Source organism: Oribacterium sp. FC2011, assembly GCF_000701645.1.
Lineage (GTDB): Bacteria > Bacillota > Clostridia > Lachnospirales > Lachnospiraceae > Oribacterium.
In genome coordinates this window covers 1-57,671 of the sequence record NZ_JNJM01000001.1, presented here as the reverse complement: position 1 = coordinate 57,671, position 57,671 = coordinate 1, and the positions used below count along the sequence as shown (strand labels likewise).

Annotated in this window: 43 protein-coding genes (1 of these 43 running past the window's edge); 40 read left to right on the top strand and 3 right to left on the bottom strand. The window is 40.9% G+C overall.

The window, feature by feature from the left end:
* The 20 genes from T357_RS0100220 to T357_RS0100120 form a co-directional block, all read left to right on the top strand.
* Positions 1 to 873: the 3' portion of a radical SAM protein gene (locus T357_RS0100220; protein ID WP_031547439.1), read on the top strand. The gene continues 18 nt to the left of window position 1, outside the view; the window shows 873 of its 891 coding nt (coding positions 19–891); its start codon lies beyond the left edge, outside the window; the stop codon is at positions 871 to 873.
* 187 nt (positions 874 to 1,060) lie between these two features.
* Positions 1,061 to 1,702: an RpiB/LacA/LacB family sugar-phosphate isomerase gene (locus T357_RS0100215; RefSeq protein WP_029200298.1), complete on the top strand. Its 642-nt coding sequence runs from the start codon at positions 1,061 to 1,063 to the stop codon at positions 1,700 to 1,702.
* Positions 1,703 to 1,917: 215 nt separating this feature from the next.
* Positions 1,918 to 4,542, top strand: a complete 2,625-nt coding sequence (locus T357_RS0100210) for a transglycosylase domain-containing protein (RefSeq protein WP_049962160.1) — start codon at positions 1,918 to 1,920, stop codon at positions 4,540 to 4,542.
* A gap of 86 nt (positions 4,543 to 4,628) precedes the next feature.
* Positions 4,629 to 5,243 (top strand): YigZ family protein, encoded by a 615-nt coding sequence (locus tag T357_RS0100205; RefSeq protein WP_031547435.1) that lies wholly within the window; start codon positions 4,629 to 4,631, stop codon positions 5,241 to 5,243.
* Between the two features lie 56 nt (positions 5,244 to 5,299).
* A complete protein-coding gene (gene typA / locus T357_RS0100200; protein WP_031547433.1) occupies positions 5,300 to 7,135 on the top strand; it encodes a translational GTPase TypA in 1,836 nt (611 codons plus the stop codon).
* Positions 7,136 to 7,247: 112 nt separating this feature from the next.
* Complete coding sequence (gene dapA, locus T357_RS0100195) at positions 7,248 to 8,132, top strand: 4-hydroxy-tetrahydrodipicolinate synthase (protein ID WP_031547432.1); 885 nt, start codon at positions 7,248 to 7,250, stop codon at positions 8,130 to 8,132.
* Between the two features lie 169 nt (positions 8,133 to 8,301).
* The gene (gene dapB, locus T357_RS0100190) at positions 8,302 to 9,066 is read left to right on the top strand and encodes a 4-hydroxy-tetrahydrodipicolinate reductase (RefSeq protein ID WP_031547430.1); all 765 of its coding nucleotides are present in this window, start codon (positions 8,302 to 8,304) and stop codon (positions 9,064 to 9,066) included.
* A gap of 145 nt (positions 9,067 to 9,211) precedes the next feature.
* Positions 9,212 to 10,648 (top strand): adenylosuccinate lyase, encoded by a 1,437-nt coding sequence (gene purB / locus T357_RS0100185; RefSeq protein WP_031547428.1) that lies wholly within the window; start codon positions 9,212 to 9,214, stop codon positions 10,646 to 10,648.
* A gap of 253 nt (positions 10,649 to 10,901) precedes the next feature.
* Positions 10,902 to 12,278, top strand: a complete 1,377-nt coding sequence (locus T357_RS0100180) for an O-fucosyltransferase family protein (protein ID WP_031547425.1) — start codon at positions 10,902 to 10,904, stop codon at positions 12,276 to 12,278.
* Positions 12,279 to 12,293: 15 nt separating this feature from the next.
* Positions 12,294 to 13,553, top strand: coding sequence for a phosphotransferase (locus tag T357_RS0100175; protein ID WP_031547422.1), 1,260 nt, complete (start codon positions 12,294 to 12,296; stop codon positions 13,551 to 13,553).
* Between the two features lie 18 nt (positions 13,554 to 13,571).
* On the top strand, positions 13,572 to 17,450 hold the full coding sequence (locus T357_RS19710) for a non-ribosomal peptide synthetase (RefSeq protein WP_031547419.1): 3,879 nt from the start codon (positions 13,572 to 13,574) through the stop codon (positions 17,448 to 17,450).
* Positions 17,451 to 19,208: an MATE family efflux transporter gene (locus T357_RS0100165; protein ID WP_031547417.1), complete on the top strand. Its 1,758-nt coding sequence runs from the start codon at positions 17,451 to 17,453 to the stop codon at positions 19,206 to 19,208. It begins immediately after the preceding gene.
* A gap of 33 nt (positions 19,209 to 19,241) precedes the next feature.
* Positions 19,242 to 22,061 carry an AMP-binding protein gene (locus T357_RS0100160; protein ID WP_031547415.1) on the top strand — a complete coding sequence of 940 codons (2,820 nt, stop codon included), beginning with the start codon at positions 19,242 to 19,244 and terminating at the stop codon, positions 22,059 to 22,061.
* Between the two features lie 278 nt (positions 22,062 to 22,339).
* Positions 22,340 to 23,104: an NPCBM/NEW2 domain-containing protein gene (locus tag T357_RS19705; protein WP_049962159.1), complete on the top strand. Its 765-nt coding sequence runs from the start codon at positions 22,340 to 22,342 to the stop codon at positions 23,102 to 23,104.
* A 205-nt stretch (positions 23,105 to 23,309) separates the two neighbouring features.
* Complete coding sequence (locus T357_RS0100150; RefSeq protein WP_031547411.1) at positions 23,310 to 24,977, top strand: AAA family ATPase; 1,668 nt, start codon at positions 23,310 to 23,312, stop codon at positions 24,975 to 24,977.
* A 537-nt stretch (positions 24,978 to 25,514) separates the two neighbouring features.
* Positions 25,515 to 26,801, top strand: a complete 1,287-nt coding sequence (locus tag T357_RS0100140) for an adenylosuccinate synthase (protein ID WP_031547407.1) — start codon at positions 25,515 to 25,517, stop codon at positions 26,799 to 26,801.
* 306 nt (positions 26,802 to 27,107) lie between these two features.
* Positions 27,108 to 27,743, top strand: a complete 636-nt coding sequence (locus tag T357_RS0100135; protein WP_031547405.1) for a redox-sensing transcriptional repressor Rex — start codon at positions 27,108 to 27,110, stop codon at positions 27,741 to 27,743.
* Positions 27,744 to 27,763: 20 nt separating this feature from the next.
* Complete coding sequence (gene acpS, locus T357_RS0100130; RefSeq protein WP_031547403.1) at positions 27,764 to 28,123, top strand: holo-ACP synthase; 360 nt, start codon at positions 27,764 to 27,766, stop codon at positions 28,121 to 28,123.
* A gap of 144 nt (positions 28,124 to 28,267) precedes the next feature.
* Positions 28,268 to 29,218: an NAD(P)H-hydrate dehydratase gene (locus tag T357_RS0100125; RefSeq protein WP_031547401.1), complete on the top strand. Its 951-nt coding sequence runs from the start codon at positions 28,268 to 28,270 to the stop codon at positions 29,216 to 29,218.
* 206 nt (positions 29,219 to 29,424) lie between these two features.
* Positions 29,425 to 30,183 (top strand): YebC/PmpR family DNA-binding transcriptional regulator, encoded by a 759-nt coding sequence (locus tag T357_RS0100120; protein WP_031547399.1) that lies wholly within the window; start codon positions 29,425 to 29,427, stop codon positions 30,181 to 30,183.
* Between the two features lie 123 nt (positions 30,184 to 30,306).
* Here the strand turns inward: T357_RS0100120 and T357_RS0100115 are convergent, their stop codons facing one another.
* Complete coding sequence (locus tag T357_RS0100115; RefSeq protein WP_031547398.1) at positions 30,307 to 32,082, bottom strand: Rqc2 family fibronectin-binding protein; 1,776 nt, start codon at positions 32,080 to 32,082, stop codon at positions 30,307 to 30,309.
* Between the two features lie 153 nt (positions 32,083 to 32,235).
* Between T357_RS0100115 and T357_RS0100110 the strand changes: the two genes are divergently transcribed.
* The 16 genes from T357_RS0100110 (at position 32,236) to T357_RS0100035 (ending at position 46,916) form a co-directional block, all read left to right on the top strand.
* Complete coding sequence (locus T357_RS0100110) at positions 32,236 to 33,117, top strand: YicC/YloC family endoribonuclease (protein ID WP_031547396.1); 882 nt, start codon at positions 32,236 to 32,238, stop codon at positions 33,115 to 33,117.
* 198 nt (positions 33,118 to 33,315) lie between these two features.
* On the top strand, positions 33,316 to 33,954 hold the full coding sequence (gene gmk, locus T357_RS0100105) for a guanylate kinase (protein ID WP_031547394.1): 639 nt from the start codon (positions 33,316 to 33,318) through the stop codon (positions 33,952 to 33,954).
* Entirely contained in the window at positions 33,935 to 34,327 is a 393-nt protein-coding gene (gene rpoZ, locus T357_RS0100100) for a DNA-directed RNA polymerase subunit omega (protein WP_031547392.1), read from the top strand. The genes gmk and rpoZ overlap by 20 nt, the downstream gene beginning before the upstream one ends.
* Positions 34,328 to 34,329: 2 nt before the next feature.
* Complete coding sequence (rimO, locus tag T357_RS0100095) at positions 34,330 to 35,598, top strand: 30S ribosomal protein S12 methylthiotransferase RimO (RefSeq protein WP_031547390.1); 1,269 nt, start codon at positions 34,330 to 34,332, stop codon at positions 35,596 to 35,598.
* Positions 35,598 to 36,140, top strand: coding sequence for a CDP-diacylglycerol--glycerol-3-phosphate 3-phosphatidyltransferase (pgsA, locus tag T357_RS0100090; protein ID WP_031547388.1), 543 nt, complete (start codon positions 35,598 to 35,600; stop codon positions 36,138 to 36,140). Before rimO ends, pgsA begins: the two co-directional genes overlap by 1 nt.
* A 126-nt stretch (positions 36,141 to 36,266) precedes the next feature.
* Complete coding sequence (locus T357_RS0100085) at positions 36,267 to 36,536, top strand: hypothetical protein (protein ID WP_031547386.1); 270 nt, start codon at positions 36,267 to 36,269, stop codon at positions 36,534 to 36,536.
* Positions 36,537 to 36,563: 27 nt separating this feature from the next.
* On the top strand, positions 36,564 to 37,658 hold the full coding sequence (locus T357_RS0100080) for a hypothetical protein (RefSeq protein ID WP_031547383.1): 1,095 nt from the start codon (positions 36,564 to 36,566) through the stop codon (positions 37,656 to 37,658).
* Complete coding sequence (locus T357_RS0100075; protein ID WP_031547380.1) at positions 37,651 to 38,085, top strand: GerW family sporulation protein; 435 nt, start codon at positions 37,651 to 37,653, stop codon at positions 38,083 to 38,085. The genes T357_RS0100080 and T357_RS0100075 overlap by 8 nt, the downstream gene beginning before the upstream one ends.
* A 244-nt stretch (positions 38,086 to 38,329) precedes the next feature.
* Complete coding sequence (gene rpmB, locus T357_RS0100070) at positions 38,330 to 38,548, top strand: 50S ribosomal protein L28 (RefSeq protein WP_029201014.1); 219 nt, start codon at positions 38,330 to 38,332, stop codon at positions 38,546 to 38,548.
* Positions 38,549 to 38,797: 249 nt separating this feature from the next.
* Positions 38,798 to 39,157, top strand: coding sequence for an Asp23/Gls24 family envelope stress response protein (locus T357_RS0100065; protein ID WP_031547376.1), 360 nt, complete (start codon positions 38,798 to 38,800; stop codon positions 39,155 to 39,157).
* 28 nt (positions 39,158 to 39,185) lie between these two features.
* Positions 39,186 to 40,901 carry a DAK2 domain-containing protein gene (locus T357_RS0100060; protein WP_031547374.1) on the top strand — a complete coding sequence of 572 codons (1,716 nt, stop codon included), beginning with the start codon at positions 39,186 to 39,188 and terminating at the stop codon, positions 40,899 to 40,901.
* A 197-nt stretch (positions 40,902 to 41,098) separates the two neighbouring features.
* Positions 41,099 to 43,135 (top strand): ATP-dependent DNA helicase RecG, encoded by a 2,037-nt coding sequence (gene recG / locus T357_RS0100055; RefSeq protein ID WP_031547372.1) that lies wholly within the window; start codon positions 41,099 to 41,101, stop codon positions 43,133 to 43,135.
* 163 nt (positions 43,136 to 43,298) lie between these two features.
* Positions 43,299 to 43,859, top strand: a complete 561-nt coding sequence (rsmD, locus tag T357_RS0100050) for a 16S rRNA (guanine(966)-N(2))-methyltransferase RsmD (protein WP_031547370.1) — start codon at positions 43,299 to 43,301, stop codon at positions 43,857 to 43,859.
* Between the two features lie 72 nt (positions 43,860 to 43,931).
* Positions 43,932 to 44,411 (top strand): pantetheine-phosphate adenylyltransferase, encoded by a 480-nt coding sequence (gene coaD, locus T357_RS0100045; protein WP_031547368.1) that lies wholly within the window; start codon positions 43,932 to 43,934, stop codon positions 44,409 to 44,411.
* Between the two features lie 20 nt (positions 44,412 to 44,431).
* Positions 44,432 to 45,055: a hypothetical protein gene (locus T357_RS0100040; protein ID WP_044915692.1), complete on the top strand. Its 624-nt coding sequence runs from the start codon at positions 44,432 to 44,434 to the stop codon at positions 45,053 to 45,055.
* A gap of 268 nt (positions 45,056 to 45,323) precedes the next feature.
* On the top strand, positions 45,324 to 46,916 hold the full coding sequence (locus T357_RS0100035; RefSeq protein ID WP_031547364.1) for a sensor domain-containing diguanylate cyclase: 1,593 nt from the start codon (positions 45,324 to 45,326) through the stop codon (positions 46,914 to 46,916).
* Positions 46,917 to 47,032: 116 nt separating this feature from the next.
* Here T357_RS0100035 and T357_RS0100030 read toward each other — a convergent pair whose 3' ends face one another.
* Positions 47,033 to 48,016 carry a nucleotidyltransferase family protein gene (locus T357_RS0100030; protein WP_031547362.1) on the bottom strand — a complete coding sequence of 328 codons (984 nt, stop codon included), beginning with the start codon at positions 48,014 to 48,016 and terminating at the stop codon, positions 47,033 to 47,035.
* 281 nt (positions 48,017 to 48,297) lie between these two features.
* Between T357_RS0100030 and T357_RS19700 the strand changes: the two genes are divergently transcribed.
* Entirely contained in the window at positions 48,298 to 51,333 is a 3,036-nt protein-coding gene (locus tag T357_RS19700) for a bifunctional diguanylate cyclase/phosphodiesterase (protein ID WP_031547360.1), read from the top strand.
* A gap of 148 nt (positions 51,334 to 51,481) precedes the next feature.
* On the opposite strand, the gene T357_RS0100020 is transcribed toward T357_RS19700, so the two are convergent.
* Positions 51,482 to 51,973, bottom strand: a complete 492-nt coding sequence (locus T357_RS0100020; protein WP_031547359.1) for a hypothetical protein — start codon at positions 51,971 to 51,973, stop codon at positions 51,482 to 51,484.
* Between the two features lie 418 nt (positions 51,974 to 52,391).
* Between T357_RS0100020 and T357_RS0100015 the strand changes: the two genes are divergently transcribed.
* The 3 genes from T357_RS0100015 to T357_RS19695 all read left to right on the top strand — a co-directional run bounded on the left by T357_RS0100015 (position 52,392) and on the right by T357_RS19695 (position 57,425).
* Entirely contained in the window at positions 52,392 to 53,564 is a 1,173-nt protein-coding gene (locus T357_RS0100015; protein ID WP_031547356.1) for an SPFH domain-containing protein, read from the top strand.
* A gap of 2 nt (positions 53,565 to 53,566) precedes the next feature.
* Positions 53,567 to 55,012 (top strand): hypothetical protein, encoded by a 1,446-nt coding sequence (locus T357_RS0100010; protein WP_031547354.1) that lies wholly within the window; start codon positions 53,567 to 53,569, stop codon positions 55,010 to 55,012.
* Positions 55,013 to 55,082: 70 nt separating this feature from the next.
* The gene (locus T357_RS19695; RefSeq protein WP_031547352.1) at positions 55,083 to 57,425 is read left to right on the top strand and encodes a TIR domain-containing protein; all 2,343 of its coding nucleotides are present in this window, start codon (positions 55,083 to 55,085) and stop codon (positions 57,423 to 57,425) included.
* Positions 57,426 to 57,671: the final 246 nt, after the last annotated feature.

Sequence of the window (57,671 nt, the reverse complement as noted above, 5' to 3'; positions counted from 1 at the left end):
CTCTGCCCGAGAAAGTGCGGAGCGGAAAGAAACACCGGAAAAACCGGTGTCTGCGGAGTTTCATCAGATATATATGTTGCAAGAGCCGCACTTCATTTCTGGGAGGAGCCTTGCATCTCAGGAACCAAAGGCTCAGGTACGGTATTCTTTTCGGGCTGTACGCTTAAATGCGTCTTCTGCCAGAACTATGAGCTGAGCCATGGTGAGAACGGCAAAAGAGTAAGCATTGGCCGCCTTTCGGAAATCTTTCTGGAGCTTGAAGAAAAAGGCGCCAATAACATTAACCTGGTAACTCCGGATCACTACATTCCGGAAATCAGGGAAGCCATGATTGCTGCAAGAGATCAGGGGCTTAAAATTCCTTACGTTATAAACTGCTCCGGTTACGAGACAAGGGAGCTGATACAACTGCTGGACGGTCTCGCTGATATTTACCTTGACGATTTCAAATATATGGACTCTGAAAAAGCAAAGAAGTATTCAGGCGCCGGGGATTATCCCGAAAGAGCGAAAGAAAGCCTTGCCGAGATGGTGAGACAGTGCCCGGAGCCGGCATTTGACGATAGCGGCATCATGCAAAAAGGCGTAATAGTCCGACACCTCCTGATGCCCGGAATGGTAAAAAACGGAAAGGCTGTAGTGGACTACGTTTACGACACCTACGGTGACAATGTTTTCCTCAGCCTCATGCACCAGTTCACTCCTTTCGAACGCCTGGAAAAATATCCTGAGATAAACAGAAAAGTCACTCACCGTGAATATGAACGTCTCATAAATTATGCCATGGAAAAAGGCGTGACCCGCGCCTTCATTCAGGACGGCAGTGTTGCAAAAGAAAGCTTCATCCCTGACTGGAACGGAGAAGGAGTTTGACAGAAATCCACCGTGGACGGTTCTCACCGGCGAGAACCGTCCACGGTGGATTTCCGGTTATTATGGTTCGACTATACCGATGTATATTGTCATACAATCTTGCGATAAGCTCTTGCAATTGCCGACAAAGTGATTTAGAATGATTTTTAGTAAAACGGTTAACTTTTTGCAATTAAGGAGAAATATAATGAGAATCGCGTTAATCAATGAGAACTCTCAGGCAGGAAAAAATGCCATGATCTACAGCTCTCTCAAGAAAGTAGCAGACGAGAAGGGCTACACAGTAGACAACTATGGTATGTACAGTGCTGAAGACGAAGCACAGCTCACCTATGTTCAGAACGGAATCCTTGCAGCTGTACTTCTCAACAGCGGTGCGGCAGATTTTGTCGTAACAGGCTGCGGAACAGGCGAGGGCGCAATGCTTGCACTTAACTCATTCCCGGGCGTTATCTGCGGACATGTAGAGGATCCGCTGGATGCATTTACATTTGCACAGATCAACGATGGTAATGCTGTTGCCCTTCCTTTCGCACTTAAGTTCGGCTGGGGCGGAGACCTGAATCTCGTTTACATTTTCGAGAAACTCTTCTCACAGCCTTTCGGAGGCGGATATCCACCAGAGAGACGTGAGCCCGAGCAGAGAAACAAGAAGATCCTTGACGAAGTTCGCAGGCACACCCTGAGACAGGACCTCGTAGAAGTTCTGAAGGAACTCGATCCAGAACTTGTAAAAGGTGCTTTCCGGGGCGAAAAGTTCAAAGAGCTTTTCTTCGCCAACTGCAAGGACGAGAAAATCGCAGACTATATCAAAACACTTGTGAACTGAGTTCAAAAAATATCTTAGCTTTACGAAAGAGCAGGTCAGAGCCGGAGGGCATCCATTTAAATGGATGCCCTCCATTTGATTAAGTGAAATATATTTGTAAGCCCTGTTTCATTGCATAGGTTTGCGAGGGCTAGTATAATTAAAATGTTTTACTATGCATAAAGCAGACATATATACAAATTTAAAGTTGCTCAGGCACTTTAGGCAGGAAATAAATGACAAACTACACCAGATACAATATTGATAAAACCCTGGACGCGCTGGATAACACCAAAGGTAAGATAGGTTACCGTATCACTCACTTCTTTCAGATGAGTCTTATTATCGGAGCAGTATTCGGAAGTATCATCGCCGTTGCTTTCGGCTTTGGTATGTTCAGAGGTGTTTTGGATTCTGCACCGGACCTTAAGTCCATACATGTGGGACCCACAGCATATGCCTCCAAGGTCTATGATACTGAGGGAAACGTTACGGCAACCCTTGTACAGGAAGGGTCTAACCGTGAAAGAGTAAAATATGAGCAGATTCCTGAGGATCTGATCAATGCTTTTGTTGCCATAGAGGATGAGCGTTTCTGGGAACATAACGGAATAGACATTAAATCCATACTTCGTGCCGTAAGAGGTGTTGTTTCCGATGATTCCTCGGCCGGCGGCGGATCAACCATTACCCAGCAGCTTATAAAGAATAATGTTTTCGGCGGCGGCCTCAACGAGGGTGCCTTTGAAAAATATGTCCGAAAGTTCCAGGAGCAGTATCTGGCTCTGGAGCTTGAAAATCAGCCAAACATGACAAAAGAAGAGCTTAAGCAAAGCATTATTACCGAGTATCTGAACACCATAAATCTTGGTTCCAACACTCTCGGAGTTAAGGTTGCTGCCAGACGCTACTTTAATAAAGAAGTTAATACTCTGAATCTTTCTGAATGTGCCGTAATCGCTGCCATTACCAAAAATCCTTCAGGTCTTAACCCTATTACTCATCCAAAGGAAAATGCAGCAAGACGTGCTCAGGTTCTCTCCAATATGCTTGAGCAGGGCTATATTACAGAGGCACAGTATAATGCCGCAAAGGCTGATGATGTTTACGCACGAATAAAGGACGTAGACATTCAGAAATCTTCTCAGGTGGAGGAGCCATATTCATATTTTGTTGATGAGCTTACAGAGCAGGTTGTACAGGAGCTTCAGGACAGACTGGGTTACACAAAGGAGGAAGCTACGGATCTTCTGTATTCAGGTGGACTGAGCATTTATTCCACTCAGGATCCGAGACTCCAGGCAATAGTTGATGAAGAGGTTAATGATCCCGATAATTATGATACCGCAAAGTATTCAATCACCTGGAGATATACTGTTAAACACGATGACGGTACGATAGTCAACTATTCAGAAAGAGATCTTCTTCATTATATTAAAGATGTCAGAGGCATTTCCTTCAATGGTTTGTTTAAGTCGGAAGAGTCCGCACATAATTATATAAATGAATATAAGACAGAACTTCTTACCGATACAGATGTGGAGCTTGGTGAACGCTTTTTCACAACTTTGGAGCCACAGGTATCCTTTGTACTTATGGATCCTCATACAGGTCAGGTGAAGGCTGTAAACGGAGGACGTGGCGAGAAGCTGTTTTCGTTGTCGCTTAACAGAGCAACCAACACTTTGAGACAGCCGGGATCAACTTTCAAAGTTATTTCCAGTTTTGCCCCTGCAATAGATCTTTACGGTGCAACACTTGCCACAAGTTTCTATGACGGTGAGTATACATTGGGAACAAAGACCTTTAAAAACTGGTACAGTAAAGGATTTCTTGGATATCAGACCATAAGGGACGGAATCATTTATTCCCTTAATATCGTTGCGGTACGTTGTCTTATGGAGCAGCTGGATCCTAAAAAGGGTCGCCAGTACGCTGAGAGTCTGGGTATCACATCTCTGGTTGATGATGATGAGAATCCGGCACTTGCTCTCGGTGGTGTTACAAATGGTGTGACAAATCTTGAGCTGACTCAGGCCTATGCAACCATAGCAAACGGCGGAAAATTCAATAAAGCAAAGTTCTTTACGAAGATCATAGATCAGAACGGTAATGTAATCATCGATACAACTCTCGATGAACCGGTGCAGGCCATGAAGGCCACTACGGCATTTCTTTTAACAGACGCCATGAGCCAGTCAATGCTTCCCAACAGAGCATTTTCAGGATCCATAAATGTAAATTCCACCTCCACAAGAGCCCATTTTGACGGAATGAGTCTTGCGGGAAAATCCGGTACCACCACAAAGGATGTGGACATATGGTTTGTAGGATTTTCACCTTATTATATAGGTGGTGTATGGGGAGGCTGTGATGAAAACCAGCCACTCATTGACAATGCAAGCGGTGAGTACAACGGAGGTTCCGGTTTCCACAAGGACATCTGGCGTAAGATCATGGAAAGAGTTCATGAAGGCCTTCCGGATATCGGATTTGAGCAGCCCGAAGGCATCGTTCAGGAAAAGGTATGCCGTAAGTCAGGCATGCTCCCGTCACGTGGCTGTTATAATGATTTTCGTGGAAGTGCAGTGATAACAGAGTATTTTGCCGAAGGCACAGTTCCAAAGGATGATTGCGAGCTTCATACCAGAGGAGGAAGCATTAAAATACCTGAAGAAGAGGATCGTGGCACTGATGATGGTTATGGCTCAAGATCCAGTACTCCAACCCCGCAGATTCCGATTACGTTTGATATTCCGGTAACGGTGGAAACATCAGAACCTGAGACCAGAGAATTTGGACCAAGCGGTGCACCCGGATCAACAGGCCCCATTGAAGCTCCTGTGGTGATAGTTGGCTGATGAAGGTTCATACTTACCTGATTCTGCAGTACCACTATTATTAAATGTTTTGATTAAGATGGGTTAACATTAAAGAAACAGAGTTTATGAAGTACATTAAAGACTACGCAACAGGTGAATATGAGGAAAAGAAATCCCGTTTTATAGGCGAGGTGTTTCCTGTTAAGTCTGAGGAAGAAGCCCAGGAACATATCAATGCTGTGAGAAAGAAATATTATGATGCAAGACATCATTGCTATGCTTACGTCATCGGCGACAATTATGAGATCATGAAGCAGTCTGATGACGGGGAACCTTCACAGACTGCCGGTATGCCGATCCTTAATGTTCTGAAGGGTCAGGACATACATGATGCCCTCATGATAGTGACCCGTTACTTTGGTGGGACCCTTCTCGGGACCGGAGGACTGGTCAGAAGCTACACCAATGCTGCAAAAGCTGCCATTGACAATGCTGTGGTGCTCTCAGCGGTTGAGGGTTACAGGGCAGAAGCTGAGATTCCATATACATTGGTAGGAAAAATTAAATATTTCACGGAGACCACCGGCATTACCGAAGCGGAGGCCGAGTATGGGAATAATGTTAAAATGACCTGGCTTGTGCCTGAACTTAAGCTTGCCCCGTTTCAAAATCACATACAGGAGATATCCGGCGGCAGTATAACACTTGCAATCGAGAAATCCCGGTGGTATAATGCCTAAGATTTTTTTGTAATGAGAAGTAAATACTTCCTTAATGTAATATCTGAGGTAATAGAATGAAGCAGAAGAGAGAAAATATTCGTAACGTTGCTATCATCGCCCATGTCGATCACGGTAAAACGACTCTGGTAGATGAACTTTTAAAGCAGTCAGGTGTATTCCGTGACAACCAGGATGTAGGTATCCGTGTAATGGATTCCAACCCTCTTGAGCGTGAGAGAGGTATCACCATCCTTTCCAAGAACACAGCTGTTACATATAAGGATACCAAGATCAATATCATTGATACTCCGGGCCACGCTGATTTCGGTGGCGAGGTTGAGCGTATATTAAAGATGGTTGATGGTGCAATTCTCCTTGTTGATGCATTTGAGGGACCTATGCCTCAGACAAGATTTGTACTTCAGAAGGCTCTGGATCTCAGACTTCCTGTACTTTGCGTTATCAACAAGATCGATAAGCCACAGGCACGTCCTACAGAGGTTGAGGACGAAGTTCTCGAGCTTATGATGGATCTCAATGCTTCCGACGAGCAGCTTGACTGCCCGTTCCTTTACGCTTCCTCAAAGGAAGGTTTCGCAAAGGCTAAGCTTGATGACGAAGAGAAAGATATGGAGCCTCTTTTCCAGGCTATACTTGATTATATTCCTGCTCCTGAGGGAGATGCTGAAGCTGATACTCAGATGCTGGTTTCTACTATTGATTATAATGAGTTCGTTGGACGTATCGGTATCGGTAAGATCGAGAATGGTACACTTAAGCTCAATCAGGAAGCATTTGTAGTTAACCACCATGACCATGACAAGAAGACAAAGGTAAGAATCACAAAGCTCTATACCTTTGACGGACTTAAGAGAGTTGATGTTCAGGAAGCTTCCTGCGGTGAGATAGTTGCTATTTCCGGAATTGAAGATCTTCATGTAGGAGATACTGTTGTAACCGGTGAGGCAGAGGCTATTCCTTTCCAGAAGATCACTGAGCCTACTATTTCCATGGATTTCATCGTTAACGATTCTCCTCTTGCAGGTCAGGAAGGAAAGTTCGTTACATCAAGACATATCAGAGACCGTCTCATGCGTGAGCTTCAGACAGACGTTTCACTCCGCGTAGAGGATACAGACTCTGCAGATACATTGAAGGTATCAGGACGTGGAGAGCTTCATCTTTCTGTTCTTATCGAGACTATGCGTCGTGAGGGCTTCGAGTTTGCCGTTTCAAAGGCAGAGGTTATCTTCAAGACCAATGAGCAGGGCAAGAAGATGGAGCCTATGGAGATCGCTTACATCGACGTTCCCGATGACTGCACCGGTACTGTTATTCAGAAGCTTACACAGCGTAAGGGTGTTCTCAACGGTATGAGCCCTCTTGCAACAGGCTACACACGTCTTGAGTTCGATATTCCTTCAAGAGGCCTTATCGGTTACAGAGGCGAGTTCATGACAGATACAAAGGGTAACGGTATCCTCAACACTGAGTTTGACGGTTACGGCGAGTTCAGAGGAGAGCTTTCATATCGTCACCAGGGTTCACTTATTGCATTCGAGAACGGTGAGGCTGTAACTTACGGTCTTTTCCAGGCTCAGGCAAGAGGAACTCTTTTCATCGGACCCGGCGAGAAGGTATATTCAGGTATGGTCATCGGTCAGTCACCTAAGTCTGAGGACATCGAGCTTAATGTCTGCAAGACCAAGCACCTTACCAATACCCGTACATCATCTTCCGACGAAGCTCTCAAGCTTACACCGAAGAAGATCATGTCTCTTGAGCAGTGCATCGACTTCATCGATACAGACGAGCTTCTCGAGGTAACTCCTGAGAATCTCCGTATACGTAAGAAGATCCTTGATCCTACCCTCAGAAAGAGAGCAGGTATAGCAAGAAAGAACGGATAATACTTATAAATAAAAAATATGGCAGGCGGCAGATTTTCTGTCGCTTGTTTTTATATAGTGTTGTATAATAGGCTGAGTTTAGTGTTTAAAACCCTAAAAATCGGAGGTTATTATGGCCATATTTAAAGGAGCAGGAGTAGCTCTCATTACTCCATTTCATGAGGATGGTTCAGTAAATTACGATAAACTGGCAGAGCTCATCGAAGAGCAGGTTGAAGGCGGCACAGATGCCATCATCGCATGCGGTACCACAGGTGAGGCTTCTACAATGTCAGAAAAAGAGCATATGGACGTTGTACGTTTCATTATAGAAAAAGTTGCTCATCGTATTCCGGTTATTGCAGGCACCGGCAGTAATTGTACAGCCACTGCTATAGAGCTTTCAAAGCAGGCCGAAAAGGACGGAGCTGACGGAGTTCTTCTGGTTACACCTTACTACAACAAGGCTACACAGAACGGTCTTATCAAGCACTTTACAGCTATCGCTGACAGCATCAACATTCCTTGTATCCTTTACAATATTCCATCAAGAACCGGCGTTACCATTCAGCCGGAGACCATGGCTTATCTTTACAACAATGTAAAGAATATCGTTGGTGTTAAGGATGCTACAGGAAATATCGAGATGAGTACAAAGCTCATGACTCTCGTGGATAAGGATTTTGCTCTTTATTCAGGTGATGATGATGAGGTTGTTCCTCTTCTTGCGCTTGGCGGTTCAGGAGTTATTTCCGTACTTTCCAATGTTGCACCCAGAGAGACTCATGAGATTTGCCAGAAGTGGTTTGATGGAGACATCAAGGGTTCACTGGATGCCCAGCTTAAGGCATTTAATCTTATCAAGGCTCTTTTTGCAGAGGTTAACCCTATTCCGGTTAAGGCAGCCATGAATCTTCAGGGAAAGAAGGTAGGTTCTCTGCGACTTCCTCTTACAGAGGCATCAGATGCCACAAAGGATCTTCTCAAGAAAGAAATGGAGAAATACGGAATCCTTTGATTTTTGAAATATTAATTAATTTACAGCAGTGATCCTATATTAGATTCGATCACTGCTGTTTTTGAAAATGTATTTGATAGTAGATATATTTCTGGCTGTCAGGTGGATTGAGGGTTTTATACCTGAATGTATGTCTATATGGTTTGGGATAAAACTGAAAGGAGAGAAAATGACTAAAGTATTGATTTTCGGCGCCATGGGTGTTATGGGCAGAAATGTTGCAAATTGTGCTAAAGCTATGGACGACATCGAAATAGTTGCGGGATTGGATCGAGAGGATCATTTGGACGATCCGGCTTTTGGATTCCCTGTATACAGCAGCTTTGATAAGGTAAAAGAGGAATTTGATGTGATCATAGATTTCTCAGTGGCACCTGCCATTAACGGACTCCTTGACTATGTAGAAAAGACCGGAAAACCCTGCGTTCAGTGCACAACAGGTCTTTCAGAGGAGCAGCTTGCCCGTGTAAAGGAAATCTCAAATAAGGCTCCAATACTTAGAAGCGCCAATATGTCCATCGGTGTAAACCTTCTTCTTTCACTTGTAAAGGAAGCTGCCAGGAAGCTTTATGAGAAAGGCTTTGACATCGATATCGTGGAGCAGCATCACAGAAGAAAGGCAGATGCTCCTTCAGGTACAGCCATTGCTCTGGCAGATGCTGTAAACGAAGCTCTTGATAATAAAATGGCTTATGTTTACGATCGTTCAAGCCGTCGTGAAGCCCGTCCTCATGACGAGATTGGTGTAAGTGCTGTTCGTGGCGGAACCATCGCCGGGGTTCATGACATAATTTTTGCCGGTGAAGACGAAGTCATCACTTTCAATCACACAGCTTATTCCAGAAACATTTTTGCAAACGGCGCTCTCAACGCCGCTAAGTTCCTTAACGGAAAGGCTGCAGGACTTTATTCCATGCAGGATGTTCTGGCGTAAAAAAAAAACAAAGTGGTTTCGGATTACATCCGAAGCTGCTTTTTTATTCGACAGCTGAAAAAAAATAGTATATATTTTTAAATGTTGCGGATTAATTCATAATCCGAATCATCATTCATTTATGATTTATAAAAAGGAGATCAAGATGGCAGAACACAATCGTTACACCAGCCCACTGACAGGTCGTTACGCTTCAGAGGAGATGCAGTACATTTTCTCACAGGACAATAAGTTCCGTACATGGAGAAAGCTCTGGATAGCTCTCGCTGAGACTGAGCATGAGCTGGGTCTTAACATTACCAAAGAGCAGATTGATGAACTTAAGGCACATCAGGATGATATCAACTACGAAGTTGCCGAAGCCCGTGAGAAAGAGGTTCGTCACGACGTAATGAGCCACGTTTATGCTTACGGCGTTCAGTGCCCGACAGCAAAGGGAATCATCCATCTCGGCGCTACTTCCTGCTATGTTGGTGACAACACCGATATCATCATCATGCGTCAGGGTCTCGAGCTTGTTCGTAAGAAGCTTATCAACTGTATCAATGAGCTCAGCAAGTTCGCCATGAAGCACAAGGATCTCCCGACTCTTGCATATACACATTTCCAGCCGGCACAGCCAACCACAGTTGGAAAGCGTTCTACTCTCTGGATCAATGATCTCGTTATGGATCTTCAGGATCTGGATTATGTTCTGGATTCTCTCAAATTACTCGGTTCAAAGGGAACCACAGGAACCCAGGCTTCCTTCCTGGAGCTTTTCGACGGCGATCACGCAAAGTGCCGCGAGCTTGATCAGAAGATAGCTGAGAAGATGGGCTTCAAGTCCTGCTACCCGGTTTCTGGCCAGACCTACAGCCGTAAGGTGGATTTTCGCGTTTTAAGCATTCTCGCAGGCATTGCACAGTCAGCCCACAAGTTCACTAACGATATCCGTATGCTCCAGCATATGAAGGAGATAGAAGAGCCTTTCGAGAAGCATCAGATCGGTTCCAGTGCCATGGCTTACAAGCGTAATCCTATGCGTTCAGAGCGTATCGCATCTCTCGCTGACTATGTTATGTCAGATGTGATGAATCCAATGCTTGTGTCCAGCACACAGTGGTTTGAGCGTACACTCGATGACTCTGCAAACAAGCGTCTTTCTGTACCTGAGGGCTTCCTCGCTATCGATGGAATCCTTGATCTTTACCTTAATGTTGTGGACGGTCTTGTAGTTTATCCAAAGGTTATCCGCAAGCACCTTATGGCGGAGCTTCCTTTTATGGCTACCGAGAACATCATGATGGATGCTGTTAAGGCAGGTGGAGACCGTCAGGAGCTTCATGAAAAGATCAGACAGCTCAGCATGGAGGCAGGAAAGACAGTCAAGGAAGAAGGAAAGGATAACAATCTTCTTGAACTCATCGCTGCAGACCCAAGCTTCCATCTTTCTCTCGAAGACCTTGAGGCGAGCATGCAGCCTGAGCGTTATGTAGGACGCTCACCTAAGCAGACAGAAGATTATATTAACGAAGTAGTAAATCCGATACTTGAGGAGAATAAGGAAGTTCTCGGACTTACAGCTGAGATCAAGGTATAAAAACAACATAAAGTGACAATTCATAAATAAATCAGCCGCAGATAAGATTTGGCTTAAGCCATCTTGTCTGCGGCTGATATTTTTTTTGCAAAATTCATAACAAAAAAATAAATATCTAAATTCGGGATAAAATTTCTTTATAAATGGTATAATCCAAATGATGTAAAATTTATTGTATTACAATTTGCCAAATGAGTTTTTATTAATATGGCAGGAATCAGTAATTGCAGATTTTCAACCAGGGGGTGGATTTGTGTTTCGTATTACAGAGAGAACAGATGCAGAAGCCGAGACTTTACAGCATAGTCGCGATGTATTCAGCCAGGCGTTGAAGCTAGGAAAAAAACTTTATCATGTAACCGGAGCTTCCTTTGGAGATTATGATATCTCTTATGTCAAAAATAATGATCTGGTTCCGGAGAAGTACCGAAAGATCAAGAAGGGGACAGATATTTATCCATCATATTTAACCTACGATTCCGGAAATGTGGATAACCTTGAACTGTCACTCCTTAAGGAACACAGAATCATAGAATTTGAGGAGTTTAATGAGTATTCCATTGTTCTGGGGCAGCTTGCATTATCACATACAGATGCAGAGGTTTATTATCATGATGAGAGGATTTATGGCTTTATAGAGCCTTCAGAACGTCTCCATGTGAGTGAGACTTTTGACAGGACGGCTGAGGACGATCCTGAGCATCACACATTACATGTTGCAGACGAGTTTGTCAGTGGAACTTTGGAGGGAAGCTTTCATACCATAAGCACTATGCCGCTTTTCCATTCAGTGTTTTTCTGGCAGGATCTGGCAGGACATATCAAAGGTAAAGTCAGATATGTTGAAGTAGCTATTGCCGATAATGTAGGCATCGGTGGTGTTCTGTCCTACTATACTATGGCAAAGAAATTGTTCGCCACTAAAGGGTGGGATACATTTTTAAGGAAGAACGGTTCACGTTACCCTGATGAAATGATTCATCACTATTTTAATATTTCTGAATGTCCCGATGATGCAGATGCATCAAATACGGTCTTTATTGATAATTTCACATCGATTTCAATGACCTACCTATGCTCTAAGTGCTCGTCTGATATAGATACATCAATACTGTCAGATGTGTTCAGAAGCGAGCTTGAAGAATATGCCGAAACTGTACTCGGTGGTCACAAGGTACTGGGTATTCTTATCAGAGGCACCGATTACATTGCATCCGGCATGACGGGTGCAAGACAGATGGCTACCGTTGAGGACATGCTTCCTACCATACAGGAGTGGATCCGTGAGGATGGTTATGACAGGATATTCCTTGCTACAGAGGACCAGGATGTACTTGAAAAAATGAAGAAGGAATTTGGGGCAATGGTCATCGCTGTTTCTCAGGTGCGTCACCGTGTTTCTGATTTTGTTAATGTTAAGCTGCTCAGTGATCTCGAAAAAACTGAAGATGATTACACAGCGGTTCTGGAGGACAATACATCAAACTATTTCTATGCCCTTTATCTTTTATCCAGATGTCAGAGTCTTATGGTTTCGGGGCAGTGTCACGGCTGGACGGTTGCCAATTCTTTTAATGAAGGGCATTATTTACGTTCTTATAAATTCCAGGTCGGACTTGAAAAACATTGAAAGGAGATTTGAATCATGGAAGCTACATATGAAGGTGAAAAAGTTGCAATCAGACTTCCGGAGAAAATTTATATAGAGAATGCTCAGGAAGTAGAAAAGGAAATATTTGCCATTGAATTACCGGAGGATTATGAAAATGTTGTATTGGATGCAAGTGAGCTCAGGTACATATCTTCTCTTGGCCTCAGGATAATATTGAAATATATAAAGAAAGTAAATAATAAGGTGATCATTGACAATGTTTCAGATGATGAAGTCTTTAAAATATTTGTAGAGACCGGCTTTTCAAAGATGGTAAATGTAAGAAGGAAACCGGATTTTGTAGATGTGACAGGGCTTCAGGTTTTGGGCAAAGGTGCCATAGGAAAGGTTTATAAGCTTAATGATGAGCAGGTGTTGAAAGTATACAGTGATGGAAGATCCCGAGAGATTCTGGAGGAGGAGCTTGAAACATTCCGGGAAGTTTTTGCCATAGGCATACCTACCATGATTCCGTTCCGCATCGTTGAAACAAATGAAGGCTATGGTTTTGTTTTTGAATTTGTTAAGTCAGACCTTCTTGCCAACAGGATATCTGAAAACCCGGAAAAGATACCTGACTATTCAAAGGATATGGCAGATTTGATGAAGTACCTTGGAAACACAGAACTTGACACCGAAGTGATGAGCAGTGTTTCTAAAGTCATGGAAAGAGATTTTGATGGCATAGAGTGTCTTGTTTCAGAGAAGGATGCAGAGCTTATAAGAAGTTTTATTCGTGCAACACCCGAAAAGAATACATGTGTTCACGGGGATCTCCATGCAGGGAATATCATGCTCATGGATGAAAAGATGCTGCTCATCGATATGGATGATTTTGGGTTTGGACATCCGGTGTGGGATATGGCTCAGCTCACAGCAGTTTATCAGGAACTTATAAACGAAGAAGAGATATTCAGGAAGATGTTCTCACTTCCTGATGAGCTGCCATATGATGCTTTTGTAAAGAATATTTGTCATATGACTTCGGAGCTTGCATCAGGACTTTTTGACAGGCTTAAGACAGAGTATTTTGCAGGATTATCGGAAGAGAATAAAAATAAATGTCTTGAACTTACAAAGATATATTGTGATATCATTGCTCTTCGCTATGATTACAGAACAATCCGTGGTATAGAGGTAAATGAGGAAGTAATGAGAGCTAAAAAGGAAGTTGCTGAGTATTATCTTAGTGATATGAAAAAGCATGAAATAGCAGAGCTTCCTGAACTGTTTTCTGCGTGGAATGAAATATAAAGAAGATAGGTGCATTTTATGGAGAATATAAATCAAACAGAAATGATCAACACATCAGAAGAAGGCAAACGCGAAAAAGCCAAAGTCTGGTTTGACAGCATTTTCAAAGGCTGCAGTGGAGATACTCTGCCGGTCAAAGATGGTAGTGGAAATGAGGGTGGTTATGCCTCTAAAAGATTAAGTGGAGTAACCGATTTTGCTGCTGTGAAAAAATACTGTGAGGAGAATTCGGTTTCCGAGAATGCTTTCTTCAGTGCGGCGTTCGGCATCGCTTTATGTTCTTATACGGCATCGGAGCAGGCTATATTCACAACGTCTTGTGATGTATCGGAAGAAACCGGCGCTGAGGTTTGTGAATCCGTGTTCGGAAAGACAGTGCCGGTATGTCTCTCTTATGATGATAAGCTCAGTGTGAAAGAGTTTGTTAAGTGTTGTGACAGTTTTCTCACCGGTGCTTTGGAGAATGAAATATATGATTTTCCTGATTTGGGAGAATCCTATGATGTAAAGGGGCAGATTCTTTTTGCTTTCAGAGGTGAGAATTCCGATTCTGATTCTTCTGAAGGTGCAGGGAAGCCCGATACAACTGAAAAACAGGTGTCAAATGCCTATACTATGTCTTTTTCTGAAGACGTTTTAAATATTAATAGGGCTGAACCGGAAAAGAACAAATCTCTTCTCGGAATTTCTGCAGCTTTATGTGATGGAAAAGCAGTTTATGAAGGTTGTTACGACTCATCACAATACAGTGAGTATACAGTAAATTGTTTAATGCATCTTCTTGACCATGTTGTAGGAGAGATGCTTTGTAAGGAAAAGCTTTCTGACATTACCCTTGTAACAGAAAAGGATAAAGACACCATAGCATCTCTTTATGATTCCTCATATCCCGTTGTTGAAAGACCTGCATACCGTCTTCTTCAGGACACTGCAGAAAAGTATCCTGAGAGAGTGGCTATGGTTGCCACAGATCGTAGTCTCACTTATAAGGAACTTAACGGTGAGGCAAATGCTCTTGGACACTACTTGCAAAACCTTGGCGCAAAGCCTGACACCATAATTGCGGTTCTTGCTGAAAGGAACAGTTATGCCTATGTCATGAGACAGGGTGCCCTTAAGAGCGGCGGTGCTTTTATGCCCATAGACCCGGAGTATCCGGAAGACAGAATCGGCTATATTCTTGAGGATTCCAAGGCAAAGCTTCTTGTAACGACAGGTGAGGTTCTGGAAAAGAGAAAGGAACTCTTTGATAAGCTTGCTGCATCAGGCATTACCGTCATCAATGTTTACGATGCCGTAAAGGAGGGTGACAGATCGGATATTAATGTCTCTGTGTCACCGGAGTCTCTTGCATACGTTATCTACACCTCCGGTTCCACAGGAAAGCCCAAGGGTGTTATGCTCATGAACAAAAACATTGTGAATTTTGTTGATGACAACGAAAAGAATCATGAGACGATTGGGTATACAAGAAGAGGACATGTGAGTCTTGCCATAGCAGCACTTACCTTTGATGTTTCCATAATGGAGGAATTTATTCCGTTAGCCAACGGGCTGACTTCTGTTCTTGCTACCCGTGAAGAGATCATGAATCCTCAGGCTCTGGCGGATCTTATGCTAAAAAACGGTGTTGATCTTATGTCATGCACTCCCAGCTATCTTATGAACCTGCTTGATATGGGAAAGCTTGCGGAGGATTTCCAAAAAGCAATAAAGAACGTTAAAAGTATCGACTTAGGCGCCGAAGCATTCCCGGCAGCACTTTACGATAAACTGAGTGCCGTAAATCCTGACATTTATATCATGAACGGTTACGGTCCCACTGAGGCCACAATCAGCTGTACCATGCAGGTCATCAGGAGCTCTCAGGATATCACCATAGGCATACCAAATGCCAATGTCTCTATCTGCACTATGGACAGAAATCAGAAGCTCCAGCCACTGGGTGCTCTTGGTGAAATGGTGATTATGGGTGAAGGCGTAGGCCGCGGCTATATTGGCCGTGATGATCTCAATGAAAAGTGCTTCATAAACGTGCTGGGAAAGCGGGCATACAGAAGCGGAGACCTTGTACGCATACGTAAGGACGGAAACATTGAATTCCATGGACGTATGGATAATCAGGTGAAGCTTAGAGGATTAAGAGTCGAGCTTGGAGAGATAGAGAGTGTTATCAATTCCTATCCTAAAGTGCGTTCAAGTATCGTTGTAGTTATAAAGCAGAAAACAGATTATCTTGCGGCCTATTTCACAGCGGATGAGACCGTAGACATAGATTCTTTGAGAAAACATCTGGCATCAAAGCTTACAGAGTACATGGTACCTCAGGTATTCATACAGCTTGATCAGATGCCTCTCACCGCAAACGGAAAGATAGATAAGAAGGCATTGCCTGAGCCCGGAACAGACAATGAAGATAATTATGAAGCACCTTCCACAGATATGGAGAAGCTGCTTTGTGAGAAGTATGCGCTTTGCATCGGTCTTGAGAGAGTCGGTGTAAATGATGACTTCTTTGAGATAGGCGGAAGCTCCATTACATCCATACGACTCATCATGGAGTGCAGTCATCCGGGTATTAATAATGCAACGATTTATAAATATCGTACACCGAAAGCTTTAGCTGCTTACTGTGAAGGAATAGCTGACAATGATGCTATTTCAGAGGAAAATGAAGCTGCCATGAAGGAAGCATTGCCTCTTACCATTGGAATGAGGCTGCACCTTGACATTCAGCTGGAATCCCCTGATTCGCTATACGGTAATGATGCGGAGTTATTCAGACTAAAGGGGGATATCGATACAAATGCCTTTGCGAATGCCCTTAATAAAGTGCTGAAGCAGCATCCTGTATTTTTCACGAAGATAATACGAGTTGATGGCAGCGGAGAGTACAGACAGGTATATGACGAGAGTATCTTTAAAGAGGTTTCCATTGAAAAAATGTCTTCTGCTGAATTTGAAGCTATTAAAGACAGCCTTATACGGCCATTTAAGATGTTTGATAGCCCGCTCTGGAGGTCTCGCATAATATGTACGGAGAAGGGTTCGTTCTTTTACATTGAAATGCATCATACTATAAGTGATGGTTTCTCATTCAAGGTTTTATTGGATCAGATTTATGAGTGTTACAGTGACCCTGATGCAGTACTTGAACCTGATTTTTATTATTATCTTATGAAGAAATCAAAAGATTCCTCTACGGAAGAATACAAGGAGGCTGAGGCGTACAGTAAGGCATTATTTGAGAAGTTAGGTTCATTTAAGGAAAGTGATCTGTGTTTAAGAACTGATCATGAAAATGATAGTTTTAAGGGAGCTTTAAACATGAAACCCCTCCCCCTCGACAGGTCGGCAATGAGTGGGAATGTTTCATTTATAACTGCCTGTGCGCTTGCGGTTTGTAATTATAATGAAACAGATCGCGCGCTTGTAAGGTTCGCCAGTGAAGCAAGAAATGATATTCACAGGATGAATTCCATAGGTCTCTATGCAGAATATTTTCCTATAGTACTCGTCAGGGATAAGGATTCAACACCTGAGAGTTTAAAGGCCTCTGTCGAGGAGCAGGTAAGGTTCATTGATTCTCATATTTCCTACCCTTACTTTAAAGGTTTTATTGATGCTGAAAACAGGCTTATGCGCTTTATCTACCAGAAGGATGTAGATGATATCGGTGTTTTTGAACAACTCATTGAGGAAGAGATACAGCTTGGTACGATTAATGGCGACGCAACTGACAGTATGTGTGGCATTAGTATTGTTGATAGTTTAAAAATGAAAGATCTGTTATTTGTTGAGAGATACTCAAAGGCGCATTATGATCAGGAAAGTATGAATAGACTGTATGATCTTTTCTGTGAAGCAGTATCCTATCTGACGAAAGAGAGTATTTAAATGAATAGGAAAAGGTCATTTATTTCGGATTTCATATCCCGGATGCTGCCTTCCATGATCGCAAGTCAGTTGGTTATCACCATTTGTTCCATAATTGATACTGCTCTCGCAGGACATTTCCTGGGAGAGCAGGCTATCGCTGCGGAAGGAATGGTTACCCCTGTGGTTTTGGTGGTGGCAGGACTTTCCAGCATCATGGCAGCAGGTAATGCCAATATATGCAGTAATGAATCGGGAAAATGCAATATAGATGAAATGAACAGTTTTTTTTCTACAACTGTAACCGTATCTGTAGGCATTTCCCTTATATTTACAACACTGGTACTCATTTTTTCACCAGTAGTATGTATGATGCTGGGTTTGCAGCGTGACTCCGTACTGTTTGAACAGACCAGAGGATATATGTGTGGATATGTTCTGGTTATGCCGGCTCTTTCGGTTATCATGGTTTTTCCGGGTATGCTTCAGATAGAGGGTGATAATAAGACCAGCATAATCGCGGTGCTTACCGCATTTTTACTGGATATTGTTTTCGATCTTGCGAACCTGTTTGTATTTCACGGCGGTGTGTTTGGAATGGCCATGGCGACAACACTGAGTTATTGGATCTCTGCAGCATTTGTCCTTGTCAGGATGTCTTCCGGCAATCATACCGTGAAGTATTCAATTAAAAGTGTACGTCTTTCCAGGATCGGGGAAATAATGCATGACGGTTTGCCTGCCCTTATTCGGAATCTGTGTATCGCCTTGTCGACCGCAGCCATCAATGCAGCATTTCTGAAATTCGGTTCGGAAAGATATGTGTCTATATTTACCGTGGTATCCCAGGTGGGAGAACTACTCATATGCTTCCCCTCAGGAATGTGTGAGTTGTCTGCCATGGTTACCGGAATCATCAATGGCGAGGAAGACAGGGAAGGTCTCAAGGAGATACTTATAATCATGCTGAAGAAATCCGTTATCATATCCCTGGCCCTTTTGGCAGTGATATGTTTTTCCGGAGATCTTTCGGCAAGAATCTTTACACTTGATAAAAATATACTAAGCCTTGCCAAGCATGGCCTGAGGATATTCACCATACATATCTTATTCAGATGCATTTCTGAAAGTTACATCGGATATCTGAGAGGTATAAAGAGACACGGTCTCGGAAATATGATTCTCATATTTATGGCTTTGTGTACGACGGTTTATGCATACGTTGTACCTTGTTTCCTCGGCCTTGAGTCACTATGGTACAACTTCGTTGTTGTAATGTTTTTTAATCTTGTATTTATCATGGTGATCATATGCACCATATCTCATAAGAATCCATTTATGCCGGATGCCTGGATACTTAAGCCTGACAGTTTCGGCATAGCCAAAGAAAATATGATGGAAGATACTTCTTTGTCAGTGGAGGATCTGTGCGTTTTTTCATCAGATGCGGCTGAATTTGTAAATAAGCATGGAGGCAGCAAGCGCCAGAAAATGCTGGTTTCTCTCTGCATTGAAGAGATGGGTAAGAATATCATTTCCTATGCATATGAAAAAGAGAAGGATCCGTTATTGTCCATAAAACTTATGTTTACCGAGGAAGGTTTCAAACTTCGTTTCAGGGATAATGGTGTGCATTTCAACCCTAAGGAATATTATGATCTCTATTCGGGCAAAGATGATAAAGTTTCCAATTTCGGCATAAGAATGGTTTTTGGATCTGCTTCGGATGTAACATTCATGAATACCATGAGCTACAACAATCTTTTGGTGAAAATATAAGAACAAACATAGAAAACCCAGGAGGAAAACTAAATGCGCTTTATAGAAAAGTTCAATTATCTTGTTGAGAAATATCCCGATCTTCCGGTTCTGGATGACTGTTCTCAGAGGATTACATTCAAAGAGCTTGATGAAAGGTCATCAAAAGTATATGCGAGACTTAAAAAGCTGGGAATTTCCCGGGAGGATTTTGTGACTATACTGCTTCCGCGGAGTGTGGATATACCTGCTGCAATCATCGGTATAATGAAAGCCGGTGCGGCATTTGTCAGTCTTGAGGATAGCTATCCACCCGATAGAGTGGCATATATCAACAAGGATGTGGGAGCCAAGCTCATTCTCGACAAAAAACTTTTGGATGATATATATTCATCCGAAGATGGGATGGCCGGATATGAAAATACAGGTGTTCATGATGCAGCTTTTGCGGTTTATACTTCCGGATCAACGGGAAATCCCAAGGGAGTACTGCACGAATACGGAAACATTGACAGGGCGCTGGATATTGCACCGGAGATGCCCGGAAGCAGTTTGGGCATTTCTGCACCTGCATACTTTGTTGCATTTCTGCTTCTGATTTTTGAGTACTTGCCAAGAGCTTTTACCATGTGGATTATTCCGACCGATATGGTAAGGGATCAGAAGCAGTTTATGGGATTTGTACAGGAAAAAAAGTTTGATACTGTTTTTATGCCGCCTTCTTATGTCAGGATATATAAACAGCCAAGTCCTTATCTTAGAGAAATAATCACTGGAGGCGAAAACGCCAATGGCCTGTATTTTCCCGGCGGGAAACCAAAGATAGTGAACAGGTACAGTATGTCTGAAGCCGGTTTTATGGTACTGGAGAGTGTGATTGATAAGAAGTACGATATAGCCCCTGCAGGAAAGCCTGTATTTGAAGATATTGCCTGCCACCTTATCGATGAAGATGGTAACATTGTGGAAGGTGAAGGTGAAGGCGAACTCTGCTTTAAAAACGAATATGTCAGAGGATATATAAACCTTCCGGAAAAGACAGCGGAGGTCTTTGTAGATGGCATATATCATACTCACGATATTGTAAGACGGGACAGCGATGGCCGGTATTTTATCATAGGACGGGCAGACGACATGATCAAGATCAACGGCAATCGTGTTGAGCCTGCGGAGATTGAGGCCGTGATAAAAAGGCTGACAGGTTTAAAGAGTGTTGTGGCAAAGGGATTTGACACAGACGGACGGCAGTTCATATGTCTGTATTATCTGAGAAGTGAAGCCGAAGAACTTGGGATTTTGAAGGATGGAACCCTAGTTTACGACAAGGAAAAGCTGTCAGCCATGCTTCCTCAGTATATGCAGCCGGCATACTATATATGCCTGGATAAATACCCGTTAAATGCCAATAACAAGATCGCAAAGATTTTGCTTGAGGCTCCGGATATATCCGATTTCAGAAAAGATTATAAGGCACCTCTTAATGAGACCGAGGAATTTTTCTGCAAGGCTTTTGAAAAGGTGCTTGGAATTTCCCAAGTCAGCAGGGATGATGATTTCTTCCTTATCGGCGGGGACAGTATAAGGGCTATCCGTCTTGTTTCCGAGTGCGAGGGATATGATATCACGTCCAAGGATCTGCAAAAGTTCAGAACACCGGAGCTTCTTGCGGAAAATGCAAAGAAAAAAGAGTATGGAGAATCAGCGGATTATTCTGAAAGGATGGCGGAAGGTTACCGTGATGAGAATATTTCCGGAGGAGCTTTTTATGGTGCCTTTGTGAATAATGTTACCTCCGATACGGTTATCATGCTGAAGAAGGAGTCGGATATTCCGCTTCTCGAAAAAGCGCTTTTTACAGTGTACAGAAACTATCCGTTTTATCATCAGCATCTGGAGGCGGAGAACGGAAGGCTGTATTATGTCAGAGATGTGGAGGGACCGAAAGTTTATACGCCGGAAATGCCTGTTGACAGAGAAGACCGGATAAGAGTTATTGCCGATGGTAAGAAACTGCTTGTAAAGATTCCTCATTCTTTTACTGATGGCTTTGGCATGCATTTATTCCTGCAGCTTTTCCTGGGAACCTATCAGGAGCTGCTGGATGGAAAGGCGCCTGATCTTCAGAAAGAAGAAGTATATACTCCCGGACATTATTATGAAATCTTCAGTGAAGATTATTCAGCGTACGGTAAAGAAGTGCCTGAGGTTTATAAGAACGTTGTCGGAGCCTACAGATTCCCTGAGACACCCGATGAGAAAGAGAAGGACACCGGAAAAAGGTATCATTATACTGTTAAGATAAGCGGAGATAAGCTTCCGACTCTTTCGGAAGAGCAGTCAAAAGAGCTTTCCTCTGTAGGAGGTGGTGCCACGGTTGTGGTTGCTGACATGATTGCAAAGGCCATTAAGGATATTCATCCTGAGGCTGAAAAGATTGGATGCCGTACCTCTGTAAACCTTAGAACCATCATGAAACATGAGGATTCTCTCAAAAATATGAGTATGGGTCTGGCAGTATTCTTCCCGGGTGAAGACGGCTTCCAACAGCTGACCGAAGCTTTAACCCCGGAAGTTTTAAAGTGGCAGCTCATGAAATTCAGGCTGATGATTGACGGGAAACTTGATGCACCCGAAGATAAAATGCTGATAGGTTCCATCATCAATACCACTTTTGCCGTAACAAACATGATCGGCAACGGCCAGAAAACCCCGGATATCGTTGAATCAATAGAGAGCGAGAATGCTTCTCCGGTTCCGCTGCTTGTGATGATCGGAAATGAAGGAAATGAAATAAGCATTTCCTTCATCCAGAAATTTGAGAACCGGGCATATTTCGACCGGTTCTGTGAAATTCTTTCTGAATATGACCGATGAGACATTATGAATATCCTGTGTGAAGGGTTCGATCCCATTCAGAGAATGAGATTACGGTTGGATATCAGAATAAAATCAGAGGTGAAATATCCTCTGATTTTTTGTGCCATACTGTTTATAAACAATATATAAATTCTTAAAGTACATATTGACAAATCAAAAATAAAAAATAGAATTAAGACGTTGCAAAAAAAGTGTGCATGAATGAAGCCGATTAGATCTGAATATGTTTGTCGAAAAAACGGCGTAAAACATGCATTTATAGAGGAGTATTAATAGTGAAAAAACATTTTTTGGCAGGTTCAACTTTAGTGGTGTCTCTTTTGTTATCCCTTACAGCTTTTGCAGGTTCATGGAAGAACGATGCAATAGGCTGGTGGTATGACTATGGTAACGGAACATATCCCGCATCAAGCTGGCAGTGGATCGATGGAAATAATGACGGAATAGCAGAGTGCTACTATTTTAATCAGAATGGTTACATGGCAGCAAACACAGCTCAGGATGGCTATATGCTTAATGCTGATGGCCAGTGGGTTGTTAATGGTGTAGTGCAGACAAAGAATTTAGGATATACCGCTGCTGTTAATAACACAGTAAGTAACTCTACAGGTAATTCTTCTTATTCTGGTGGAGAGTTGCAGAGTTATGGTACAACATCTCTTTTGGATATGGATTATGTAGATAAAACTACTTATGTATTCAAAAAAACAAATCAAGAAACCATGAGAAATGAATTATGGTCAAAATGTTTGGAATTCTATTTCAGTGATGAGACTATAACGTATTATCTTGATGGGAAATATAATACATTAACCTTTAGCTATGCACCCAAAAAGGGTTATAATGTCAAGTCTGAAGCTACATTGTATGTATATGGTGATGATGACACGATATTATGGGAAAGTGATACCATAACAAGTAAGGATAAAACCCAGACTGCTACTGTTGATATTTCGGGACAGGATGAAATTCGTATTCATGAAAGTTATGAAAAGAACTATGGCGGCAGTATTTTGGTAAAAGAGCTTACACTTTCTTAAAGCAAAGGTAATCTGTTTTTAAAGTCAATTAATTATAAATTCTGAGGGCAAGTCTAAACAGGCTTGTCCTTTTATTATAATGTAGGGGATTTTAGCACATACCTTGTAAAAACGTCATTTGTCAACTAAAATTATGTCATAAAATATATTTCCTTTCAGTTATATTTTAAGAGAAATCATAAATGGAACTATACCGGAGAGTCTTATGGGCATTTATTTGAATCCAGGAAAAACTTCATATGAGGAAGCTGTGAATTCTAGGATTTTTATCGATAAGTCTGAAATGATAGCGTTTTTAAATGCTGTTGTTAAAACAAAACAGAAATATGTCAGTGTTTCAAGGCCGCGCAGATTTGGAAAGACAATGGCGGCTGATATGATATGTGCCTATTATGATAAAGAATCCGGTAGTAAGGAGCTTTTTAGCAGGCTAAAACTGGCTGATGCAGGCTCAACTTATGGAAATCTTCCCTGGAATGTATATCTGGGACGATTCGATGTTCTCCGTATTGTTATGACGGATTTTTTTGATTCGGCATTAACCTATGACAAAGCATTGGAAAAAATGCAGCTTCTTGTCTGCAGGGATATAAAAAAGAAGTATCCTGAAGTAGATTATTTTGATGACACTGATATGATTCAGACGATATCAGATGCTTATTCCGAAAACGAACATCAACTGGTAATTGTCATAGATGAATGGGATGCGGTTTTCAGGAATGGAAAGACAACAAAAGAGGAGCAGACATTATACCTTGATTTTCTTCGGAATCTACTTAAAGACAAAAGCTATATAGCACTGGCTTATATGACTGGTATTCTTCCAATCAAGAAATACGGAAGACATTCTGCCCTTAACATGTTCACAGAGTATTCCATGATGTATCCAAGACAGCTTGCCAGATTTACGGGATTCACTGAGAAAGAAGTACAGGATTTGTGCAACGAATACGGCCGCGATTATAAAAAAATCAAGGAATGGTACGACGGATACGAAGTAAGTGATATTGTTCCACCCGATCCTAACCATGAAGAATTAAGAAACACAGGTAAATCACCTGAAAGCAATAGATATTATTTATATAGCCCTTTGTCTGTCGTTGAAGCAGTCAGCACAGGTTCGATAAAGGATTATTGGAACAAAACCGAGACATATGAGGCTCTTGCAGAATTCATCAGAAAAGATTATGACGGACTTAAAGAAGCCGTTACATTGCTGATGGATGGTGCAAGACTGAAAATTGATACTTCTACATATCAGAATGATATGACTACCTTTACAGGTAAAGATGATGTTTTGTCACTTCTAATTCACCTTGGTTATCTCGGATATGATGACGAAACAAGTGAGGTATACATTCCCAATAAGGAAATACTGGATGAGTTTTATTCATCTACAAAAAGCAGTGAATGGGTTGAAAGCTTTAAGTCTTTTGAAATATCTCTGGAGCTGCTTAGAGCAACATGGGAAAAAGACTCAGATAAGGTTGCAGCATTAATAGAAGAAGCTCATGATCTGGCCGGCAATAAGACTTATAATGAAGAAGCAGCCTTGAGCTATGCAATTCAATATGCATACTATGCTGCACAGAAGTATTACACAACAATTCTTGAGATGGATTCCGGAAAGGGGTTTGCGGATATTGTTTTTATCCCTTCACCTAAATATCCGGATAAACCAGCAATGGTCATAGAACTAAAGTACAATAAGGATATAGAAACAGCCTTGGATCAGATTAAGCGACAGAATTATCCTGACAGATTAACGCATTACAAAGGTAATATTTTACTTGTGGGGATAAATTATGATAAAGACACTTCAAATCATAGTCAAAATTACAAACATCATTCATGCGTTATAGAAACAGCATAGATATTAGATTTCTAATCAGATAGGTGTTCTGCAATATTGCAGGGCACCTTTTATGAACAAGAGACATAACAATTGCATATAACATTAACCTTGAAATATATGAGGTTTATTTATATAATTTTTTTGTCTGTGCTGAAAGCACAGAGCCGGGAGGTGCAGTTATGTCATTAAAACGGATACTTGCCGTTTTGGCACTAGTTTTAATAGTCATATTGCTTGTGATGCTTTTGTTTTTTGCCTTTACGGGTGCGAAAAAAGAGTATATCCTGGCGGTTCTGTTTTGTCTGATCGTGATACCAACGGTTATATATATTTTCATCTGGTTCACGGGTCTGACTAAAAAATAATATTTTTGATGCTTCGGTCACGAATCTCTCACAGCGGTTCAACCGCCCGGTCTTCGGATGCGAGTCTTTTACTTTTGCTGCTTAGTAAGTAAGAAATTAAGAAGAATTCGTGCAAGAGATCGGTATGTGTCAAAAAGGTGAGAAGCATCAGTAGTGTCCATATGGATACTATCCCTTTAGGAGGATTTTTATGGTTCGAGCAATCGTAGGTGCAAACTGGGGAGACGAAGGAAAAGGCAAGATTACTGACATGCTTGCAGAGTCTTCTGACATCGTTGTACGTTTTCAGGGCGGTGCAAATGCAGGTCATACCATCATTAACAACTATGGCCGTTTTTCTCTTCACCTTCTTCCAAGCGGTGTGTTCTATGATCACACAACTTCAGTACTTGGTAATGGCGTGGCATTAGACATTACAAAGTTCGTTTCCGAGCTTAAGTCAATAGTTGACGCAGGAGTTCCCACACCTAAGATACTTGTTTCTGATCGCGCACAGGTTATGATGCCCTATCATGTACTTTTTGACAGCCTTGAAGAGGCAAGACTTGCAGGAAAGAGCTACGGTTCCACAAAGTCCGGCATCGCTCCTTTCTTCTCTGACAAGTTTGCAAAGATCGGTCTTCAGGTAAATGAGCTTTTCGATGAAGAGGTTCTCACTGACAGACTTCATAAGGTTGTTGAGATGAAGAATGCTACACTCCGTGAGCTTTATCATGCACCTGAGCTTGTATATGAGGATCTTCTTGCAGAGATGCACAAGCAGAGAGACCTCATCGCACCTTATGTAACAGATACTTCAAAGTTCCTGAGAGAGGCTCTTAAGGCAGGTAAGACTGTTCTTCTGGAGGGTCAACTTGGAACCATGAAGGATCCGGATCACGGTATCTATCCGATGGTTACTTCAAGCTCAACACTTGCAGCTTACGGTGCAGTTGGTGCAGGTATTCCTCCATATGAGATTAAAGATATAATTGCTGTTACAAAGGCTTATTCTTCAGCGGTAGGTGCAGGTGACTTCGTTTCCGAGCTTTTCGGAGATGAGGCAGAGGAGCTTCGTAAGAGAGGCGGAGACAAGGGCGAGTACGGTGCAACTACAGGCCGTCCAAGAAGAGTAGGCTGGTATGATGCAGTTGCTTCAAAGTACGGCTGTCAGCTCCAGAGCGCAACCGAGGCTGTCCTTACTGTACTTGATGTACTTGGCTATCTTAAGGAGCTTAAGGTTTGTACAGGTTATGAGATAGACGGAAAGGTGACTACAGATTTCCCTGTAACACCGCTCCTTCATAAGGCAAAGCCTGTTTATGAAACGCTTCCGGGATGGAACTGTGATATCCGCGGTATCACTGATTATGAGGATCTTCCTAAGGAGTGCAAGGACTATATCGATTTCATCGAGAAGCAGATTGAAACACCGATCACCATGGTTTCCAACGGTCCTGAAAGACACGCAATACTTAAGAGAACACCGAAGATCTAAAACAGAGAAAGCTTCCTGGTGGATATATTTATAGTATGATAATACGAGACTGATCGGATATGATGTCCGATCAGTCTTTTTATATCTGCCCGGGATTATAATTGTGAGAGTCATAAGGCTTTGTGCGGATCAAAAGAATTCGTATGGTTTCTATGGCTTGTTAAGAATTCTACAACTTCTTTTTGACATAATATTAACAAAAATGTATAATATTTTTCAAAGGGTCTAAAGGGAAATAGGTGATTATTACTTGTTCGAAAGACCACATTGACAATAAAAATCTTTAAGTAATTATTGAGGGTTATTATGGCTAAAAAAGATATTTCACAGGCAGTCATCCAGAGACTTCCGAGGTATTATCGTTATCTTGAGGATCTTATGGATCAGGGCATTGAGCGTATTTCTTCAAGTGAGCTCAGTAAGCGTATGAAGCTCACTGCTTCTCAGATCAGACAGGATCTGAACAACTTTGGAGGTTTCGGACAGCAGGGTTATGGATATAACATCAAGAATCTCCATGATGAGATAGCCAAGATTTTAAACATTGACAATGAACATGAAATGATCATTGTCGGTGCCGGACATCTCGGACAGGCTCTTGCCAACTATACAAATTTCCGTAAGAGAGGATTTATCGTTAAGGCCATTTTCGATAAGGATCCAAGCATTATCGGCAATATGGTAGGAGAGATTCAGATCCAGTCCATGGACAAGCTTGAAAGTGTCATCAGAGAGAATGATATAAAAATGGCTGCAGTTTGTATCCCTAAGGGCCCGGCGATAAAAGTAGTTGAGCAGCTTATAGATGCAGGAATTGTGGGAATATGGAATTTTGCCCATGTAGACCTTGATGTTCCTGATAATATTGTTATTGAGAATGTTCATCTTTCAGAGTCACTTATGAGACTCAGCTATCGTATGGGCGAGGCTCTTGAAGATTAAACGATTGATAGGATTCAGTTATGATCATAGGAATCGGAACTGATCTTATCGAGATCAGTCGTATAAAAAATACAAGAAGAAACAAAACTGTAGAACGTATTTTTTCCGAAGACGAGCGTCGGCAGGCATCTGACAAAGATTCGATGCTTGCCGGCGATTTTGCATGTAAGGAATGTATAGTCAAGTGCTTCGGTACAGGGTTTACTGCGGGAATCAGGCCTTCTGAGATTGAAATCCTAAGGGATGAAAAAGGAAAACCCTATGCTGTTCTACACGGTAATGCACAAAAGAAATTCGAAGAGCTTGGCGGAAAAACCATACATTTATCTATAACCGACACAAAAGATCTGGTGTCGGCATTTGCAGTAATGGAAGGGTGAGACATCCTGTATAGTATATTCATATCTTTCATTTACACTAAACAATTTTGTTGAAGTCATGACCCTTTTGGGTCAGAATCATTGACTGCCAAAGTACGAATCTGCTGGATTTAAGTACGTGGTATGGGTCAAAAAGGAGAGACCATGCAGATAGTGACAGATGCTTCAAAGTTTTATGCCTATATTCCGAAAAGACTTGAGGACAGTCACAAAGGCACCTATGGGAAAGTTCTTATAGTTGCAGGAAGCAAAGGGATGAGCGGAGCAGCCTATCTTTCGGCTTTGGCTGCTTACCGGACCGGAGCCGGACTTGTCAAGTTTCTCACACATAAGGATAATCGTCTGATCCTTCAGACACTGCTGCCGGAAGCCATTTTCGAAGGCTATGATGAGGAAACGGATCTTCAGGAAATATCTGAGAGGAATGCAGTCTGGGCGGATGTTATGGTGCTGGGACCCGGTATGGGAACGACCGATCTCAGCAAAGATATGGTGGAAGAGATATTAAACGCTGTGTCTGATAAATGGGGTGACAAGGCAGAAGAAAAGCATCCGCTTCTTATAATAGATGCAGATGGCCTCAACATCATAAGTTCAATGCCTCATCTCAAAGATAAATTGAAGTCCGTGGCGGAAGAAATCCCGGTGGTTATCACCCCGCATCCCATGGAGATGAGCCGGTTGGCAGAGTGTGAAATATCGGAAGTGGTTAAAAACCCGGAATACTATGCAGAGACTGTTTCCGGAGAGTTTGGTCTGATAACAGTCATGAAAGGTTCACAAACCTTGATATGTGATGCACAACATGAAGCCATGTTTAAAAATACAAAAGAAAGTCCTGCTCTCAGTAAAGGCGGCTCCGGAGATGTTCTGAGCGGCACCATTGCAGGCTTATACGCCTTGATGAGACCATCTGTATCTCTTGAGATAGCTCTAAATCCGATGGAAATCGCATACAGAGCCGCAGTTGCCGCAGTACTCATCCATGCCGAAGCCGGAAGAGAAGCCGCACTTACTTTTGGAGTCAACGGAGTCCTTGCCCGGGATACCGCAGATAAACTCGGAACTGTATTGGACAGAATAAGAATAGAGTAACATTGTAGGGGGTAAGACAGACCCATATTTCCAAAATAGGATTACGAGTCAATGTTAAGTCCGATTATCCATGACTCATATCCCTCTTGATTCTATTTGTATTTTACGTTATAGTACTAGAGTTTGATTTATAAAAAGTCCGCTTCGGGAGTGAAATATACTCCGGAGACCGAGAATTTAGTTATTTATGATATGAGGAGAAAGATATGTCAGGACATTCAAAATTTTCTAATATTAGAGCAAAGAAAGAAAAGAATGATGCTGCTAAGGGCAAAATTTTCACTATGATCGGCCATGAGATTGCGCTTGCTGTTAAAGCCGGCGGTCCTGACCCTTCCAACAACTCTAAGCTTGCAGCTGTTATCGCAAAGGCTAAGGCAAATAACATGCCTAACGATACTATCAATAATGGTATCAAGAAGGCTGCCGGATCCATGGAGGCAGATAACTTTGAAGAGCTTCAGTACGAGGGCTATGGTCCTAACGGTGTTGCTCTTATCGTAAAGGTACTTACAGATAACAAGAACCGTGCAGCTGCAGATATTCGTTCCGCTTTCACAAAGGGAAAAGGATCTCTTGCAACACAGGGCGCAGTTTCCTTCATGTTTGATGAGAAGGGACAGATCATCCTTGATAAGGAAGCTATGGATGATCTTGATAAGGATTTTGATACTCTTATGGATATGGCTATCGAAGCTGGTGCTGAAGATATCCAGGATGAGGAAGATTCTTATGTAATATACACAGATCCTGCAGATTTTGATGAGGTTCGTGCCAATATCGAGAAGCAGGGTATCCCTATGGCTGAGGCTGATGTAGTTATGGTTCCTCAGAACTACGTATCAGTAACTGACCCTGAGGCAGTGAAGGGACTTCGCAGAACTCTTGATCTTCTTGATGCATCTGAGGATGTTCAGAATGTTTACACCAACTGGGAAGAGGAGAACGACGACAGCGTTCAGTAATCATCTATAAAAATATATCCCCGCGCATCGGGTTATTCCGATGTGCGGGGATTTTTTAGTTCTCAGTCAGAATTCCACCGGGTGGAATTCTACCCGGTGGAATTCTATTGAAGTTTATGCAGTTCAGTGCTCCGTCATATTATTAGGTTCAACGGTAACGGACCAGTTCTGGTGGTAGATTACGAATCCGGGGGCAGCATTAGGCACCTTCTTGAGATTCTTCCTAATGGTATAGTCTACTTCGACCTTCTGGTCGTTACGGTGAGAAGAGTAGTAGGCTGCCAGTCCTGCGGCTTCGATGAACAGTCTGTCGGGAATCTCCTCCATGTTCTGTCCGCCGGTTTTTACGATAACATGGGAGCCGGCAACATTTTTTGCATGGAACCAGAGGTCTCCGCCGTCACCTATTTTGAAAGTGACATCTTCGTTCTGGTAATTGTTCTTACCCACAAATATCTCATAGCCGTCTTCAGAAACAAAGTGATAGGGTTTTGATTTGCGCTGAAGCTTGGCTTTTTCTTTTCCCTGAACCTTATGGATGAAACCATAATCGCTCATTTCTCTTCTGATATCCTGAAGATCCTCTTCACTTTCAGCAATATCAAGGGAAGTCTGTATTGACTCCAGATGTTCAAGCTCAAGCCTGGTTTCTCTGAGCTGAACGGTGACATTTTCCTTTGTGCGCTTAAGCTTGTCGTACTTTTCAAGGTAATGCTTTGCGTTCTCGGACGCTGTAAGATCCTTTTTGAGAGGTATTGTGATCTCTTCATTTGTATAGAAATTCTCACAGGTCAGATGATCCTCGCAGCCCGCCAGGGAATAGCCATAAGTGTGAAGAAGCTCTCCGTATACACGGAATTTATCCATTCCCTCAGTATCTTTAAGCTGCTTTTCCTGGATATTAAGCTTCTTTGAGGTACGTTCCATAAGAGTATTAACCACTTTTCTGAGATCAGTGGACCTCTGGCGCATACGCGAACTCTTATCCTTTTCACTGTAGAACTGAGTGATGACTTCGCTCATAGATGAGAAGTGACGCACTTCGTACTTGGTATCCTCCGCATATATGGAAAGATTGAAAGCCGAAAAGTCTGAGGGTACTCCGTCTTTGTAAATGATCACAGGATCCGGTTTGGAAAGAGAAACGGTTTCCCTGATTATGCTATAAAATGCATTGTAAAGTCTTTCCAATGCATCAGGATCCAGACAATTGGCTGAAAGATCCGGATCCACACGGCTCACGTGACAGATCTCTGAAGCAGTAAGAGGACTTAGACCTGTTATGCCATGGAACAGAGCCTTGAAGGCGGGCTCCGGAGTGTTCTTTATAAGAGCTGCAAATGTTTCCTTATCAAGTTCCAAGGGATTCTTTTTATCTCCTGAATCCGGTATGAAATATGGTCTGTTAGGCAATACTTCCCTGACAGAGGATTGTGAAACGGAAATACGTTTTACGGAATCAATGATTGTCCGGTCCTCTCTGAAGAGTATGAGATTTGAATATTTCCCCATCAATTCAACGGACAGGTAACGTTTTCCTAAATCCCCCATTTCGTCCAGATGTTCAATCTCAAAAATGATAACTCTTTCAAGCCCGTCTTTATCCAGAGTCTGGTCGGGCTGGATAACATTAAGGATGGCACCGTTTCCTATGTGTTTCCTGAGGGCCATACAAAATGTTGGTACTGCCATGGGAGACAGCTTCTTTTCTTCTGTAAGTATACATAGTGGAAGAGATGGATTTACAGAGATCTTTAAACGATAATTATCCTTCTGATTTCTAATAGTTAAGTCAATCTCATCTTTTTCAGGCTGTGTGATTTTGGAAATTTTACCGCCGATTAAAGTTTCCCGAAACTCCTTAACGGTTGCAGATACAACCAGGCCATCGTATGCCATTGGACTAACCTTCCTTCCGTGATTTCTTTAACTTTACTTATTTTTACAGGTAGACTATAATTTATAACAAATGTTCGGAAAAGACAAGCCGCAGACAGGGGCACCAATTTCCGACATATCAAAAAATAATATATGTGATCAAAGGGGTATGTTATGGATTTAAAAAGTATGACCGGATTTGGCAGATGTGAGATATCCAATGATATTTATCGTTTGTCGGTTGAAGTTAAGTCGGTTAATTCCCGTTTTCTTGATCTTAACATCAAGATGCCGAAAAAGTTCAATGCTCTTGAAGCTGATATCCGTAATACTATCAAGGAGTATATTTCCCGTGGAAAGGTTGATCTTTTCGTTACTTATGAAGAGTTTTCGGAAGGTTCAAAATCTTTACGCCTCAATATGGATCTGGCCAGAGAGTATCTTGAGGCCATTCGTAAGATAAGCAGCGAACTGGGTGTGGATGATAATGTTAAAGTAACGAACATTGCCAATCTGCCGGATGTGCTTGTTATCTCTGAGGAATCTGAAAATGATGATGAGCTTTGGAACAGACTTAATCCTGCCTTACGTAAAGCATTATCTGATTTTGTTGATACCAGAGTTCGGGAAGGTGAAAATCTTAAAGTTGATCTTCTTGGGAAGCTCGATGAAATGGAAGCTATCGTCGAAAGAATCGATGAGAGATCACCTGAGATTGCTGCAGCATTTGAACAAAAGCTTCGTACAAAGGTGGAAGAGTTGCTGGGATCTGCAGGAATCGATGAATCCCGCATAGTGCAGGAAGTCACCATGTATTCAGACAAGACCTGTACCGATGAGGAGAGGGTACGTCTCCACAGTCATATTAAGAATATGAGAGAGAAGCTCGAAAAAGGCGGCTCTGTGGGAAGAGAACTTGATTTCCTGGCACAGGAGATGAATCGGGAGGCCAATACAACCCTCAGCAAGGCAAATGATCTTATTATTTCAGATGATGCTATCGGACTCAAAACTCTTATAGAAAAGATAAGAGAGCAGATTCAGAATCTGGAGTGATTCAGTTAAATCATGATTTATACCTGTTAACGAAAATGATTTCCACTATATTCATGGTATGACCGGTAAACGCAGGTTGATTTCATTCATTACGATCAGATGAATGCGTTTGCAGGTATACAGAGAGAAATATGGTGTGAAAGATACTTTTCATCGCTGTTTGTGCCGCTTACTGAAAGCGGCGGAATGGAGATTTAAATGAATAAAGGATCACTGGTTGTTGTATCTGGCTTTTCCGGTGCGGGCAAAGGCACTCTTATGAAGAACCTGCTTGCCAAGTATGATAACTACGCTTTATCAATTTCCTGTACCACACGTAAGCCGAGAGAAGGAGAGCTTGACGGACGTGAGTATTTCTTCAAAACAAAGGAAGAGTTTGAAGAAATGATCAAAAACGATGAACTCGTGGAGTACGCACAGTATGTAGATAACTACTATGGCACTCCAAAAGAGTTTGTTTGGTCTCAGCTAGATGCGGGAAAGGATGTGCTTTTGGAGATAGAAATCCAGGGCGCTCTCAAGATCAAAGAGAAGTTCCCGGATGCGGTACTTGTCTTTATCACAACTCCTTCCGGAGAAGAGTTGAAGAGCCGTCTTATAGGAAGAGGGACAGAGGCTCCGGAAGTTGTGAAAAAGCGACTAGAGAGAGCTGTTCAAGAGTCTGAAGGCGTGGAAGCCTACGATTATATTTTAATAAATGATGATATTGACACATGCACCGAAAAATTGCATAATCTCATTCGTGCTCAGCACGAAAGAGCGGCTCAGCATATTGATATCATTGAAAATGTGAGAAAAGATCTTAGGAGGATAGAAGATGTCACAGCAAACATATAATGACCTGATCGATGCAGCTAACAATACCAATGCCATTCAGGATGACACCGATAAACTTGTAGAAAGCAGATATTCTGTTGTTATCGCAAGCGCAAAGCGTGCAAGACAGCTGATCGATGGTGCGGAGCCTGTTCTCCCTGTAGATCCCAGCAGAAAGCCACTCTCAATTGCGGTAGAGGAGCTTGCAAAGAATGCCATAACCATCAAGCGTGGAACTGAGGTAGAGGACGAGATCAGAACCAATGCTGTTGAAAAGCGTTTTGATTTTGCAACAGAAGAGTATGATGAGGAAGATGATGGTACATCTGAGATAATTGACAATTCACCTTCAGCTTCATCAGAAGATGACTATAATTCAGACAGCGAAGCATAAGTATGAAGATACATATGATATCTCTCGGTTGTGATAAAAACCGGGTTGATAGTGAAAAGATGCTCAGTAATCTGCTTGAGAAGTATCCCGGATCAGAGATAACCGATGATCCTGCAGAGGCTGATATCGCTATCATAAATACCTGTTCTTTCATCGGAGATGCAAAGGAAGAGAGTATAAATACCATTATTGAAATGGGTGAATATAAGCAGTCGGCGAATCTTAAGAAAATCATAGTCGCCGGCTGTTTAGTTGAGCGCTATAAAGACCAGATCAGGAAGGAACTGCCTGAGGTTGATGAGGTCATGGGCATAAGTGACTACGTGGACAAGCTTGATGTTCAGCTTGCCCGTGTTGATAATGCTGACAATTACACCTCATACCTGAAGATTGCCGAAGGCTGTGATAAGTATTGTACTTATTGTATCATTCCTTCATTAAGAGGTCATTATCGTTCTGTTCCCATGGAGCATCTTGTAGAAGAAGCTAAGATGCTTGCAGAAAGAGGAACTAAGGAACTTATCCTTGTAGCACAGGAAACAACCTTATATGGAAAGGATATTTACCATAAAAAGGCTCTTCCTGAACTTCTGAAAAAGCTTTCAGAGATAGAGGGTATCGAGTGGATACGTATTCTCTATTGTTATCCGGAAGAAATCGATGATGAACTTATCGCTGCTATCCGTGATAATAAAAAGGTTGTTCATTATCTTGATATACCTATACAGCATGCCTCGGATCATATTCTTGAGAACATGCACAGAAAGACAAGACAGGCTGAGCTTAAGGAGAAGATAGCAGCACTTCGTAAGGCTATACCGGATATAGTCCTGAGAACCACTCTTATTACGGGATTCCCGGGAGAAACGGAAGAAGACTTTACCATCCTGAAGGATTTTGTAAAGGAAATGCGTTTCGACAGGCTTGGAGTATTTCCATATTCTCAGGAAGAGGGTACTGCCGCAGCAGAAATGAAACCTCAGATTCCGCAGAAGATTAAGCTTCAGCGTCAGGACGAGATAATGAAGCTTCAACAGGGTATCGCTTTTGAAAAGGCAAGAGAACAGATTGGTCGGGAGCTTAGGGTTATCATTGTGGGCTACGATCCTGAAAACAATATGTATCTTACCCGTTCATACATGGATAATCCTGACATTGACAGCCTTGTTTTTGTTGATGCAGGAGATTATAACAATAAAGTTTCCGGTGATATGATCGACTGCCGCATTATTGATGCTGACGGTTATGATTTGATTGGGGAGCGTATCTGATGAATTTACCAAATAAACTGACTTTACTTCGTGTTGTAATGATTCCGGTTTTTGTGTTTCTGCTTCTTTTTGAAGAGGGCACTGATCAGAATATGCGTATAGCAGCTTTGGTAGTGTTTTGTCTTGCTTCATTCACGGATTTTCTGGATGGACAGATAGCACGCCGTCAGAATCTGGTTACTGATTTTGGAAAGTTTATGGATCCATTGGCGGATAAGCTGTTGGTGTGTTCTGCCCTGATATGTCTTATTGAGCTTGATCAGCTTCCTGCCTGGTATGTCATCATCATTATAGCCAGGGAGTTCATTATTTCGGGCTTCAGACTGGTAGCTGCCGACAACGGAATCGTCATAGCAGCTTCCTGGTGGGGAAAATTCAAAACGGTATTTCAGATGTTTACCGTAATCCTTCTGATTATAAATATTTCGGAATTGGAAGTAATCACAAATATATTTGCAGCCATTGCTTTGATCCTGACTATAGTATCTTTGGTGGATTATATGGTGAAAAACATTCGGGTTATCACAGAAGGCGGAATGTAAAGCTGATAAGATGCAAATCTGTATGTCATCTATAAACAGTGATACTCCACGTTTATTAATGAAAGTTATAGGTTTTATCTTTGAGTCGTGTATTTCAGCGGCTTACGGCTTTGGGAGAGGTTTATTATGATCTTTTCAAAAAATATGTTTTGGGGCAGACATGCTGCGGAGCATAAGAAATATATACTGGATAACCTCCGAAAGAAACATTTTCAACCCGGAGCATATGTTATAATTGAAGCCCAAAGCCCTAACCTGTATGAGATATATAATCAGGCTATGTTTTTAAATCCAAAGCTTGATACAGAAAATGTCGAGATACTTGGCATAGGTTATGGGTACAAAGATGCAGTGGATTGTGTCACAAAGATGATACTGGCCAGAAAAGATATTTAAACTAAACCATTATACAAGGAGGAATTGATGATTGTCCTGACGATATTAAAAGTCATAGGCGGCATACTCCTCCTTTTTTTGTTGCTGATCCTACTGCTTTTGGCAGTTGTTCTGTTTGTTCCCATCAGATATGCCTCCGATGGCTATAAAGGTGAAGAACTTACAGATTACCGTATTGTTTTCAGAGCTGACTGGCTTATGAAAATACTACGCTTTAAGGCTGTGTACACGGATAACGGGTTAGAGCTGCTTTTGAAGCTGTTTTGGATAACTCTCATGAAATCTCCGGAAGAGGATGAACCTCAGGAGGGATCAGAAGATTTGAGAGAAGAGGATTTGGAAGAGACAGATTCCCCGGAGGATGAAGCTCGGGAGGAAACAGAAATTCTGAGAGAAACGGAGTCAATGGAAAAAACGGAACTCCGGATGGAAGCGGTGCAATCAGATATCTCGAAAATAGAGCCGGAGAATTTAGAAACTTGCCGGGAAGGAAACGACCAGGCAGACAGTGTTTTAGAAAAGGCAGAAGAAACAGGTTCGGACGAGGATCAAATCGCAGAAGACATCGAAGAATCATCGGATGATATTGAACCTGATAAGGAGAAAGAACCTGACGGCACTTCGGAGCAAAGCCCTGAGCAGGCACCAGATAGCAAAAAGTCCAATAACAGACATATAATAGAAAAAACACTTTTAGAGAAAATAAAAGAGCAATTTACAGCATTTCTTGGTAGAATAAAGGATGTTGTTAAGAAGATAAACATAATTAGAGAACAGATTAACGATCCGGAAAATCAAATGGCAGTTAGGCTTCTTGTCAAAAATGTCCGATACCTCATAAAACACTATAAATTCAGAGTGCTGAAAGGACATTTTGCATATGGTTCCGACGATCCTGCAAATGTGGGGCAGGTCATGATGTATCTTAGTATTCTGCATCCGGTATATGGAAGGAATTTCCAAATTGAACCGGTATTTGACAGACCTGTCATGAAGGGCGATATGTATTTTAAAGGACATATCAGGCTGATTCATCTTTTGGTTTCGATTGTTGAACTTTTGTTAAATAAAAAAATCCGACTGGTAGTCGCAAACCATTTCAAGGGGGATAATGATGGCTGAAAATAACAATAATAATGTACAGAATATTTTGGATACTCTTTTCCAGGGTATGGATGGTTTTGTAAATTCAAAGACAGTTGTGGGCGAGCCCGTTAAGGTTGGCGATGCAACATTGATCCCGCTTATTGAAGTCAGCTGTGGCATGGGAGCAGGAGGATTTGTAAAGCCTAAAGAGACTAAAGAGGGAGAAGGCGGTGCTGGTGCATTGAGCTCAAAGATCACACCTACAGCTGTTCTTATATTACAGGGTGGCAATACAAAGCTCATTAATATCAAGAATCAGGATGCGATGACAAAGATTCTGGACATGATTCCTGAGGCGATAGATAAGATAACCGGCGGGAACAGAGTCTCAAGGGAAGCTCAGGCTGCTGCTGACAAAATAGCTGATAATGCTGAAGAAACATATATGGTGGATGAGATTTGATTTTTACAATAGGTAAGGACATCCCTTAGCTGTAATCTGGTTTGATTCGGTCATCTTCCGATGATGCAGATTTACATTTTTTGATTAAATAGGCGGCTTGGCAATTATTGACAATTTTAGTCCTCACATTTAAAGTTTTTTTTGTAAAATAAAGCTTGCATTATAGAATGATATTTGATAGTATATTCAAGTCGCGAATTCAGATGTGCATCTGATTCGATTATTGTGAAAGGGAGGTGCAACCATGGCAAAATGCGCAGTTTGTGAGAAGGCAGTTCACTTCGGAAATAAGGTAAGCCATTCACATAGAAGATCAAACAAGATCTGGAAGGCTAACGTTAAGTCAGTCAGAGTTATGGTAAATGGCGGTACAAAGAAGATGTATGTATGTACTTCCTGCTTAAGATCTGGCAAGGTTCAGCGTGCAATCGGTACATCTAAGACTGTTGAAGCAAACGCTTGATTCAGGATCGTCTAGTTGATGTATGATAGGGTATTACGAGAGCATTTTCGTAATACCCTTTTTTCATGCAAGAGTGCTCGCTTGTTAACGTCAGGCCAAAGTAAGAGTGCATGGTTATAATATATATGTTATAATCAAAAGACATGGGTACATCTGAAAGTCAGTATCAAAGGATGTGCAGTATGTTAATGTGTGATTTTAACTGAAGCGTTTTATTTATATCAAATAAGATATTTCTGGAGGTACTTTATGAAAGGAACAATTGCATCCAAGCTGGGTGAAATTCAAATCAATCCTGATGTTATTGCTACCTATGCAGGAACTACCGCGATAGAGTGTTTTGGAATCGTTGGTATGGCTAAAGTGTCATATCAGTCCGGCGGTCTTGTAAAGCTTCTTAAGAGAGAGAGTATTACAAAGGGCATCATGGTAAGGATTGAGGATAATGAAATCCTTTTGGACTTTCATGTCGTCGTTTCTTATGGTGTCAGCATCCAGGCTGTAGCCGACAACCTTATCGAAAACGTAAGATACAAAGTTGAAGAGTATACCGGTATGAAGGTAAAGAATGTAAAGATTTACGTAGAAGGCGTAAGAGTAATTGATTAATGTACCGGTTTTAAAGGAGGAATTACCTGTGGGTAATCAGATTGATGCGAAAAAGTTACAGGATGCTTTTCTTGCAGCCGCAAATAATCTAAATGTTAATAAGGAATACATCAACGAGCTCAACGTATTTCCTGTTCCGGACGGTGATACCGGAACCAATATGACCATGACCATCATGTCAGCTGCAAAGGAAGTGGCTGCCATTACAGATCCGACCATTGAGAACGTAGCAAAGGCTATGGCCAGCGGTTCACTCCGTGGAGCAAGAGGAAATTCAGGCGTTATATTAAGCCAGCTCATCAGAGGTTTCACAAAAGAGATACGTGAGAATTCTGAGTCAGGTTATATTGATGGTCTTACTCTTGCAAGAGCCTTTAACCGTGCGGTTGAGACTGCTTATAAGGCGGTAATGAAGCCTAAAGAAGGTACGATTCTTACCGTGGCCAAGGGAATGGCTGATCGTATCACAGAAGTATCTGTATCAGAAGAAGATATCGTCAAGATGCTTTCAGATGTAATAGCTTATGGAGATGAAGTTCTTGCCAAAACTCCGGAGATGCTTCCGGTACTGAAAGAAGCAGGTGTTGTTGATTCCGGCGGACAGGGACTTATGACTGTGGTAAAGGGTGCACTTTCCATCGTAAAGGGTGAGAAGCTTGACATAAATGTTAAGGATCTTGAACTTGATGTAAACCCTGCTGCAGCGCCTGTAAGTGAAAGAAAATCCAGAGGGGACATTTCAACAGCTGAGATTAAATTCGGCTATTGTACAGAGTTTATGGTTAACGGAGACCATGAATTTACAGATGAAGAGGTTGATGGTCTCAGAGACTGGCTGAACGGTGTAGGTGACTCTATCGTTTGCTTCTCTGATGAAAATGTCATTAAGGTTCATGTACATACAAACCACCCGGGTGATGCCTTTGAGAAGGGTCTCAGCATGGGATACCTTTCAAAGATGAAGGTTGACAATATGAGACTTGAGCACAACGAAGTGCTCATTAAGGATGCGTCAAAGATCGCCGCAGAGGAAGCCCCTTCAAAGAAGGATGATAAAGCGGAGGCTGTAAGCAATGAACCGATGAAGGATTTCGGATTCATATCGGTATCTGCAGGTGCCGGTCTTACAGAAATCTTTAAGGGAGTCGGTGTTGACTACGTTATCGAAGGCGGACAGACCATGAACCCTTCAACCGAAGACATTATAAACGCCTGTGAGAAGGTTAATGCCAAGACCGTTTTCGTTTTACCTAACAATAAAAACATTATTCTTGCAGCAAATCAGGCTAAAGCAATTGTTGAGGACAAAACCATCATGGTTGTTCCTACAAAAACCATTCCTCAGGGAATATCCGCTATGATAAGCTTCAGTCCGGATATGACCGCAGCTGAAAACTTTGAAGCCATGAAGGATGCTTCAGAATATGTAAGTTCTGCTGAGATCACCTATGCTGTCCGTAATACTACGATAGACGGCCATGCAATAGAGGAAAACGATATCATGGCTCTGGGTGATGAAGGACTTCTTTCTGTCCAGAAGGATATAGGAAAAGCTGTGGAGGAAGCAGTTTCAAAGATGGTAAACAGCGAGTCTGAGATTATTACCATTTATTACGGACTTGATGTAAAAGAGGAAGATGCAGAAAAGCTTGCCGGAGTCATCCGTAAGAAGTACCCGTCCCTGGAGACAGAGCTTCAGTTTGGCGGCCAGCCGATATACTACTACTTCCTTTCAGTAGAATAGGCATTAATATCTTGAAGATGTGTAGTTTGGATTTGCCGACACTATCACTGCTTCAGCCAATGTGATCAATATTTTCGCTCCTGAGATTACTCGGGAGCGATTTTAAGTTCACTCTAAGGCTGTGGAATATGTAATGATCTAAACCAGGTACACTGAAATCCTACAGTTAAGGCTAAGGAAATACCTATATAGAAAGAATGGAACTAAAAGATCTTAAGGGCATAGGTCCGAAAACAGAAAAACTATATAATAAGCTCGGAATATATTCAGTTAATGACTTGCTGTATTTTTTTCCCAATACATATGTGAGCTTTCATAAACCTGTCCCCATCGGAAATCTTCAGGAGGGTGAAGTACAGGCGGTGACAGGCATGCTGGAAAAAGATGCGGCTGTAGTCAGAGTTCACGGGCTCCTTATGACCAGTGTGTATCTAAAGGATATTTCCGGACGACTCAGGATAACCTGGTTCAATGCACCCTTTCTCCGGACTACCCTGAAAGCCGGTTCAATGTTTGTTTTTATGGGAAAGGTTGGCAGTTACAATGGTCAGAAAACCATGAACCAACCAAAAATCTTTTCTCCAGAAGCTTATGAGAAAAAGGTTGATACTCTGGAACCTGTTTACAGCCAGGTGAAGGGATTGTCCAATGCCTCCATAGTTAAAGCAGTCAGTCAGGCCATAGAGGTGGCTGAATATAAAGAAGATTTTGTACCGGTCGCCATAAGATACAACAGACAACTAATGGAAATGAAGGATGCTGTGGCACATGTTCATTTTCCTGAAAATATAGAGGACTTTGAAAAGGCCAGAGGCCGTCTTGCATATAATGAACTCTTTTTATTTTCTTTGGCTCTTGTGAAGAAGAAACAGAATACGGAAGATCTGAAATCCTTCTTTAAGCTTACTCCGGATAAACGTGTAGATGATTTTTTAAAAAATCTTCCTTTTTCTCTGACAAAGGGTCAGTCCGAAGCCATTGAAATCATCAGGAATGATCTCTCATCAGGAATGATCATGAACCGGCTTCTTCAGGGGGATGTGGGTTCCGGAAAGACTATAGTTTCCTTCGCAGCCTGTCTTGAGACCGCATTGAACGGTTATCAGGCAGCTATTATGGCCCCCACAGAAATCCTGGCAGGTCAGCATTATGACAAAATGAAAAAGCTTCTGGAAGAAAATGACCTGAACCTTAAAACAGTACTGGTCACGGGTTCTCTTAAAGCGAAAGAGCGGCGGGAGATCTATGAGGAGATTGAGAATCATAAAGCAGATATAATCATCGGTACACATGCATTGTTTCAGGAAAAGGTTACTTATAAAGATCTGGCTCTGGTGGTTACGGATGAGCAGCACAGATTCGGAGTCAACCAGAGAAAGACGTTGAACGAAAAGGGAAGAAATCCCCATGTGCTGGTAATGTCAGCGACCCCCATCCCGCGTACTCTTGCAATGCTTATGTATGCGGACATGCAGGTCAGCCAGATAAAGGAGCTTCCTTCCAACAGGCTCCCCATAAAGAATGCTGTTGTTAACGAAGGCTATCGTCAGAAAGCCTATAAATTCATATACGATGAGATAAAGAAGGGACGGCAGGCCTATATCATTTGTCCTATGGTTGAAGAGAATGATATTCTTGACCTTGAAAATGTTACCGACTATGTTTCGAAGATCCGGAAGATTTTCCCTAAGGAAATAAAGATAGAAAAGCTTCATGGAAAAATGAAACCCAAAGAAAAGGATGACATAATGGAGCGGTTCCTCAAAAAGGAAATCGACATTCTTGTATCAACCACAGTTGTTGAGGTAGGCGTGGATGTGCCAAATGCTACAGTTATGATGGTTGAGAATGCAGAACGATTCGGACTTGCACAGCTTCACCAGCTCAGAGGTCGTGTTGGAAGATCCTCCCATCAAAGCTTTTGTATTTTTGTGGATACAGAGAATTCGAAAAAGTCAAAGGAAAGACTTTCCATACTTGCGTCCTCCAATGACGGTTTCCATATAGCAGAGGAGGATCTGAGACTGAGAGGCCCCGGAGACATATTCGGTATCAGACAGTCAGGTGCCCTGGATTTCAGTGTTGCAGACATATATCAGGATAAGGTACTTCTGCAGAAAGCATCGGAAGATGCAGTTTATGTATTTAAAACAGATCCGGGACTTTCCAATCCTGAAAACCTGGAACTTAGACAGGAACTTGATATGTTTCTGGAAGAAAGCTATGTGCTTTAATTAAAATAAAGTTCACAGATAAGTATTTCCTCAGTTGTAAATAATTCATTCTTAATGTAGAATCATTTCGCGATGATGTAACAGATAAGAAGAATAACCGTGTTGAGCTGTATATTGCGGCTATTAACGGCAAAGACAGTTGCACACAGAATGGAGTTAATATATGAGAGTTATTGCAGGAACTGCAAGAAGACTTTTACTTAAAACCATAGATTCAATGGACACACGCCCTACAACGGATCGTATCAAGGAAACCCTTTTTAATATGCTTCAGTTTGAGGTTCCCGGGATTGATTTCCTTGATCTTTTTTCCGGATCCGGAGGAATAGGTATTGAGGCTTTGTCCAGAGGTTCAAGGAGAGCGGTATTTGTGGAAAACAATCCAAAGGCGGTTGCATGCATACAGGAAAACATTGAGCACTGCCGCTTCGAGGACAGATCTCTGGTGATGGCTTCGGATTATATGTCAGCTTTAAACCGGCTGAATGGAAAAGGATATCATTTTGGAGTTGTTTTCATGGATCCTCCTTATAATAAGGGATTTGAGAGAAAAGCCATGGAACTCATGCATGATGCTGATTATGTTGATGACAATACCCTTTTTGTTATAGAAGCAGATATCAATGATGATATAACAGAAGACATAGCAAAAATGGGCTATGAGCTGCAAAAAGAGAAAACATATAAAACAAATAAACATGTTTTCTTCAAAAAACTTCAATAGTTTGGAAAATGTTGCTGTTTACAAGCGATAAGTTTACGTGCTATAAATATATACCGAGAAAGAAGAAAAGATATGATAGTGGGTGTTTATCCTGGTTCCTTTGATCCGATTACATATGGTCATCTTGACATTATAGAAAGAGCTTCGAAGATGGTTGATAAGCTGATAGTCGGAGTTCTCGTCAACAGCTCGAAAACTCCGTTGTTTTCGATGGATGAACGTGTTAAAATGATTGAGGATTTGACTCGGGATTATGGTAATGTCGAGGTAAGATCATTTGATGGCCTCACTGTAAACTTTGCAAGGGATTGCGGAGCTTCAGTTATGGTCAGAGGGCTTCGTGCAGTAACTGATTTTGAGTATGAACTTCAGCTTGCACAGACCAACAAGGTCATTGCGCCTGATATTGATACTATTTTCTTAACTACAAATCTTAAGTATTCTTATCTGAGTTCCAGTATGGTAAAAGAGATTGCCAGCTACGGCGGAATGATTCATGAATTCGTACCGGACTATGTAGAGAAAAAAATCAAAGAAAAATATAAAAAATAATATAAGGGTGGAATAGATATATGAGCAGAATAGAACAGTTAATTGGCGAGATTGAAGAGTACATTGACGGTTGCAAATTTCAGCCACTTTCAAATACAAAGATTCTTGTAAATAAAGAGGAGATGGAGGAGCTTCTGGTTGAGCTCAGACTCAGAGTACCTGATGAGATAAAGAAATATCAGAAGATCATTTCACAGCAGGATGCTATTCTTGCTGACGCAAAGAGTCAGGCAGAAGCAATGATCCTGGATGCCAAGCAGCAGACTGAGGAGATGGTTTCAGAGAATGAGATCATGCAGCAGGCATACAACAAGGCCAATGAGCTTGTTCAGCAGGCACAGGCACAGGCCGATCAGATCCTTGCCAATGCAACAGCAGAGGCAAACAGTGTGAAGGCCAGTGCTATTTCATATACAGATTCTATTCTTGCTTCTATAGAAGCTCTTATGAGTAATTCTATTTCTGAGCAGCATCAGAGATTCCAGGCTATTCAGGATAGCATGCAGAAGACCTACAGTGTTGTAGTAAGCAATCGAAGAGAGCTCAATAACGCTATGCAGTCTACACCATCACAGGCTCCTGTTGCTCCTATGGAGCCTCAGTATAATGATGAATATGCTGCGCAGGATGATTTTCAGCAGTAATCATTGGTGAGTCAGACTATTTTAGAAGCGTAAATGGTTTAAATCAAGGAATATAGTAATATCATGAAACGATATTTAAAGAGTACTTTATGAGAATAGGGTACTCTTTTTTGTGTGGTGTAATACCTTAGATAATTAATAAATATGACTTTACGAAATATTAAAATGTTCTGCTACCGGATATGGTGTATAATGACTTCAAATCTTTAATAATATTCTGTAAGAAAATCAGTAAACAGTTTTAAACCATAGGCCGGAGGAAATGTACATGCACTTGAATATATCGCTGGTGATCCGACTTTCAGGAGATAAAAGTACTGAATGCTTTGATAAATATAAACCTGTAGTGAGCAAGGGCGCAGACAATGATTATGCGTCTGATTTTACTGTGAAAATAATCAATCCGGAGCATCCCGGGGACTGCCCACGTAAATGTGATGTTATGGTGGTGACTGATGAAACGGATTTCCTCGCCGGACTTCCTTTTGGCGAAGACATTAAGCTTTATCCTGTTTATATAGGAGATTCTGAGGATGTGAAGGAACTCTTTCTGACAGGAAAAATCTACGATATATGGCCGGAAAATGAGGATGATGAAATAAGGAAGGTGCGCTTTGACAGGGTACTGCGCAGTATCAAGTCAGTTTACGATGCCTGGTTATATGAAAATATCCTGACCACCATAAACGATAGTGTTCCGGATATGATCTGGTTTAAGGATATGAATGGACTCCACTGGAGAGTTAATGATGCCTTCTGTGAGGCAGTCAATAAAACCAAAGATGACTGCCGCGGAAGAGATCATAGCTATATCTGGGGAGTTCCCATTGAGGAAGGGCTTGCCTGCCAGGATTCTGAGGAGCAGGTAATTAAAGCGGGACGAACCTGCGAGTTTGAAGAGCCTGTGAAAAAGGTGGAGGGGCTTAAGCTTTTTAAAGTATATAAGTCTCCTATCTATGACAGATTCGGAGATATCAGCGGAACCACGGGCATAGGACGTGATATAACGAATTTCAACAATATGGGACTTGAATTATCTCTGCTTGTTGAAAATATACCTATACCGATACTTATTCTCTCAACAGACAGAAAAACAGTCAGAATGAATGGATTGTTTGGGAATTCTTTTATCGGGGATATGGTGGTTCCGGAGTTGTTTGAATATGAAAAATGGAAGGATACACATCTGAGAACAACAGCTATCATCGAAGAAACAGATGAGACTGTCAGGTATGAGGCTTCTATAAAAATTGGCGGCAGAAAGCACTATTATGTGGTGAATGAAAAACGTATACGTGATTATTTCGGAAATACCTCGGGTTATTTCTGTTTCTTCCGTGACGTTACGGATGAGAAAGTATATGAAAAACACATCATTCGTATGGCCAATACAGACGCCCTTACCGGCTTATATAACAGAAGATATTTTTATGATTATATAAAAGAGCATTCGGCCAATGAGATGACACTTTTATACATGGATCTGGACTTTTTCAAGACTGTTAATGACACCTTTGGACACACCCGCGGAGATGAAGTTCTGAAGAAAACTGCCGATTTCATCAAAGATATATATGCTGACGGTATCGCCTCAAGACTGGGAGGAGACGAATACGCTGTGGTTCTCCTCAGGAAAATGGAGAAGAATGAATATACGAAGAAAGAGAAGCTTCTCCAGGAAAAAGTAAGATCTCTTTTCAGAAAAGATAATAAGGATTATTTAGGCGTAACCATAAGTGTGGGAATGATCGTTTCAGACGGAGCCTCAAGTGAAGGCAAGTTTGATATAGATGAGTTCCTCTTTAATGCCGATAAAAAGATGTATGAAGCAAAAAGGAAACATCATTCTGAGCATAAATAACAGTAGTATCTTATAAAGATATAGTAGGCTATTTCCGTTAAAAATCTGTGGAATCATGTAATGTACGAGAGCTTAAATCATAATCTTTTTTAGAATAAAAAAATCCGGGAACCATATCATAGTGGTCCCCGGATTTTTGCAAGATGTTCATATGGAAGTATGAGCCTTCCTTTATACAGGCCGCAGCCGTCATTCATCGTCCTGTTATCCAGTGCGCTGAACATGTTGACATTAACCTTAGATAAGTCTAAGTTTCTGAGCTCAATGATACGGTTATAAGCTTCGTCAAAGTAAAGATTTTCACCCACAGGAATGGTGTTTCTCTGAACCAGAGGATTCTCCTGCTTTTTCTCGTAAAAATAATGATTTGCCGTTCCTATCTCAGCGTAATCATCCATATCCTTTGTTCTTAACTGAACCTCCGTAAAGTTTCTGGAAATTCTGTCATAAAAGGTGATATGCAAGGAACGGTAGCCTGATGAACGTGGATTAGCTATATAGTCCCTGTAATAGGGCTGAACCGCGGCTGACATTAAAGGAGAGGTGTTGTGCTGCTTCATGGCGGCAAGCTCTGCGGTGAAACCACGTTCTTCAAGAAATTCCGGCAGAACGTTGGCCATTTCATACAGATATTTCAGTTCTTCTGTTTCAAGATCCTGCCCTTCAGAGCGATTGCCCGCGGGAAGGGATATAACTATCCTGTAGGCTATCAGATCTCTGAAATTGTTTACCTTTGCCTTAAGTGCCGAAATGGGCGGATATTCATTGTGTTCCAGATAATAATCATAAATAAACTGCACTATGTATCCGTTGAATTTCTTTTCTGCTCTTAATATAGACTTGATACGGCCTTTCAGATTAAAGGACAGGAAAGGATACTTTTCAGACAAATATATGTAGAAGTCCTGAATACGCTGGGATTCAGACGTAAGGAATTCATTATGTTCAAGGATTTCTGATAACTCAAGTAAAAAGTTACAATGAGCGATATCAAGCTGATTCCGGGTCAGGAGTGCATCTTTTTTCAGATCAGCGCTGTAGTTATGCAGTATTTCAAGAACAGTATAGCCGTTGAATAAATAATCGTTAAGTTTAACCATATTTTTGTATAAGCATTCTGAATTTTGATACATTAAAAAACAGAACCATAAAATCCGATATTTGATAAAGAAATACTACCATATTTTTGTTTTTTACACAAAAAATATTACAGTTTCGGATATATTTTCTGTAAAAGTGTCGATATATAAGCTTGGATATGGAAATATTTTTTAGTGTCATTGGTTTCCGAAATTAGCTTTTCTTAACCTGATTCTAAAATCTATTTATTGTTTGAGAGTTTGATGTAATTGTCTCTTGTGGGTTTTATAAGGATTTAGTTATGAGAAGTTATAGTGTCATTGAAGACGGAAACATGAAAACAGGTTGGTATGGTTTTTCTACATTATCCGTTGTGGGTGATGTATTGGGATACGCAGATGAGATACTTGGAGAGATAAAGGCTGATTTTGATTATCCAAAGCACTCTTTGGTTTATTTTGATTTTGATATTTTCGATCCGTCAACAAATAGTTATGGAACAAAAGACAAAAACAGGTATCTGGAGGATGCTTTTTCGGTTGTCCATGACTTTTTCAAAGATGAACATATTTCACGTCTTTCTGTAGATAAATATATATTCTGTTCAGAAACCTTTGGACTTATTGAAAAACTTGAAAAACTGAATGCTGCAGTACACTCTTTGCAAAACGGAGAGCTCATCCGTTTAAATGCCGGAATCTATAATATGAGCGCAGACGATATTGCTGTTATGATCGATTGTGATCTTGCAAAGATTGCCTGTGACCATATAAGAAATGATCCCGACAGGTTTTACTGTGTCTATAAGCCGGGCTTTGACAAAACCGATGCCCTTGAGGGCTATATTCTTGATAATGTTGATTCAGCAATAGCCTCCGGCAATATTGAAGTTTATTATCAACCCATCATCAGAACCCTTTCCGGAAGAGTTGCGGGTGTTGAAGCATTGGCCCGTTGGACCGATCCTGTAAAGGGAGTTATTCTGCCCCTTAGATTTATCGGTGCCCTGGAAAATAACGGTCTTTCCTATAAGGTTGATGAGTATATCGTTTCAAAGGTGGCTGACAGCTTGAGAAATCAGCTTGATGCAGGTAAGGAGGTTGTTCCTGTTTCTGTTAATATCTCAAAATCGGATTTTGATGCTACTGATCCGGTGAAGATGATAGTTGATTCTTTGAATGAAAGAAACCTTGATCATCATCTTATAAATGTGGAAGTATCTGAGAAAGTATTCATCGACAGTACAGAGCATATGAAGGATGCAATTGAGCGTTTCCACAAGGAAGGCATCAAGGTTACCATAGATGATTATGGAACAGGCTATTCTTCTCTGAATGTCATCAAGGATTACGATTTTGATGAACTGAAGATAGATATGGAGCTTCTCCACAGTACAGGTAAAAAAGCCAGAACCATTATTATATCAACCATTAAAATGGCTAAGGAGCTGGGTATACATACCGTTGCTGAGGGAGTTGAAACCGATGAACAACTCCGTTTTCTTAAGAGCACAGGCTGTGAAAAGGTTCAGGGATACTATTACAGTGAACCTCAGTCCATGAATGTTTTTTATCAGCATCTGGCTGATATCAATATTCCTTCCGAAAACAAGGCTATCTCTGAATTCTATGACAAGATAGGTCTGGTTGATATCATTAGCAGCCAGGCTATGGCATTGGTTGGTCTTAACAGAAACAGGTTTAAAAAGTTATTCTCCAATGTTGTATATCAGCAATATGAAAAGAGCCTGTTGGAGGAACTCAGGGCCAATGTTGTAGACCATACAGAAATAGATGAATTCCCATATGGACTGGATCTGCTGGATACAGCATATAAGGCAATTGAGAGTAAAGAGACTGAATATATCACCTTTGATTCTACAGGATGCCAATTCAAGTTCTCTGTAGTGCTTATTTCATCCTATGATGATTACAATATGTTTCTGGTTGGCTTGGATGTCTCCAGCTTTGAAAAGAGATACGGGATGATCATGCCGGATTCATATGAGGATGTTCCTGTGCCTTTTGCTATATACCGTCCTGTTATGAATGAGGATAAAAGCAAGGTTGTGGATATGAAATATGTATTCATCAACCGGAGGTATGCAGACGAAGCGGGAAAGAGTCCCGAGGATATTGTGGGTAAGACTTATCTCCAGCTTTATCCGGAATCTGAAAAAAAGTGGATCGAGATACCATATCAGGCTATGGTCAACAACAAGATAGTGAAGGAAAAAATGTTCATAGACTCTTTGGGGAAATGGGCTGAATTTACTATCATGCCATCCTCCATTCCCGGTTGCTGCTCCGTGGCTCTGAATGTCCTGGACGAGAAAACTTCCAGGAAGGAGCAGATTGCCCAAAATACCATCACGGATGATGTTATCGTAAGTGTTGCCAAGGTTCTGAACGGCGATAAAAGATTCCATGAGGCTATGAAGGATGTTTTTTACAGAGTTCAGCATGTTGTTAATGCTGACCACCTGTTCATCATGAAAAAGAATGAAAGTATTCTGAATAATGCATATGAGTGTTATGGTGAAGATATTATGTTGGAGGATGACAAGGTAGAGGAAGGTATTCCTTACGAAGTCGTTGATAAACTATGGAGGAAATTTGCCAGAAATAAAACTTATATATTTATAAATGACATAGAAAAAGTTAAGGCTGTGGGCGAGGAGATATATGAGGGCTTCAAGTCTCAGAAGATAGAGCAGTTCTATGCATTTCCTTTTTACAGTCGTGCTGAGCTCACAGGTTATTTATGTGCGATAAATTGTAAACCAATAAAAGAAATAGATATCAAGAGACTGTTTGAAACTATTTCATTCTTTATAGGAGCTTATATTTCAAATCATGACTATGAACAGCTGATCAATTACGATGCTCTCACCAAAGTCAATAACAGAAATGCCTTTATCGATAAGGAAGAGGACCTTATGGAGAAGGAGGTTTCTGTGGGGATTGTCATTGCGGATCTAAATGGCCTCAAGGAAGTAAATGATAACGGCGGTCATATGATGGGTGACAGTTTTATTAAGAATACCGCAGATTTTCTTGCAGAGATTTATGGAAGACAATATGTTTATCGAACCGGAGGCGATGAGTTTGCTGTTCTGATACCTTCTATTGATGAATATATTTTCAAAGAAAAAAACGAGCAGATTTTAAATGAACTTAACGGTGAAAAAGCACCGAACATCTCTGTCGGATTCGAGTGGTGCAGTAATGCTTCAGAACTTAAGTGGTGTATAAAGAAGGCTGATGACATGATGTATAAAAATAAGGCTATATACTATACAAAACATGACAGAAGACATACACACATTTACAATTAAAAATCAAATAACAGAGATTTTGATAGTTCTCTTTGAGTTGCCGGTCATCATTTGCAGACCGGCAACTTTTGTGATAAAAAAAGAGAGGAAAAACCTCTCCTTCTCATATGTCCACTCTTATCAATCTCGCAAGATACGCGGCTTTGATTTACAATTTGAAATCTTCAGGATAGTCATCGTAGTATAATGACAGATATCTGGGGCATTCCTTGATGCCCAGCTCATCCAGAAGCTTTGCAAATATCTCATCCAATTCTTCTTTTGTGAGATTTTTGTCGGAATCCGTCATTTCCCAGGGATATTGAGGCATCCACAGGAGGCAGTCGCCGAAAGCTTCTTCTCCCACGAACCCGAGAAAACCTGTTGTGCCATGATCTATATTGAGAACTAAACCAACCATGTAAGGAAAAAAATCCATGCCATGATCAAAAAGAACTGACTCATAATCATTGGCGCTTATTTTGTTATCATGATAGAGACAACCAAGCATATCATCCATTTCAGTTTCAGGATAGAGACTCTGAACAACTCCTCTATGCTTTGTTATGAAGCTGATAACATTTCCGCAACTGAGATCATTAAGCTGGATGCCATAGCCACTTATGGCTCCTTTTCCAAAATCACGTTTGTTTATACCCATTCCACAACCCTTCCTTTATGATAACCACATGATATTTCTTATTTGATTTTTACCCGTTCCAAATATCCTTATCTGATTTAATGATACCATAACGAAAGGTTTAAATGTAGTTGCTTAATAAAAAAGTTCGAGGCAAGTGTCTGGAACTTTTTGTATTACAGTCTGTTGGGTGTGAACAGGGAAGGAAAGACAAGTTGAACTCCCATCTTGCTTATAATCAGCTTATGGATGACAATATTTTTGGTTATATTGTTCAAGTATTTAATATAAATATCACTATTGTTTACATTGATTTATATTTCAATTTATAGAATATATAGTAAAATATAAAATCGTACATTAATGTAAGTACTTATTATTTTGAAACGTGATCTATAAAGAAAAGTTGTTTTTTCTCAAATGAACAGGAAGGTAAAATATGGCTATTACAAGTGTATTGATGTATGAAGGTGATAATAAAACCTTTGTTTGGAGACATCCCATCCAGGATTTTAATATGGGATCAGAACTGTTAGTTCATGAATCACAGGAAGCCATTTTTATGGTTGATGGAAAGGTTTTGGATACATTTGGACCGGGTAAACATATCCTGGAAACGGAGAATCTCCCCGTTGCACGCACCATTTTGAAGTTTGCAACAGGCGGTAAAAATGCGTTTCATGCTGAGTTATATTTTGTAAATCTTACAGAACAAATGGCCATAAGATGGGGGACTGATAGTAAAGTCAGTTATCTGGATCCGGTTTATGATTTCCCGCTTGAGATAGGAGCCTGTGGAGAAATGAGCTTATCGGTAAGTAATTCCAATAAGCTTTTGATTAAAGTTGTAGGAACTGAACAAAACCTTTCACAGAATCAACTGACAGTTTTTTTCAGGGCATTCCTGATGAATAGGGCAAAGTCTATTCTTGCACAGGAAATCAAAGAAAAAAAGATAAGTATTTTTGAAATTGATATGCATCTGCCAGAGTTGTCAGAGGCTATAAGGACAAAGCTTCTTGATGATTTCTTCGATTATGGTATCAATCTTAATAGTTTTCTGATCACCACAGTACTTAAACCTGATGAAGATCGTAATTATCAAAAGTTCAAAGATATCTTCTTCAGACAAAAGAGTGATGTAATGGAGGCGCAGCTCCAGCAGAAGCTTACGATAATTGAACAGGAAACTAAAGCTAAATCCACTGTTATTGAGGCTGAAGCAACCGCTAAAAAACGTGAGCTTGAAGGGTATACATATCAACAAGAGAAAGGCTTCGAAGTTGCAAAAGAAGCTGCAAAAAATGAAGCAGTTGGTCAATTCAGTAATGTTGGTATTGGTCTGGGTATGGTTACCGGAGTAGGTGCAGAAATTGGCAAAACTGTTGGCGGAGTCGCTGGACAGGCAATGCAAAGTGTTACAGTACCTGCAGCTCCGCATACAGAAAAGAGATTTTGCATGAACTGCGGTCAAGAACTATCATCAACAGCTATGTTCTGTGAAAACTGCGGCACAAAAGCAGTTACATCAAATTCATGCACCAATTGTGGTTATGTACTTACAAATGATGCGAATTTCTGCCCGAAATGCGGGACAAGAAGGGAGAAATAAAGATGAACAGGATTAAAAATCAAATATTGCTTAATATCTTTATTATCTTTGCAGGCATAGTATTTGCTTTTGTTCTGCTCATTGGAAATGTAGGACGTATTTCTGCAAATGTGGCAGTTGTCCCGGGAAGTTTCGGCGAACAGTATGCCAAGGATAATAAATTAAACATTGCAGAAATATCTGACAGTGAAAAAGGATACTTTGACCAGCGTTATGAGACCTTTGATTATTTAGTTGATGGAGACGAAATCACTATAGAACGATATAATGGTGAAAGCACGTCTCTTGTAATCCCATCCGCCATCGGCAATAAGACCGTAACTGTAATCGGTGACGATTTTTTCAAGAGTATTACAAACGTCAAAAAGCTTTACATTCCACCTACAGTAACAAAAATCCAAGGTGATGTTGATGAGAGTATCACAATCTTTTGCTATGATAATACTCCCGTGTATAAACAGTATATTGCCGATAAAGAGGCAAAACTTAAAGAGACTGAAAAAGAAACGTCTGAGTCAGAAAACTCAACAGCTGCCGAAGATACCACAGAAACTAATCCTGCTTCTGATGATGATAACAAAGAGGAAAAAGAATGGAACTATGAGTTACTATATGATTCCGAATTTGTGAATTATCAGCTTGGGGACATACCTTTCGAATATAATACGAGCGGAGTAACGGTTGATATTACAAGATATACAGGAAAAGATGACATGATTGTAATTCCTTCATATATTGATGGTCATCCTGTCACCAGTATATCTATGAATCTGCTTGGAACTGCAAAGCTCATTGTTATTCCGGATACCGTGAACAGTATTACCGGAACATCAGGAAAGTTTCTTTACTCTCCTGTGTTCGCAATTGAACTGCTATTTTCTTTGATTGCTATAATACTTTCATTGCTGACAGTCAATATATTGCTGCCAAGATACAGCAAGGATAACTCAGAATATTTACTTACAGGTGGTCGGGTAGTAAGCGTTGTTCTCTACGCACTGGCACAGATAGGATTTGCAATTGCAGCAATCTATTATATTTCAGTTACTCCGTTCTTTGCTATAGTTATTAGCCTTATAATCATCACAGTATTTGTGTTGTTTGTTTTCTCAGCAGGAATAGGACGGCAGCATGCTAAAGCGGTAACAAAAAAAATCGAAGAAAAAACATCAAGAATGGATGCTATAAAACAATCTGCAAAACTATTGGACGATTCAATATCCGATCCTGTTATAAAGATGAAGGTTACCAGGCTTATGGAAGAGATAAGATACAGTGATCCGGTCAGCACATCAGATCTTGATGGTATTGAGTATAAACTGGAATTATCACTTGGTGATGTAAAGACTGCTATCGATAATGGAGATACTGAAGGAATAATAAAAGCTGTTGATGACACAATGCATATTCTGAAGGAAAGGAATGCTTTGTGTAAAGCAGGTAAATGATATAAATACTGAGTATTGAAAGGAAAATATGTTGTTTTAGTTTCTGAAACTTCATACAAGAGAGACAAGAATGGCGAAAATTCTAAAGTGCAAGATATGTGGCGGTGACATTGAATTAAGTTCAGATAAAACAATAGGAACCTGTATGTACTGCGGATGTACAGTTACATTTCCAAAAGTTACGGATGAACAACGAATAGCTGCCTTTAATAGAGGAAATTATTTCAGAAAACTTGGCGATTTTGACAAAGCCTTATCTGTATACGAACAGATCATCAAAGAAGATGATACTGATGCAGAAGCCCACTGGTGTGCTGCCATTTCAAGGTTTGGTATTGAATATGTTGAAGACCCCATTTCAACAGAGTACATTCCAACGTGCCACCGAGCAAGTTTTGAAAGCTTTCTGGATGATATTGATTATCAGGCAGCGGTCAACAATTCAGAAGATATTACTCAAAAGCAATATATTCGCGAAGGAAACAGAATAGATGAGATACAAAAGGCAATTCTGGCTACTTCATCAAAAGAATCTCCTTTTGATGTATTCATCTGTTATAAAGAATCCGATAAAAACGGTCAACGGACACAGGAGAGTGTTCTTGCTCAAGAGATATACTATGCACTTACAGAAAAAGGATATAAGGTGTTTTTCTCAAGGATAACACTCGAAGATAAGGTTGGTACTGAGTTTGAACCTTATATTTTTGCTGCCCTGAATTCTGCAAATGTAATGGTGGTTGTGGGAACAAGCAAAAATAATCTTGATTCTATCTGGGTTAAAAATGAGTGGAGTCGCTTTATTGCTCTGATGAAAAAAGATCGAAAAAAAGTTCTTCTCCCTTGTTATAAGGACATGGATCCATATGATATGCCTGAGGCGCTTGCTGTATTACAATCATATAATATGGCTTCTATTGGTTTTATGCAGGATCTGATCAGAGGAATTGAAAAGATTATCAATCCAACTGTAACACAACGATCCGATAGTGGTTTTGACATAGATACTTTAAAAAAGAGAATATGTTTATTTCTTGAAAATGCTGAATTTAACAATGCAAAAGAGTATTGCGATAAAATTCTTGATGTTCGTCCGGAAGATACAGAGACGTATATTTTAAAGCTTTGTGCTGAATTAAGTATAAAAAATAGATCCCAACTTGAAAATGCTAAAGTTTCTTTTGAAAAGAATACTTCTTACCAGAATGCATTAAGATTTGGAACACCTAATGAAAAAGCAGAATTGGAAGCAGCCTTAAATAAAGTAAATGAAAGAAATTTACAATTGAAGATTAGCAAAAAAAAGAAGATGGTTCTTTATGCCAGGAATCTTATAATTGCTTTTGTATGTATTTTTATTGTTTTTTGTCTAATATTGAATCATAGGATCAAAAAGGCAGAGCAACTAGCTGAAGATGGTCAATTTCAGGCTGCAAATGAACATTTGCCAAATATCAAGTTGGTCAAATTACTAAATCCAATGCTTGTAAGTTACATTGAGGCAGGAGTCGATTATTCAAATGAAGAGTACAGTAAAGCATCTGAAATACTCGAAAATATGACAGAGTATAAAAATGCAGAACAATTAAAGAATAATTGTGAATACGAAATGTTGGTTGAGAACCTTTTAGATGAGAGCCTTTCAGAAGAGAAACTTCAGTACGCATTATCAAAACTATATGATTTAAAAGGTAAGGGAGTAGAAGATAGGTATAATCTAAAAAAGCAAATTTATGAATTAAAAAATAAAAAGCATATTTTAAAATTATTTGAAAATAAATCTTATTCAGCTTGTGAACCATATATTGATAGTTGGAAAAAAGAATATCCAGAATCATTGAATGCCTTTGTTAAAGAAAATCGGGAAATATGGTATAAAGATATGATTGATTATATTGATTCAATTCCTGATATGAAATCGAAGGATATAAGTAAAGCCTTTGTTAATATTGAATCACTGATAAATATAATTGGTACAGATTATAAAGATGTTAGAATTTACAATGAGATAATACGTGCTTCGTTATATGAATATAGGATAGATGCTATATTAGAGAGGGCTTCGACGAATAAATTGGCTTCAATAATCGCCTGGAGAGATTATGCTAACTGGTTTGTTGGTGAGTGGAAAACATCTGACAAAAAATATTATTTTACTTTGGTTGATGTTCAAGGTGATAAAAATGGAGATGGATATACCTATAGAACCTCATACAATCTTCCCTATTTTGATGCCCCCAATACTGTTTTTGACATTGATTTGAATGGTGTGTATTACTTGCACGATGAAAAGGATACAACAGATCCTCCTGTTTCGAGAAAAGATATGTACAAATTCGATATCATATCCAAGGACCAACTGACAGTATACTGCTATAAAGATAATAATACATATACTATATATCGACAGTAATGAAAAAACAGATTCAAAAGGAACCACTTCCCTGAATTAAATTGGGTAGATAAATTTAGAGATACGGAGATGGCTTTTATGCCATCTCCGCTTTTTTTGATTGCAGGACGTGACCACGTGCCGCGCGCTGCTTCAAGTTTTGCCGGCAGCAAAACGATCAAGCGCGTGGCACACAAAACCACCCGCTAAGCGGGTGGGTGTTCAAGTTATACAAAATCACCGTATCCTCACTATAATAGTAGTGCT

Bases quoted from the DNA above. Each gene is read 5' to 3' on its own strand.
- T357_RS0100135 (WP_031547405.1), top strand. From the start codon at position 27,108: ATGGCTAAAAAAGATATTTCACAGGCAGTCATCCAGAGACTTCCGAGG.
- T357_RS0100125 (WP_031547401.1), top strand. From the start codon at position 28,268: ATGCAGATAGTGACAGATGCTTCAAAGTTTTATGCCTATATTCCGAAA.
- T357_RS0100110 (WP_031547396.1), top strand. From the start codon at position 32,236: ATGGATTTAAAAAGTATGACCGGATTTGGCAGATGTGAGATATCCAAT.
- purB (WP_031547428.1), top strand. From the start codon at position 9,212: ATGGCAGAACACAATCGTTACACCAGCCCACTGACAGGTCGTTACGCT.
- T357_RS0100175 (WP_031547422.1), top strand. From the start codon at position 12,294: ATGGAAGCTACATATGAAGGTGAAAAAGTTGCAATCAGACTTCCGGAG.
- pgsA (WP_031547388.1), top strand. From the start codon at position 35,598: ATGAATTTACCAAATAAACTGACTTTACTTCGTGTTGTAATGATTCCG.
- T357_RS0100085 (WP_031547386.1), top strand. From the start codon at position 36,267: ATGATCTTTTCAAAAAATATGTTTTGGGGCAGACATGCTGCGGAGCAT.
- T357_RS0100075 (WP_031547380.1), top strand. From the start codon at position 37,651: ATGGCTGAAAATAACAATAATAATGTACAGAATATTTTGGATACTCTT.
- T357_RS0100210 (WP_049962160.1), top strand. From the start codon at position 1,918: ATGACAAACTACACCAGATACAATATTGATAAAACCCTGGACGCGCTG.
- dapB (WP_031547430.1), top strand. From the start codon at position 8,302: ATGACTAAAGTATTGATTTTCGGCGCCATGGGTGTTATGGGCAGAAAT.
- T357_RS19700 (WP_031547360.1), top strand. From the start codon at position 48,298: ATGAGAAGTTATAGTGTCATTGAAGACGGAAACATGAAAACAGGTTGG.
- T357_RS0100010 (WP_031547354.1), top strand. From the start codon at position 53,567: ATGAACAGGATTAAAAATCAAATATTGCTTAATATCTTTATTATCTTT.
- T357_RS19710 (WP_031547419.1), top strand. From the start codon at position 13,572: ATGGAGAATATAAATCAAACAGAAATGATCAACACATCAGAAGAAGGC.
- T357_RS0100150 (WP_031547411.1), top strand. From the start codon at position 23,310: ATGGGCATTTATTTGAATCCAGGAAAAACTTCATATGAGGAAGCTGTG.
- rpmB (WP_029201014.1), top strand. From the start codon at position 38,330: ATGGCAAAATGCGCAGTTTGTGAGAAGGCAGTTCACTTCGGAAATAAG.
- T357_RS0100120 (WP_031547399.1), top strand. From the start codon at position 29,425: ATGTCAGGACATTCAAAATTTTCTAATATTAGAGCAAAGAAAGAAAAG.
- T357_RS0100160 (WP_031547415.1), top strand. From the start codon at position 19,242: ATGCGCTTTATAGAAAAGTTCAATTATCTTGTTGAGAAATATCCCGAT.
- dapA (WP_031547432.1), top strand. From the start codon at position 7,248: ATGGCCATATTTAAAGGAGCAGGAGTAGCTCTCATTACTCCATTTCAT.
- T357_RS0100015 (WP_031547356.1), top strand. From the start codon at position 52,392: ATGGCTATTACAAGTGTATTGATGTATGAAGGTGATAATAAAACCTTT.
- T357_RS0100140 (WP_031547407.1), top strand. From the start codon at position 25,515: ATGGTTCGAGCAATCGTAGGTGCAAACTGGGGAGACGAAGGAAAAGGC.
- T357_RS0100065 (WP_031547376.1), top strand. From the start codon at position 38,798: ATGAAAGGAACAATTGCATCCAAGCTGGGTGAAATTCAAATCAATCCT.
- T357_RS0100205 (WP_031547435.1), top strand. From the start codon at position 4,629: ATGAAGTACATTAAAGACTACGCAACAGGTGAATATGAGGAAAAGAAA.
- recG (WP_031547372.1), top strand. From the start codon at position 41,099: ATGGAACTAAAAGATCTTAAGGGCATAGGTCCGAAAACAGAAAAACTA.
- typA (WP_031547433.1), top strand. From the start codon at position 5,300: ATGAAGCAGAAGAGAGAAAATATTCGTAACGTTGCTATCATCGCCCAT.
- T357_RS19695 (WP_031547352.1), top strand. From the start codon at position 55,083: ATGGCGAAAATTCTAAAGTGCAAGATATGTGGCGGTGACATTGAATTA.
- T357_RS0100040 (WP_044915692.1), top strand. From the start codon at position 44,432: ATGAGCAGAATAGAACAGTTAATTGGCGAGATTGAAGAGTACATTGAC.
- gmk (WP_031547394.1), top strand. From the start codon at position 33,316: ATGAATAAAGGATCACTGGTTGTTGTATCTGGCTTTTCCGGTGCGGGC.
- T357_RS0100115 (WP_031547398.1), bottom strand. From the start codon at position 32,082: ATGGCATACGATGGCCTGGTTGTATCTGCAACCGTTAAGGAGTTTCGG.
- rsmD (WP_031547370.1), top strand. From the start codon at position 43,299: ATGAGAGTTATTGCAGGAACTGCAAGAAGACTTTTACTTAAAACCATA.
- coaD (WP_031547368.1), top strand. From the start codon at position 43,932: ATGATAGTGGGTGTTTATCCTGGTTCCTTTGATCCGATTACATATGGT.
- T357_RS0100035 (WP_031547364.1), top strand. From the start codon at position 45,324: ATGCACTTGAATATATCGCTGGTGATCCGACTTTCAGGAGATAAAAGT.
- acpS (WP_031547403.1), top strand. From the start codon at position 27,764: ATGATCATAGGAATCGGAACTGATCTTATCGAGATCAGTCGTATAAAA.
- T357_RS0100165 (WP_031547417.1), top strand. From the start codon at position 17,451: ATGAATAGGAAAAGGTCATTTATTTCGGATTTCATATCCCGGATGCTG.
- T357_RS0100215 (WP_029200298.1), top strand. From the start codon at position 1,061: ATGAGAATCGCGTTAATCAATGAGAACTCTCAGGCAGGAAAAAATGCC.
- T357_RS0100030 (WP_031547362.1), bottom strand. From the start codon at position 48,016: ATGGTTAAACTTAACGATTATTTATTCAACGGCTATACTGTTCTTGAA.
- rpoZ (WP_031547392.1), top strand. From the start codon at position 33,935: ATGTCACAGCAAACATATAATGACCTGATCGATGCAGCTAACAATACC.
- T357_RS0100080 (WP_031547383.1), top strand. From the start codon at position 36,564: ATGATTGTCCTGACGATATTAAAAGTCATAGGCGGCATACTCCTCCTT.
- rimO (WP_031547390.1), top strand. From the start codon at position 34,330: ATGAAGATACATATGATATCTCTCGGTTGTGATAAAAACCGGGTTGAT.
- T357_RS0100020 (WP_031547359.1), bottom strand. From the start codon at position 51,973: ATGGGTATAAACAAACGTGATTTTGGAAAAGGAGCCATAAGTGGCTAT.